General features: G+C 43.0%; 75 protein-coding genes and 3 pseudogenes (1 of these 78 cut by a window edge). 65 read left to right on the top strand and 13 right to left on the bottom strand.

Annotated features, from left to right (window positions below):
- Positions 1-165 precede the first annotated feature (165 nt).
- A complete protein-coding gene (locus tag ITG10_RS16675) occupies positions 166-567 on the top strand; it encodes an NUDIX domain-containing protein (RefSeq protein ID WP_017630825.1) in 402 nt (133 codons plus the stop codon).
- Positions 568-597: 30 nt separating this feature from the next.
- Here the strand turns inward: ITG10_RS16675 and ITG10_RS16670 are convergent, their stop codons facing one another.
- The gene (locus ITG10_RS16670; RefSeq protein ID WP_017630824.1) at positions 598-1,011 is read right to left on the bottom strand and encodes a YkgJ family cysteine cluster protein; all 414 of its coding nucleotides are present in this window, start codon (positions 1,009-1,011) and stop codon (positions 598-600) included.
- Between the two features lie 185 nt (positions 1,012-1,196).
- Here ITG10_RS16670 and ITG10_RS16665 point away from each other — a divergent pair, with 185 nt between their 5' ends.
- From ITG10_RS16665 to ITG10_RS16635, 7 genes are all read left to right on the top strand, one after another.
- On the top strand, positions 1,197-1,358 hold the full coding sequence (locus tag ITG10_RS16665; RefSeq protein ID WP_008224207.1) for a hypothetical protein: 162 nt from the start codon (positions 1,197-1,199) through the stop codon (positions 1,356-1,358).
- A complete protein-coding gene (locus ITG10_RS16660; protein WP_241430313.1) occupies positions 1,340-2,047 on the top strand; it encodes a pseudouridine synthase in 708 nt (235 codons plus the stop codon). The genes ITG10_RS16665 and ITG10_RS16660 overlap by 19 nt, the downstream gene beginning before the upstream one ends.
- A 67-nt stretch (positions 2,048-2,114) precedes the next feature.
- Entirely contained in the window at positions 2,115-2,489 is a 375-nt protein-coding gene (locus ITG10_RS16655) for a VOC family protein (RefSeq protein ID WP_017630822.1), read from the top strand.
- A gap of 95 nt (positions 2,490-2,584) precedes the next feature.
- A complete protein-coding gene (locus ITG10_RS16650; protein ID WP_128644362.1) occupies positions 2,585-3,193 on the top strand; it encodes a sugar O-acetyltransferase in 609 nt (202 codons plus the stop codon).
- A 284-nt stretch (positions 3,194-3,477) separates the two neighbouring features.
- Positions 3,478-4,335, top strand: a complete 858-nt coding sequence (locus tag ITG10_RS16645; protein WP_017630820.1) for a tyrosine-type recombinase/integrase — start codon at positions 3,478-3,480, stop codon at positions 4,333-4,335.
- Positions 4,332-5,423 carry a transposase gene (locus ITG10_RS16640; RefSeq protein ID WP_017630819.1) on the top strand — a complete coding sequence of 364 codons (1,092 nt, stop codon included), beginning with the start codon at positions 4,332-4,334 and terminating at the stop codon, positions 5,421-5,423. The genes ITG10_RS16645 and ITG10_RS16640 overlap by 4 nt, the downstream gene beginning before the upstream one ends.
- Positions 5,424-5,718: 295 nt before the next feature.
- Positions 5,719-6,852 (top strand): hypothetical protein, encoded by a 1,134-nt coding sequence (locus ITG10_RS16635; protein WP_017630818.1) that lies wholly within the window; start codon positions 5,719-5,721, stop codon positions 6,850-6,852.
- Between the two features lie 260 nt (positions 6,853-7,112).
- On the opposite strand, the gene ITG10_RS16630 is transcribed toward ITG10_RS16635, so the two are convergent.
- Entirely contained in the window at positions 7,113-8,165 is a 1,053-nt protein-coding gene (locus tag ITG10_RS16630) for a transposase (RefSeq protein ID WP_026084310.1), read from the bottom strand.
- Entirely contained in the window at positions 8,162-9,049 is an 888-nt protein-coding gene (locus tag ITG10_RS16625; protein WP_017631401.1) for a site-specific integrase, read from the bottom strand. The genes ITG10_RS16630 and ITG10_RS16625 overlap by 4 nt, the downstream gene beginning before the upstream one ends.
- Before the next feature lie 200 nt (positions 9,050-9,249).
- On the opposite strand from ITG10_RS16625, the gene ITG10_RS16620 reads away from it, so the two are divergent.
- The 28 genes and pseudogenes from ITG10_RS16620 to ITG10_RS16485 all read left to right on the top strand — a co-directional run bounded on the left by ITG10_RS16620 (position 9,250) and on the right by ITG10_RS16485 (position 24,197).
- Positions 9,250-9,900, top strand: a complete 651-nt coding sequence (locus tag ITG10_RS16620) for a hypothetical protein (protein WP_017629697.1) — start codon at positions 9,250-9,252, stop codon at positions 9,898-9,900.
- Between the two features lie 188 nt (positions 9,901-10,088).
- A pseudogene (locus tag ITG10_RS26510) lies at positions 10,089-10,427 on the top strand (aldehyde-activating protein).
- Positions 10,428-10,627: 200 nt separating this feature from the next.
- The gene (locus ITG10_RS16610) at positions 10,628-10,906 is read left to right on the top strand and encodes a GNAT family N-acetyltransferase (protein WP_248386512.1); all 279 of its coding nucleotides are present in this window, start codon (positions 10,628-10,630) and stop codon (positions 10,904-10,906) included.
- Positions 10,907-10,978: 72 nt separating this feature from the next.
- Positions 10,979-11,557: an HD domain-containing protein gene (locus ITG10_RS16605; RefSeq protein WP_017629699.1), complete on the top strand. Its 579-nt coding sequence runs from the start codon at positions 10,979-10,981 to the stop codon at positions 11,555-11,557.
- Between the two features lie 21 nt (positions 11,558-11,578).
- Complete coding sequence (locus tag ITG10_RS16600) at positions 11,579-12,067, top strand: ATP-binding protein (RefSeq protein ID WP_017629700.1); 489 nt, start codon at positions 11,579-11,581, stop codon at positions 12,065-12,067.
- Between the two features lie 76 nt (positions 12,068-12,143).
- Positions 12,144-12,548 carry a DUF1801 domain-containing protein gene (locus ITG10_RS16595; protein ID WP_017629701.1) on the top strand — a complete coding sequence of 135 codons (405 nt, stop codon included), beginning with the start codon at positions 12,144-12,146 and terminating at the stop codon, positions 12,546-12,548.
- Between the two features lie 166 nt (positions 12,549-12,714).
- Positions 12,715-13,068: a tRNA-binding protein gene (locus tag ITG10_RS16590; protein ID WP_017629702.1), complete on the top strand. Its 354-nt coding sequence runs from the start codon at positions 12,715-12,717 to the stop codon at positions 13,066-13,068.
- Positions 13,069-13,176: 108 nt separating this feature from the next.
- Positions 13,177-13,635, top strand: a complete 459-nt coding sequence (locus ITG10_RS16585) for a GNAT family N-acetyltransferase (protein ID WP_017629703.1) — start codon at positions 13,177-13,179, stop codon at positions 13,633-13,635.
- An 85-nt stretch (positions 13,636-13,720) separates the two neighbouring features.
- Positions 13,721-14,170 (top strand): DUF3291 domain-containing protein, encoded by a 450-nt coding sequence (locus ITG10_RS16580; protein ID WP_248386514.1) that lies wholly within the window; start codon positions 13,721-13,723, stop codon positions 14,168-14,170.
- A 74-nt stretch (positions 14,171-14,244) separates the two neighbouring features.
- Entirely contained in the window at positions 14,245-14,676 is a 432-nt protein-coding gene (locus tag ITG10_RS16575; protein WP_017629704.1) for a DUF2000 domain-containing protein, read from the top strand.
- A 45-nt stretch (positions 14,677-14,721) separates the two neighbouring features.
- Positions 14,722-15,138 (top strand): GNAT family N-acetyltransferase, encoded by a 417-nt coding sequence (locus ITG10_RS16570; RefSeq protein ID WP_017629705.1) that lies wholly within the window; start codon positions 14,722-14,724, stop codon positions 15,136-15,138.
- A gap of 93 nt (positions 15,139-15,231) precedes the next feature.
- Complete coding sequence (locus ITG10_RS16565; RefSeq protein ID WP_017629706.1) at positions 15,232-15,666, top strand: GNAT family N-acetyltransferase; 435 nt, start codon at positions 15,232-15,234, stop codon at positions 15,664-15,666.
- Positions 15,667-15,726: 60 nt separating this feature from the next.
- Positions 15,727-16,062, top strand: coding sequence for a 5-carboxymethyl-2-hydroxymuconate Delta-isomerase (locus ITG10_RS16560; protein WP_017629707.1), 336 nt, complete (start codon positions 15,727-15,729; stop codon positions 16,060-16,062).
- 67 nt (positions 16,063-16,129) lie between these two features.
- Positions 16,130-16,486 carry a hypothetical protein gene (locus tag ITG10_RS16555; RefSeq protein WP_017629708.1) on the top strand — a complete coding sequence of 119 codons (357 nt, stop codon included), beginning with the start codon at positions 16,130-16,132 and terminating at the stop codon, positions 16,484-16,486.
- A 181-nt stretch (positions 16,487-16,667) separates the two neighbouring features.
- Positions 16,668-17,021 carry a hypothetical protein gene (locus ITG10_RS16550; protein WP_128815148.1) on the top strand — a complete coding sequence of 118 codons (354 nt, stop codon included), beginning with the start codon at positions 16,668-16,670 and terminating at the stop codon, positions 17,019-17,021.
- 56 nt (positions 17,022-17,077) lie between these two features.
- Positions 17,078-17,443 carry a VOC family protein gene (locus tag ITG10_RS16545; protein ID WP_017629710.1) on the top strand — a complete coding sequence of 122 codons (366 nt, stop codon included), beginning with the start codon at positions 17,078-17,080 and terminating at the stop codon, positions 17,441-17,443.
- A gap of 35 nt (positions 17,444-17,478) precedes the next feature.
- Complete coding sequence (locus ITG10_RS16540) at positions 17,479-17,955, top strand: GNAT family N-acetyltransferase (protein ID WP_017629711.1); 477 nt, start codon at positions 17,479-17,481, stop codon at positions 17,953-17,955.
- Between the two features lie 38 nt (positions 17,956-17,993).
- Positions 17,994-18,338 carry a hypothetical protein gene (locus ITG10_RS16535; protein ID WP_017629712.1) on the top strand — a complete coding sequence of 115 codons (345 nt, stop codon included), beginning with the start codon at positions 17,994-17,996 and terminating at the stop codon, positions 18,336-18,338.
- A 58-nt stretch (positions 18,339-18,396) separates the two neighbouring features.
- Positions 18,397-18,825, top strand: a complete 429-nt coding sequence (locus ITG10_RS16530; RefSeq protein ID WP_017629713.1) for a GNAT family N-acetyltransferase — start codon at positions 18,397-18,399, stop codon at positions 18,823-18,825.
- 35 nt (positions 18,826-18,860) lie between these two features.
- Positions 18,861-19,268, top strand: coding sequence for a GNAT family N-acetyltransferase (locus ITG10_RS16525; RefSeq protein WP_017629714.1), 408 nt, complete (start codon positions 18,861-18,863; stop codon positions 19,266-19,268).
- 68 nt (positions 19,269-19,336) lie between these two features.
- The gene (locus ITG10_RS16520) at positions 19,337-19,918 is read left to right on the top strand and encodes an HD domain-containing protein (RefSeq protein WP_017629715.1); all 582 of its coding nucleotides are present in this window, start codon (positions 19,337-19,339) and stop codon (positions 19,916-19,918) included.
- Positions 19,919-20,076: 158 nt separating this feature from the next.
- Positions 20,077-20,490, top strand: coding sequence for a GNAT family N-acetyltransferase (locus ITG10_RS16515; protein WP_017629716.1), 414 nt, complete (start codon positions 20,077-20,079; stop codon positions 20,488-20,490).
- Positions 20,491-20,512: 22 nt separating this feature from the next.
- Positions 20,513-20,911, top strand: coding sequence for an OsmC family protein (locus ITG10_RS16510; protein WP_017629717.1), 399 nt, complete (start codon positions 20,513-20,515; stop codon positions 20,909-20,911).
- A 195-nt stretch (positions 20,912-21,106) separates the two neighbouring features.
- Positions 21,107-21,364, top strand: coding sequence for a hypothetical protein (locus ITG10_RS16505; protein ID WP_017629718.1), 258 nt, complete (start codon positions 21,107-21,109; stop codon positions 21,362-21,364).
- A 117-nt stretch (positions 21,365-21,481) separates the two neighbouring features.
- Positions 21,482-21,928 (top strand): GNAT family N-acetyltransferase, encoded by a 447-nt coding sequence (locus ITG10_RS16500; protein ID WP_017629719.1) that lies wholly within the window; start codon positions 21,482-21,484, stop codon positions 21,926-21,928.
- 89 nt (positions 21,929-22,017) lie between these two features.
- The gene (locus ITG10_RS16495; protein WP_017629720.1) at positions 22,018-23,022 is read left to right on the top strand and encodes a S66 peptidase family protein; all 1,005 of its coding nucleotides are present in this window, start codon (positions 22,018-22,020) and stop codon (positions 23,020-23,022) included.
- A 192-nt stretch (positions 23,023-23,214) separates the two neighbouring features.
- Positions 23,215-23,670, top strand: a complete 456-nt coding sequence (locus tag ITG10_RS16490) for a DUF302 domain-containing protein (protein WP_248386518.1) — start codon at positions 23,215-23,217, stop codon at positions 23,668-23,670.
- Positions 23,671-23,699: 29 nt separating this feature from the next.
- Complete coding sequence (locus tag ITG10_RS16485) at positions 23,700-24,197, top strand: DUF6653 family protein (protein ID WP_248386534.1); 498 nt, start codon at positions 23,700-23,702, stop codon at positions 24,195-24,197.
- Positions 24,198-24,310: 113 nt separating this feature from the next.
- Here the strand turns inward: ITG10_RS16485 and ITG10_RS16480 are convergent, their stop codons facing one another.
- Positions 24,311-25,270 carry an NAD(P)H-dependent oxidoreductase gene (locus tag ITG10_RS16480; protein ID WP_017631901.1) on the bottom strand — a complete coding sequence of 320 codons (960 nt, stop codon included), beginning with the start codon at positions 25,268-25,270 and terminating at the stop codon, positions 24,311-24,313.
- Between the two features lie 190 nt (positions 25,271-25,460).
- Between ITG10_RS16480 and ITG10_RS16475 the strand changes: the two genes are divergently transcribed.
- The 6 genes from ITG10_RS16475 (at position 25,461) to ITG10_RS16450 (ending at position 29,825) form a co-directional block, all read left to right on the top strand.
- Positions 25,461-26,369, top strand: coding sequence for a LysR family transcriptional regulator (locus ITG10_RS16475; protein WP_017631900.1), 909 nt, complete (start codon positions 25,461-25,463; stop codon positions 26,367-26,369).
- Between the two features lie 194 nt (positions 26,370-26,563).
- A complete protein-coding gene (locus ITG10_RS16470; RefSeq protein ID WP_017631899.1) occupies positions 26,564-26,953 on the top strand; it encodes a DUF4440 domain-containing protein in 390 nt (129 codons plus the stop codon).
- Between the two features lie 232 nt (positions 26,954-27,185).
- Positions 27,186-27,704, top strand: a complete 519-nt coding sequence (locus tag ITG10_RS16465; protein WP_017631898.1) for an adenylate kinase — start codon at positions 27,186-27,188, stop codon at positions 27,702-27,704.
- A 129-nt stretch (positions 27,705-27,833) separates the two neighbouring features.
- Entirely contained in the window at positions 27,834-28,058 is a 225-nt protein-coding gene (locus tag ITG10_RS16460; RefSeq protein ID WP_128644396.1) for a hypothetical protein, read from the top strand.
- A gap of 169 nt (positions 28,059-28,227) precedes the next feature.
- A complete protein-coding gene (locus ITG10_RS16455) occupies positions 28,228-29,256 on the top strand; it encodes a radical SAM protein (protein ID WP_017631897.1) in 1,029 nt (342 codons plus the stop codon).
- Between the two features lie 17 nt (positions 29,257-29,273).
- Positions 29,274-29,825, top strand: coding sequence for a DUF1349 domain-containing protein (locus ITG10_RS16450; RefSeq protein ID WP_017631896.1), 552 nt, complete (start codon positions 29,274-29,276; stop codon positions 29,823-29,825).
- Between the two features lie 93 nt (positions 29,826-29,918).
- On the opposite strand, the gene ITG10_RS16445 is transcribed toward ITG10_RS16450, so the two are convergent.
- Complete coding sequence (locus ITG10_RS16445) at positions 29,919-30,251, bottom strand: PBPRA1643 family SWIM/SEC-C metal-binding motif protein (RefSeq protein ID WP_017631895.1); 333 nt, start codon at positions 30,249-30,251, stop codon at positions 29,919-29,921.
- 266 nt (positions 30,252-30,517) lie between these two features.
- On the opposite strand from ITG10_RS16445, the gene ITG10_RS16440 reads away from it, so the two are divergent.
- The 4 genes from ITG10_RS16440 to catB all read left to right on the top strand — a co-directional run bounded on the left by ITG10_RS16440 (position 30,518) and on the right by catB (position 33,219).
- Complete coding sequence (locus ITG10_RS16440; protein WP_017631894.1) at positions 30,518-31,234, top strand: HAD family hydrolase; 717 nt, start codon at positions 30,518-30,520, stop codon at positions 31,232-31,234.
- A 36-nt stretch (positions 31,235-31,270) separates the two neighbouring features.
- Positions 31,271-31,663 (top strand): nuclear transport factor 2 family protein, encoded by a 393-nt coding sequence (locus ITG10_RS16435; RefSeq protein WP_017631893.1) that lies wholly within the window; start codon positions 31,271-31,273, stop codon positions 31,661-31,663.
- Positions 31,664-31,766: 103 nt separating this feature from the next.
- Positions 31,767-32,498, top strand: a complete 732-nt coding sequence (locus tag ITG10_RS16430; RefSeq protein WP_017631892.1) for an SDR family oxidoreductase — start codon at positions 31,767-31,769, stop codon at positions 32,496-32,498.
- 94 nt (positions 32,499-32,592) lie between these two features.
- Positions 32,593-33,219 (top strand): type B chloramphenicol O-acetyltransferase, encoded by a 627-nt coding sequence (gene catB, locus ITG10_RS16425; RefSeq protein ID WP_017631891.1) that lies wholly within the window; start codon positions 32,593-32,595, stop codon positions 33,217-33,219.
- A gap of 34 nt (positions 33,220-33,253) precedes the next feature.
- On the opposite strand, the pseudogene ITG10_RS16420 reads toward catB, so the two are convergent.
- A pseudogene (locus tag ITG10_RS16420) lies at positions 33,254-34,432 on the bottom strand (BamA/TamA family outer membrane protein).
- A gap of 118 nt (positions 34,433-34,550) precedes the next feature.
- Entirely contained in the window at positions 34,551-34,916 is a 366-nt protein-coding gene (locus tag ITG10_RS16415; protein ID WP_017631890.1) for a cytochrome c, read from the bottom strand.
- Positions 34,917-35,128: 212 nt separating this feature from the next.
- Between ITG10_RS16415 and ITG10_RS16410 the strand changes: the two genes are divergently transcribed.
- Genes ITG10_RS16410 through ITG10_RS16400 form a run of 3 tightly spaced genes read left to right on the top strand, consistent with a single transcriptional unit; the run spans position 35,129 to position 36,119 of the window.
- Positions 35,129-35,380: a Rho-binding antiterminator gene (locus tag ITG10_RS16410; protein ID WP_017631889.1), complete on the top strand. Its 252-nt coding sequence runs from the start codon at positions 35,129-35,131 to the stop codon at positions 35,378-35,380.
- A gap of 8 nt (positions 35,381-35,388) precedes the next feature.
- Positions 35,389-35,622: a hypothetical protein gene (locus ITG10_RS16405; protein ID WP_017631888.1), complete on the top strand. Its 234-nt coding sequence runs from the start codon at positions 35,389-35,391 to the stop codon at positions 35,620-35,622.
- 47 nt (positions 35,623-35,669) lie between these two features.
- Positions 35,670-36,119 (top strand): GyrI-like domain-containing protein, encoded by a 450-nt coding sequence (locus ITG10_RS16400; protein ID WP_017631887.1) that lies wholly within the window; start codon positions 35,670-35,672, stop codon positions 36,117-36,119.
- A gap of 158 nt (positions 36,120-36,277) precedes the next feature.
- Here ITG10_RS16400 and ITG10_RS16395 read toward each other — a convergent pair whose 3' ends face one another.
- On the bottom strand, positions 36,278-36,940 hold the full coding sequence (locus ITG10_RS16395; protein WP_128644395.1) for a glutathione S-transferase: 663 nt from the start codon (positions 36,938-36,940) through the stop codon (positions 36,278-36,280).
- 104 nt (positions 36,941-37,044) lie between these two features.
- Here ITG10_RS16395 and ITG10_RS16390 point away from each other — a divergent pair, with 104 nt between their 5' ends.
- Entirely contained in the window at positions 37,045-39,300 is a 2,256-nt protein-coding gene (locus ITG10_RS16390) for a peptidase U32 family protein (RefSeq protein ID WP_017631885.1), read from the top strand.
- A 147-nt stretch (positions 39,301-39,447) separates the two neighbouring features.
- On the opposite strand, the gene ITG10_RS16385 is transcribed toward ITG10_RS16390, so the two are convergent.
- The gene (locus tag ITG10_RS16385; protein WP_017061819.1) at positions 39,448-39,912 is read right to left on the bottom strand and encodes an acyl-CoA thioesterase; all 465 of its coding nucleotides are present in this window, start codon (positions 39,910-39,912) and stop codon (positions 39,448-39,450) included.
- Between the two features lie 162 nt (positions 39,913-40,074).
- The gene (locus ITG10_RS16380) at positions 40,075-41,898 is read right to left on the bottom strand and encodes an ABC transporter ATP-binding protein/permease (RefSeq protein ID WP_017631884.1); all 1,824 of its coding nucleotides are present in this window, start codon (positions 41,896-41,898) and stop codon (positions 40,075-40,077) included.
- A gap of 548 nt (positions 41,899-42,446) precedes the next feature.
- Here ITG10_RS16380 and artP point away from each other — a divergent pair.
- The 5 genes from artP to ITG10_RS16355 all read left to right on the top strand — a co-directional run bounded on the left by artP (position 42,447) and on the right by ITG10_RS16355 (position 46,465).
- Positions 42,447-43,175, top strand: a complete 729-nt coding sequence (artP, locus tag ITG10_RS16375) for an arginine ABC transporter ATP-binding protein ArtP (protein ID WP_128644398.1) — start codon at positions 42,447-42,449, stop codon at positions 43,173-43,175.
- A 119-nt stretch (positions 43,176-43,294) separates the two neighbouring features.
- Positions 43,295-44,026 (top strand): lysine/arginine/ornithine ABC transporter substrate-binding protein, encoded by a 732-nt coding sequence (locus ITG10_RS16370; protein ID WP_017631882.1) that lies wholly within the window; start codon positions 43,295-43,297, stop codon positions 44,024-44,026.
- Positions 44,027-44,029: 3 nt separating this feature from the next.
- Positions 44,030-44,716, top strand: coding sequence for an arginine ABC transporter permease ArtQ (artQ, locus tag ITG10_RS16365; protein WP_017631881.1), 687 nt, complete (start codon positions 44,030-44,032; stop codon positions 44,714-44,716).
- A complete protein-coding gene (artM, locus tag ITG10_RS16360) occupies positions 44,713-45,381 on the top strand; it encodes an arginine ABC transporter permease ArtM (RefSeq protein ID WP_017631880.1) in 669 nt (222 codons plus the stop codon). The genes artQ and artM overlap by 4 nt, the downstream gene beginning before the upstream one ends.
- Positions 45,382-45,703: 322 nt before the next feature.
- Positions 45,704-46,465, top strand: a complete 762-nt coding sequence (locus ITG10_RS16355; RefSeq protein WP_017631879.1) for a hypothetical protein — start codon at positions 45,704-45,706, stop codon at positions 46,463-46,465.
- A 380-nt stretch (positions 46,466-46,845) separates the two neighbouring features.
- On the opposite strand, the gene ITG10_RS16350 is transcribed toward ITG10_RS16355, so the two are convergent.
- Positions 46,846-47,871 carry an IS110 family transposase gene (locus tag ITG10_RS16350; RefSeq protein ID WP_017631878.1) on the bottom strand — a complete coding sequence of 342 codons (1,026 nt, stop codon included), beginning with the start codon at positions 47,869-47,871 and terminating at the stop codon, positions 46,846-46,848.
- Between the two features lie 92 nt (positions 47,872-47,963).
- On the opposite strand from ITG10_RS16350, the gene ITG10_RS16345 reads away from it, so the two are divergent.
- Positions 47,964-48,677 carry an abortive infection system antitoxin AbiGi family protein gene (locus ITG10_RS16345; RefSeq protein WP_017631877.1) on the top strand — a complete coding sequence of 238 codons (714 nt, stop codon included), beginning with the start codon at positions 47,964-47,966 and terminating at the stop codon, positions 48,675-48,677.
- 27 nt (positions 48,678-48,704) lie between these two features.
- Here the strand turns inward: ITG10_RS16345 and ITG10_RS16340 are convergent.
- Positions 48,705-48,915, bottom strand: a pseudogene (locus ITG10_RS16340) (IS110 family transposase); the annotation flags it as partial.
- A 66-nt stretch (positions 48,916-48,981) separates the two neighbouring features.
- On the opposite strand from ITG10_RS16340, the gene ITG10_RS16335 reads away from it, so the two are divergent.
- The 9 genes from ITG10_RS16335 to ITG10_RS16295 all read left to right on the top strand — a co-directional run bounded on the left by ITG10_RS16335 (position 48,982) and on the right by ITG10_RS16295 (position 52,773).
- A complete protein-coding gene (locus ITG10_RS16335; RefSeq protein WP_017631876.1) occupies positions 48,982-49,188 on the top strand; it encodes a hypothetical protein in 207 nt (68 codons plus the stop codon).
- On the top strand, positions 49,185-49,667 hold the full coding sequence (locus ITG10_RS16330; protein ID WP_017631875.1) for an ATP-binding protein: 483 nt from the start codon (positions 49,185-49,187) through the stop codon (positions 49,665-49,667). The genes ITG10_RS16335 and ITG10_RS16330 overlap by 4 nt, the downstream gene beginning before the upstream one ends.
- A gap of 208 nt (positions 49,668-49,875) precedes the next feature.
- The gene (locus ITG10_RS16325) at positions 49,876-50,298 is read left to right on the top strand and encodes a hypothetical protein (protein WP_017631874.1); all 423 of its coding nucleotides are present in this window, start codon (positions 49,876-49,878) and stop codon (positions 50,296-50,298) included.
- Between the two features lie 4 nt (positions 50,299-50,302).
- Positions 50,303-50,767: a hypothetical protein gene (locus ITG10_RS16320; protein ID WP_241430354.1), complete on the top strand. Its 465-nt coding sequence runs from the start codon at positions 50,303-50,305 to the stop codon at positions 50,765-50,767.
- A gap of 110 nt (positions 50,768-50,877) precedes the next feature.
- Positions 50,878-51,210, top strand: a complete 333-nt coding sequence (locus ITG10_RS16315) for a hypothetical protein (protein WP_017631872.1) — start codon at positions 50,878-50,880, stop codon at positions 51,208-51,210.
- A 59-nt stretch (positions 51,211-51,269) separates the two neighbouring features.
- The gene (locus tag ITG10_RS16310) at positions 51,270-51,551 is read left to right on the top strand and encodes a hypothetical protein (RefSeq protein WP_017631871.1); all 282 of its coding nucleotides are present in this window, start codon (positions 51,270-51,272) and stop codon (positions 51,549-51,551) included.
- A gap of 64 nt (positions 51,552-51,615) precedes the next feature.
- Positions 51,616-52,047: a DUF3291 domain-containing protein gene (locus ITG10_RS16305; RefSeq protein ID WP_017631870.1), complete on the top strand. Its 432-nt coding sequence runs from the start codon at positions 51,616-51,618 to the stop codon at positions 52,045-52,047.
- A gap of 143 nt (positions 52,048-52,190) precedes the next feature.
- The gene (locus ITG10_RS16300) at positions 52,191-52,523 is read left to right on the top strand and encodes a YnfA family protein (RefSeq protein WP_004733816.1); all 333 of its coding nucleotides are present in this window, start codon (positions 52,191-52,193) and stop codon (positions 52,521-52,523) included.
- Positions 52,524-52,557: 34 nt separating this feature from the next.
- The gene (locus tag ITG10_RS16295; protein WP_017631869.1) at positions 52,558-52,773 is read left to right on the top strand and encodes a DUF6434 domain-containing protein; all 216 of its coding nucleotides are present in this window, start codon (positions 52,558-52,560) and stop codon (positions 52,771-52,773) included.
- Positions 52,774-52,897: 124 nt separating this feature from the next.
- Here ITG10_RS16295 and ITG10_RS16290 read toward each other — a convergent pair whose 3' ends face one another.
- Positions 52,898-53,387: the final stretch of an efflux transporter outer membrane subunit gene (locus ITG10_RS16290; RefSeq protein WP_017631868.1), read on the bottom strand. Its footprint extends 1,004 nt past the window's final position; only the last 490 of its 1,494 coding nucleotides appear in the window; the start codon falls outside the window, past its right edge — the gene reads right to left on this strand; the stop codon is at positions 52,898-52,900.

Raw genomic sequence — 53,387 nt, 5'->3', positions numbered from 1 at the left:
TGGTGGTAAGCTGAAGGAACCGCCTTGAAGGCTGTCGTCTATCTGTTCTCAAGGCCATTCCCTAAGTAATTCAATAGAATATGTTTATCTCTGCATGTAACATGCGCTTACAGCGATACGATCGCGCTAACTAGAAGAATAAGCAATATAACAAGGTCTAAGAACATGAATAAGGTAATTGATAAGCTCGCTTGGGTATTTATTAAAGATGGCAAGCTATTGATGGTGAGATCAAAAGGCAAAGAACTGTTTTACTTACCGGGCGGCAAGCGTGAAGCCGGCGAAAGTGACGAGCAAGCACTGGTTCGTGAAATCAAAGAAGAGACTTCAGTCGATTTGGTACCTGATTCAATCAAATACGTTGAGACATTTACTGGACAAGCCGATGGCAAAGCGGAAGGCGTATCTGTGCAATTGACTTGTTACGCTGCAGATTACACAGGTGAACTGTCTCCAGATGCTGAAATCGAAGAGCTCAAATTTGTTGATGGCATCGACAGAGCAGTATGTTCATTAGCAGCATTGGTTGCGTTAGATTGGTTAGAAGAGAACCAGTACTTAGCTTAACGGCAGAGCACGATCCTCAAAAGATCCCTATTATGAAAAGCTTGAAGGACGGCTATCTTTCATTAGAAGGTCGAGTTTTCTTTGAGCTTTTTTCGTATCTTGCAGATCCACGACCTCAATCATTTCGCACTCATCCCTCACCATCTCATTGATTAGGCTAGGGTAGTGTCGGCAATCTTCCGGTCGGTCTAAGTAAATACTGCATGTGTATTTGGCTTGGGCTTGGGTTTGGACATTCGCGTCTTTATTCGGAACGAGCTCTAGAAATGGGCAACGAGTTAGGCGTTCGCCAGATTCAGGATCAAACCAAATTTCACTCCCACGAACATATTCAAAGATGTCTGGGTTGAACAGCTCCCACAAATCAATCTCTTCTTGAGTTGCGGCTAGGTCGCCATCGCCATATTTGATACAGCATTTTCCGCATTGATTACAATCTTTCATTCGTGGCTTCTTAGTTAACTTACTCTTGTAATGTTATCACTGATACGATGCGGCACGTTGATTTTGTTGCTCAGAGCTTAAAAAAGAGGGCGAGGAGCAAACAATCATTTGCAAAGTGAACCGCCGAAGCACAGTAAACAGTGATACAATTTCTCCTCGTAAGTTATTAATACAAAGGCTCCAAAATGAGAACGATCTACACCACTGAAGGCGACATCAACGCAAAGAAACAGAAAGACGCTTATCCAAAACTGGCGTTATGTGAAAACTGCGTGCGTGATTATGTGGTGATTGAACAAGGTGAGCGCACTTACAAGCCTTGTGCTAAATGTGGTGCCGACGATTAATGCGCCTTGATAAATACCTTTGTAAAAGCACAGACCTCACTAAGCCAGAAGCGATTGAAAGAATTCATAATGGTGAGTTAAGTGTAAACGGTGAAGTCGTGCTTGATGAATCCACTCAGGTTCATGAAAGTAACACCATCTTGCTTAGCGGTGACGTATTAACGCTACGCGCATTTCGATACATCTTAATGCACAAGCCAGCAGGTACTATCTGTTCCAATATCGATGAAGTGTACCCATCGCTTTTCAATTATCTGGAGGTGGATAATGCCTCTGAACTGCACATCGCAGGGCGATTAGACGCCGATACTACAGGCTTAGTATTGATAACCGATGATGGACGTTGGTCTTTCAATATCACACTGCCAACTAAGTCGTGTAAAAAGGTGTATCGTGTGACATTGTCACGTGATATCAAAGACGATGTCGCACATAAGTTCAAAGTGGGGGTTCAGCTGCAAGGTGAGAAGAATCCCACGCGCCCCGCAGAACTAGAAGTGATAAGCCCAAAAGAAGTGCTACTGACCATCACAGAAGGCAAGTTTCATCAGGTTAAGCGAATGTTTGCTGCCGTTGGAAACCGAGTGGTAGGGCTACACAGAGAGCAAATAGGCGATGTCAGTTTAGATGTCGAAGAAGGCCAGTGGCGCTACCTCACCGAAGATGAAGTTAGCTCTTTCAGCCAGTAACTTAAAACAAATTAAGCATAAAGCCTAGCGATACTTCTGGGCTTTAAAACAGAAGGAATTGTTGATCATGGAAAATCTAAAAGTCACGGAAATAAAGTCGTTTGTGCCTGCTAAAAACTTCGATTTATCAAAGCGTTTTTATCAAACTCTAGGCTTTCAAATCATGTCGGAGTTCCATGATATCGCTTATTTTCGTCACGGCGATTATGCATTCCTTTTACAAGATTTTTACGAACCTGCGCACTGTCACAATTACATGATGCACTTGCTGGTGGAAGACGTAAAAAGTTGGTATCAACACGTGCAAAACTCTAATGTAATGACGGAATTTGAAGTAACCGTTACTGAGGTTGTAGAGCTGCCTTGGGGAATGATTGAGTTTTGTATCACTGACCCAAGTGGCGTGCTATGGCGTGTTGCCGAGAACATCAGGCCACGTTAGCCGGTAAACTTGTTTTAAGGCCTGTGAAACGCTTCAAATTATCCATATGTCGCTGAATTTATACCGCTCTCGGTAATTATCAAATAGGTTAAAACATGGATATAAAGGCTAAAATGCACAACCAAGACGTTTATTACTGTGATGACGTTGATCTGGTCGCCGAGCAAACACAATGCTTAGAAGTGCTTTACGATTTCAACCACACTCGCCCGAGTGAAGGTGACAAACGCCAACAAATTATGAAGCAACTGTTCGCAGAAGTTGGCGAGGGTTGCTACATAGAGCCGCCATTGCACGCCAACTGGGGGCGTCACACTCACCTAGGCAATAACGTATACGTAAACTTCAACCTAACGCTTGTTGACGACACCGACGTATTCATCGGTGATAACGTGATGATTGCACCTAACGTAACCATCGCGACAGGCACACATCCCATCAGCCCAGAACTTAGGCTCAAAGCCGCGCAATTCAATGTTCCTGTCCGTATCGGTAACAATGTATGGCTTGGCGCACACACCGTTGTTTTACCGGGTGTCACCATAGGTGAAAACTCGGTTATTGGAGCGGGCAGCATAGTCACCAAAGACATCCCGGCTAACGTAGTTGCCGTAGGTAACCCTTGCAAAGTGGTAAGAGAAATCAATGAACGCGACCGTGAGTACTACCACAAAGATCGCCGGATTCCAGACGAGCTTAAGTAAACTATCCTGACCAGATCCTTAATGTGGGAGTTTGGTCATACTAGACAGAAAGATTCTGCATTTTCTCTAACCCCGATGCTAGCTGTGATATAAGTCATTGTTATATAATGGCTAGATTGCATATGAAGTATGTGCAGTCGAAACTAGACAGAATTAATCTGTATTTAAGTACAGAATTTTTCTGTCTAATAGAGCTGTTGAACTAAGCCGCTTCGCGGAGGACTTTCCTCTCACTTACCCGATAGACGAAACTTATGATGTATCCATAGATTAAGGAATACATCATGAGCCCATTAAGACAACAACTTATCGATGAAATGGCGGTTCGCCGTTTTTCTCCGAAAACCCATGCAAGCTATTTACGTTGGGTTAAAGATCTATCTACTACTTACGAACTGTCCCCTGATTTACTCACCGATGAACAGATTGGTGCGTATTTACGTACGCTCACCACAGAGCGGAGCTTAAGTAGTAGTACTTGTGCTCAAGCTTTGAATGCCATCTTGTTCTTTTATCGTGCCGTTTTGAATAGAGAATTTGAAGAGCGACTGGTTCCCCCGATTAAACGTGCCAGTAAAATACCGGAGCTGCTTAATCGCGAGGAAGTAAGAAGTATCATTAGTCATTGTCGAAGTCTTAAATATCAGACCGCACTTGAAATGTGTTACGGGTGTGGCCGACGTGTCAGTGAGGTCGTAGGCTTGTACGTGAAAGACATCGATGGTACGGCGAAACGACTGCACATTCATTGTGGTAAAGGTAAAAAAGATCGCTTTGTTCCACTGGGTGATAGCCAACTGAATCATCTTCGAAATTACTGGCGTCATTATCACCCAACCGTAGTGCTGTTTCCCAGCCTAGAGCCCAAAAAGCCATTGGGTATTAGTTCTTTGCAGAAGTGCTTCAAAGCAGCAAAAGTTGAGGCAAACGTCAGAAAATTAGGAGGAATACACGCCTTGAGGCACGCTTATGCGACACATCAGCTTGAATCGGGCATGCCTTTGAATGTTCTGCAGCGTTACCTCGGACATTCGAATATCAAAACGACATTGAGGTACACCCATTGGATAGGTCATCACAACGAAAGCTCGGACGGAAGTAAGTTCGACTTAGTTGCTCAACTATGGGAGGAGAGCGAATGAACGCATTATCTCCTTACCAAGCCGTATTAACACAAGGCTTAGAAGAGCTTGATAAAAGCAAAGTCACACCGAGACAGTGGCAGGTGCTTAACCATTTAAGAGACTGCCGGACCGAGCGTATGGGCAGCTACGACTGGCGTTGTCAGCAATGTGGTCATGAAACGCGTTGGTACAGCTCTTGTCGAGACCGTCATTGCCCCAATTGCCAAGAGCAGATGAGACAGCAATGGCTAACAAAGCGAAGCCAAGATATTTTACCTGTGGCCTACCATCATATGGTTTTTACCTTACCTCACGAGTTCAATGCTTTGGTTAAAGCGCATTCTAAGGTGGTTTATCAATGCTTGTTTCACTCAGTGTGGGCAACGTTATGCGCGTTTGCTAATGAGCGGCATCATCTTGTTGGTCAACTTGGTGCATTGATGGTTCTTCACACTTGGGGAAGAAATCTGAGTCAACATACTCATATTCATTGCCTGTTACCGAGTGGGGTGCTTACAAAAGATCGGCAATGGCAACCGACAAGAAAAGAGAGTTACCTGCTTCCGGTTAAAGCCTTATCCGTTCGCTTTAAGAAAGAGATGTTATGTCGAGTAAGCGAGTTGATAGCAACGCACAGTAATTTATTAGAGGAAGCCGCTAGTAAGAGATGGGTTGTGTACAGTAAACCTGTACTCCACGAGCCTACAGCGGTAGTGGGTTATCTATCTCGGTATTGCAATCGTATCGGATTAAATCCCAACCAATTAAGTTATAACGTGGATGGCCGTATCACGATGAGTTACAAAGACTACCGAACCAATGGGACGCAAAGAATGTGTTGTAATGCGGGCGAGTTACTTCGACGCTTACTTTTACATGTGTTGCCTAAAGGGCTAATGCGAATACGCTACTATGGCTTTTTAGCTAATGCTGTACGGGTAAAAGCGATAGCGGAAATTAGGCAAAGCTTACGAAAGCGACCCGCAGAGAAATCGGAAGTGCTGAAAGAGAAACCTTGTTGTCCGAACTGCCATAGCAACAGCATGGTACTCGTGTGCATCAATATTAGACCTAGGATAGTCGTTTCAGAGCACCGACTGACCTAGTTGTCTGATTATAATGAATAAAATTATCGTTGTGTTATTGCGAGAGAGGGGCATTGTTCGCTTTTAAAAAGATTATGCAACGGGTATAGTCGCTGTAGATAAATTGGCGGCTAGAAGTGGAAAATGGACGGCTGACGGGGTACCGGTCTTAATGATAAGAGTAGAACGCAAGTCAGTCCTAAAAAGCAAATTCCATAGATAGAAGCGGCCAAGTCCAACAGGTATTTATCCATTGTGCTACGACAACGGATAAATACTTAAGCGTTAGCTTTATTTATCAATATCGGAGTCAGAATTGAATAAAACAGGTGGTATTCAATCGTATTGGAATTTGAGTTTAAGCCGTGAAAGCGGTGTAAAACCATATTCCATTTTTGAGGTTCCTTTATTTACCGATAGTTATATTACAGGTGAATTCAGAGAAGAGTCTGTGCCATATGATGTTTTAAACTTAATTCCATGGTACAGAAATAGCGGCGAAATTGCAGAAGCAATGATGTTAAGGGTTGAGTGGTTTCTCACCACTGAGCGCAGCTATGACTTAGATACCGATAGCTCATCATATCATGGTGGCTGGGCTCCAGATGAAATCGCAGCTTTGATGTCATTGATATTAGGCATTCGAGTCAAAGCTGGAGGGGTAGTAAGAGAGTACGGTGGTTTTAATTCAGACCCGCTTGGTACACCACGCTCTGCTGATAGAGTGGCTCCTAATTTCCCGTCTAGAATTGTTAAGCCGATAATCCCATCAGCTATCAAATCTGTAAATATTACTGATGCCTTTCCTTTTGGCACTTTACATAAACTTAGTGAAGATCATTATGTTGCTTTAATCCGTTGTGCAAGAATGTATCAAGATGCATTGTGGATGGTAGAAAGTGAGCCTGAACTAGCATGGTTAATGCTGATCTCAGCATTAGAAACGGCTGCTAACTTTTGGGATAAGTCGAATTATCTTCCATCGGAAAAATTAAAGGCGAGTAAACCAGAGTTATACATGGCGCTGGAGTCTCAAGGTGGTGAAGAACTTTGTAACTTGGTTGCTCTGCATATCGAAAAGTCTTTAGGGGCGACTAATAAGTTTGTTAAGTTCTGTCTGAATTACATGCCGGCAGAACCTAGAAAAAGACCTAGAGATTGGGCTCGAATTAAATGGTCAAAAACCAACTTTAGAAGCATTTTAACTATGCTTTACGGTTATCGTTCAAACGCATTGCATGGTGGCGTGCCATTCCCAGCCCCATTGTGTAGGGCTCCCTCCCAAACTGAAAAGGATATGCCACCTGCAGAAAAGGGGCTCTTGGGGCTAGCAAGTCACTCTTTAGGAGCAACTTGGTCATCAAAGGACTTACCAATCTCCGCTAACACCTTCTTTGAGTTTTCTCATGGGGTTCTTTTAAATTGGTTGAATGAGGCTATAGAACAATAAAGCTAACAAATAAGGATTAAGGTGTTGCGCAGCCAACACTAAATCCCGAGTGTTGAACAAGCCCGAAGCCACTTTATTAAGTAAATTGTACGATGAGTATGAAGGGCAAATCGCTTTGAGGCTTTTCTCAAGGCGAGCGAGGCCAAGATAAGGTTGCGATAGCAATCATATCAACCAGTTAGCTATTTTTCGTTTCTTTCGTCGTTACATCTCCTTTGTTTTCGTTGATGCCATTATCCTTATTATCAAATGCCTTTCGGCTAGATGGGTCGACTTACTCCAACACACGCCATCTGATGCTGACAGCAAGGGCATACTCGTATTGCTTTGGTTCTTATCGGTGCGGTTAGCGGCGGCATTATATAGAGCAAGTTCAATAACAACAGTTGAATGCGGGCTCTTAAGGCGTGTGCTTGACCACGTAAAAAACCGTAATCTCGTACTCGCTGCAACCCTTTGGGCAGCGCGTGCTGCAAAATGAGCAGTAAGAACTTCAGAGTGGGCAAGGTGCGCGTTCGCCATGCATTGGTCTGGCTCTCTTTATAGCGGAAGGTGACAGTATCATCGGTGATACTGATGATGTCTTCATCAGGCAGCACGCCGCGATAGAGGTAGCGAGCCAAATAGTTGAGTGCAGCCTGACCGTATCCCACTTGTCTGCAATCGACCACCCATTGTTTGGGTATGCCACTCGGCAGCCACAGCGTTGGGTGTTGATTAATGGTCTCTAGCATTCTTGCTCGCCATACTTTGGCCAAAGCAAACGCGTTGAAGAGGTAATGCTTGTTGCCTTTGTGCCACGTTTGCCTTGATGCGTCGTATTGGCCTGCCGCCACGATAATGTGCAGATGTGGGTGTAAGTTTCGTTGTCGGCTGTGAGTATGCAACACGGCAGTGAATCCCATTTCACCTTGCTGCTGCCTGTTGGCAAAATCCTTTAATACCCCTGATGCCACCTTAAACATACCGCTATATATCGCTTTAGGTTGATGTCTTGCTAAGACCCTTAGTTGATACGGCAAAGTGAAGGTCACCATGAAATAGTGAACAGGTAACCGCTTTTGCTGCTGACGTTGAAGCCAATCAGTGGTGGTACGTTGTTGGCACTGAGGGCAATGACGATGACCACAAGAAAGCGGTAATCGGTCATTGTGATGACAGTGACTGCAGAACCATTGTGAGCGACCTTGTTGTTCTGTTTTACAACGGAGCATCGCCCCAATGGCTCGATGCATATCGCCATTCATCTGCGCATAATAGTGACGTTTAAGCGCAGAGTGATGTTGGCGAAGCAGTTCAATAAAGGTACTCATGTAATGCTCCACGTTAAGTCTAGAGCATCAGTTAAATGATTGATGGCCATCGCAGCATCGTGTTGTTTTAGCGTAGTCATTCGGGTGTAACGAGCAGTGGTATTAAGGCTTGCATGACCCAGTAGCGTTTGTAGTGAACGCAGGTCTACCCCTTGCTCAAGTAAGTGCGTAGCGAAGCAATGTCTAAGTGAGTGGGGGCTGGCGTGTTTTTGGATTCCGCACTCTTTGAGTACAAGTTTCATGGTTTTTTGAATACCGCCACGATCCATGGGGGTGTCGCGACATGTACCAAGGCCAGGAAATAAGTAATAAGGGTGCTTATGGGTAAGCCAATGCACGCGAAGAGCTTTAAGCGTTCGCAGCGGAAGCGGCACCATTCGGTCTTTTCCGCCTTTTCCTTCGCGTATGTGAACGCGCATTGTTTGGCTGTCGATATCGTGAACCGTGAGGTTCAATCCTTCACCAAGGCGCAACCCCATGCTGTACAGAGTAAGAAAAAACACTTGATAACGTGTCTGTCGAGTGTGGCTAATCAGCGAGCTGACTTGTTGCGGTGTCAGTATGTCGGGCAGTCGTTTTACTTGTGGCGGCTTGACGATATTGAGCCATTCCCACTGTTTATCGAGCGTGTAACGATAGAAAAACTGCAAGCCATTACGATCGAGTTTTATGGTGCTCCACGAGTGGGTTTGAATAAGAGACGCGAAGAAGTGTTTGAGGTCAGAGGTCGTTAATGTATCAGGGGCTCGGTCGAAATGAGCGGTGATCCGACGAACCGCACGGGAATAGGCATCAATGGTCGCGGGTCGTTTACCTTGCAGCTTTAGGTTGGTAAGGTGTTGTTCATAAAGGGTGTTGTAGCGTTTTAAGTCATCGGGTTTCATGGGGTTACTCCTGTGAACGACCATCAGGGTGATGGTGTTACAAGAGTATGGTTTGCACTCGTTTTACTCTGCCGCGTAGCGGCTTCGTTCAACAAAGCGTTTAAGACAGACTCATAAACGCGTGCCATTTTCGCTTCGCTTCAATTCTGGCACACGTCCATTCGCCACTTAAGCGGGCGTTAGTTTAATAGGGAAACTTTATGAGAAGGCGTCTAAACGCAGATTCAATTTTTCAGGCGCTTGAGCCTAAGCTAAGAGTATTAATTGATAACTATGAAAGTGAAAGTATTTACGCGTTAGTTATTTCTGAAGGCGTTGTTTACATCCATACAGAAGCTGGTTTCAACAAAACTCTCAATGAGTACATTGATTGGTGGGATCAAGCAAACAAACCCTTAGACAGTTGGGAAGAGCTTGAAGAATACGAAGAGGATAAGTTAGATACTTGGTCTGATTTGGACGGAATTATAGATACACAAATTCAAGAGAAAGTTAAGGCAGATGAATCTGATTTGACCGGTACGCATAAAGTTGAGTTGTTGAGGTTGATTAACGCTGAGCGCGAGATAAATAGGTTAGAGGACACATATAGGTCCGAAGAGACCCGTGAACGAGTGAGGAAAAATATCGGAGATTGGAGTAACCGTTATGCTATCGCACTTTATGGCATGTCTGGCTATGATGAAGCGGCATATGATGAGCATTATGAATTGAGTGACGATGATCAAAAGTTAAGCGAGTATGGAGTCGCAATGCATACTTTACTCGAGCTTATTACGTCTAGCGATCTTTTCAAACGAGTGAACTTATCTTCTGACTTTTATCACTGTACGCAAGAGCACAACTATTAAACTAACTGTTTAAGAGTGATTTGTAACGCTTGGCATTTTCACTATACGTTGGTTTTAGTATTTAAGGTGATTTGCGGCGGTTATTGCATTGCTCACCCTTTAACAGCTGCGTTAGCTGCGCAGGGAAGTTTCGTGGCAGCATTACTAACGCCTTTACTTGGCTTGATGTGAATACAGGGATTTTTTGGATGGAATTAAAGTGTCACTGTGGAAACGTAAGTTTGATATTAAGTTCGCTCCCTAAAGAAGTTGGCGAGTGTAACTGTTCTATTTGTCGTCGTTATGCCGCGGCTTGGGCTTACTTTTCTCCCGAGTAAGTTCAAATCAATATGATTGAACAAACTGATTTTTACTGTTGGGGAGACAAAGAAGTAGAGTTTCACCGCTGCAATTCATGTGGCTGCCTAACGCATTATGTAACAACGCAGAAATGCTCCGAAGATATTTTAGCAGTAAATATGAGAATGGCTGAAAACGAAGTTATCTCGCGTATTCCTGTTCGTAAGATCAATGGCGCATCGTATTAAGTCCCAAACAATAAAATGGAACAGATTTTCAATGTTCGGCAATTTGGGGCTGAATCGGCTTTTAGCGCAGTTGTTTATACCACTCTTATTTGGGTAAGCTGTCAGCAGAGTAAACACGTAAATTGAGTGTTCGGGGATTCATGATTTCGTACCAGCAAACAAAAGATCTATCAGCTTCGGCGAAGATTACTTTTTTAAATATGCGTTCTTACTATGAGCAATACTCGGTCGAATGGGATTGCGTTAAGATCGAAGAGCAAATTCGCGATTTGACCAACTTTGATATTTTGCTCAATGGCGAAATCGTTGGTGCGCTTGCCTTTGCTGAATGTGAACGTTTAGCGGTTGAATTAGGTGTAAATCGACTGAAGTTACGAGTCTTTAAAATTAGCCCAGCATTCCGACTTTATGAAAGAGTGGGCTTTGTAGTTGATAGCTCTGATGATAGGTTCTACAACATGTCCAAAAAGTTCTTCTAGCCAACTGTTGGTGTTAAATGAGGTTCTCACACTTGGCACCAAGTGCACTATGAATTCACCGGAAATAATGTGATGAAAAATATAGAAATTGAAGGCGTCTTGGAGTTTTTAAGAGGTGCAGAGCAGCTTAAGAACACATTGCGAACAGCTCGTACTTCAAATGGTCGACATGAAAGTACCGCTGAACACACTTGGCGTTTATGTTTAATGGTGATGATGTTCTCAGAGCAGTACCCACATCTTGATTCACTTAAATTAATCAAGATGTGCATCATTCACGACTTGGGTGAGGCCATTGGTGGTGATATTGCTGCCATTGAACAAGTAGAAGGTTCGAATAAAGGAGAGCAAGAAAGGCTGGACCTGATTACCTTGATTGCGCCTCTCCCTGATAAGTTGCAACAAGATATTCTTGTGCTTTGGGATGAATACGAAAACGCGTCATCAGAAGAAGCAAAGTTAGCTAAAGCTCTCGATAAAATCGAAACCTTGCTACAACATACACAAGGGAAAAACCCAGATAACTTTGATTATGGTTTCAATCTGTATTATGGCAGAAAGTACACTGACAGCGATGAACTTACAGCTTCGGTACGTGCCATCATAGACAAAGACACAGAATCTTTAGCATCAGCAAATAACACGCTTTAAAGACAAGGGTAACGAGAAACCATGACTAAAATCTATTTCGTGTGTGGCTTTATTGGGTCAGGAAAAACGACTTATTCCAAGCAGCTTGCAGATAAATATGGCGCTTTTCGTTTTTCAATTGATGAGTGGATGATTCATTTGTATGGCGAGCATATGGAGCGTGAGGTATTTGATCAACGTTTAGCTACGCTTCAAGATTTATTCAAAGAATCGGCGCAGCAACTATTTACTCTTGGCGTTCCTGTTATTTTTGACTTCGGTTTTTGGCGTAAAGTCGATCGAGAAAACTTTACAAATTGGGCTGAAAAGTTGGGTGTTGAAAGTGAGGTTCATTACCTTGATGTTCCGTTTGATACTTGTAAACAGAGAGCAGTTGCACGTAATTCCGAGTTGCATGGCAAGTCATACGAAATGACGCCGGAGATGCTCGAATTGTTTTGGTCGTGGTTCGAGATCCCAGCACCAAACGAAGACGTTGTTCGGGTTCAGCGTGACGGCCAATTGAAGTAATAACTAAGCATGTAAAGCTGATTTATAATGTGTGGTATTGAGCTCGGATTTAAGGTTACTGGACTAGGAGGTTTCAATGGACAAGGCAGTCAAAGATCGTTTCGAAGAGTATCCAGTAAATGCTCGAATTCGGCTTGCAGAGTTACGAGAACTTATCTTCAAACTATCATCCGATTTGCAGTTGGGCGAAGTCGAAGAGTCGTTGAAGTGGGGAGAACCCAGCTACAGCGTAAAGACAGGTAGCCCAGTTCGAATCGACTGGAAATTGAAATCACCGAATAACTATTATCTGTATTTTCACTGCCAAACCAAGTTGGTAGACACCTTTCGAGAGTTGCATGGTGATGTATTGCGGTTTCAAGGAGATAGGGCAATTGAATTGCGCTTATCCGATCCGCTGCCAGAGCCCGAAATTAAACATTGCCTAGAACTTGCCTTAACTTATCACCAACGAAAACACCTACCGCTTCTGGGCTCGTGATGTTTTATCACGAAGTATCTGCTTTATCTCACCAATCGAGAAAGTTGTTCGGCGTCTCGTTAAAGACTAATTGTTCAGCACTACGAGTGCCAAAAGATAATAAAGAATTTATGATGGACTCTTAACGCTTGGTATTTTCTGCTTAAGTCTTCATGAGGATAGAAACATGGAACACGCTCCAATCAAAGATGAAATCACATTTGATGATTTCGCGAAAATCGACATTCGTGTGGGTTTAATCACCGAGGTTTCTGAAGTCGCTAAATCCGATAAGTTAATGAAGCTGACAGTAGATTTTGGCGATCATCAACGTTCAATCTTGGCGGGTATAAAGCAAGAGCGAGAAAACCCGAAGGAAATTGAAGGCAAGCAAGCGTTGTTTGTCGTGAACTTGCCAGAAAGAAAGATGGCAGGTGAAGTGTCTCAAGGAATGTTGTTCGACATCGGCTACGAAGACAAACTGCAACCGTGCTTGGCTTGCCCTGAAAACGAAATGCCCAATGGTGCTAGAGCGGGTTAACGAACAGAGCATTGAAGCGGAATATTCCATACGTACTTCTGTTTAAGATTGGGTGTCTATTGCTTGAGAGATATTTTATGTATTGGTTAAATAGGGAAATTAACTATCATGTACTTAAGATTAGCTGAACCTTATGAGCTCGATATCGTTTATCTAATGGGCTTCGATGTATGGGGTGATGGCCTTTCTTTAGATGAATATTTATCTTGTTGTCGTAACAGTGGTAAATATTTCAGGGGAACATGGTATGTACTGGTCGAAAAGGAACAAGTTGTCTCTGCTCTCATTGTTTACAGCGGCACGTTCGGTCTTCAAGAAGGTAGTTTCGGTTTAGGTTCTGTGGCGACTCCTCCAACCCTAAGACGCAAAGGTTATGGTTCCAAGTTAGTTAACTTAGTAAAAGCTGAGTTATTCGCTCATCAAAATTGTGAGGTTTTATACCTGCATAGTGATATCGACCAACAGTTTTATAAACGACTTGGATTTGTCAGTGTTGAAGGTTCTGATTGTATGTATATTGCGAGTGATGACGCCGAGTTCAAAGGCTCAATGCCAGACTACTTCTAGATTCCATTATCAAACATGATATTTTAGTCACACACACCATAAAACGTTCTCTATTTTTATCATAATCATTCAAGGAAGAAGCATTGTGAAATTAGCTCAATTAAATATTGCTCTAGCGAAGTACGCTTTAGATGCACCAGAAATCAAAGACTTTGTCGACAATCTGGATAAGGTAAATGCTATAGCTGAAAGCAGTGAAGGCTTTGTTTGGCGTCTCAAAGACGAATCTGGTGATGCGACCAACATTAAAGCTTTTGATGATCCGAATATGATCGTCAATATGTCGGTTTGGGATTCTGTGGACTCTTTAAAGAACTTTATGTTTAGAACTCATCATCGTGACTTCATGCGAAGAAAAGGTGAGTGGTTTCATCGCTTAGCGGAAGACACCTATGTGCTTTGGTGGGTTGAAGATGCACACATTCCAAGTCTTGATGAAGCGATTGAGCGGTTAGAGCACCTAAGAGAAATGGGTGATTCGCCTTATGCGTTTACATTCAAAACCAATTTTACAGAGTCAGAAGCTCCTAGATGAAGCACTTGCAATGTCTACACCTCGGTAATACGTTATAAAGCTAATGTATTGCCGCCAACAATTAAGGGAACGCAGTGAGCACTTTGCCAGATGAAAACCAGAAACGATTTATTGCTGTTTTAAGTAAGAAGATGGATTTGGGAAGAACGCTGAATGTACTAGGGCATTTGAGTGTTGGCTTGTCGAATCAATTGAATGAGGGTGAAACCTGTTACGTTGACTATCAAGATATGGATGACGGCACTCACCCTAATTTGTCTCATTATCCTTTCATTGTTTTGAAAGCCGACAATTCGAACAAGCTTCGAAAAGTACGTGAAGAGGCCATTAGCCGCGGTATCAAATTCACTGATTTCACGAGCACGATGATCGAAGGTGGTTCTGTCGAGCAACAACAGAGAACGAAAGAAACCAAAGAGGCGGATCTAGAATATTTAGGTGTATGCCTATTTGGTGACACTGAAACCCTCCGCGAATTTACCAAGAAGTTTAGCCTTTATAAGTAAATTTTGGTTCACACCGTCAAACGTTTATCCCGGATTAGTAAAAACATGGAATACAAACTCGATATTGAGCCATCAGACAAGGACATCAACGAAGTCCGAAGTGGTTTAATTAAGCACAACACGCCATTTCTGGAAGGTATACCCAAATCTCAAGTGGGTTACTATGCCTTGGAAGGTGATAATAAAGTCGGTGGCATTATCGCTGATCTTTGGGGAAATTGGTTGTTGATTAAGTTTCTTTGGGTAGACGACTCGATGAGAGGGAAACAAGTGGGAGGAAAGCTTCTACAACTCATTGAAGAGTACGCGCAAACCCAAGGCTGTACATCGTCACTTGTCGACACTTTAAGCTTTCAAGCCAAGCCTTTCTATGAAAAACATGGCTATGAATGCCAAATGGTGTTGGAGAATTACCCAGTAGACTCATCACTGTCGTTTCTTACTAAGACGCTCAACGGGTAGCTTACTTACCAATTTGCTCAGTAACAGGTTAAAGAGTAAGTCGCGCGTTATTAATTACTGCTAATAAATATTGCTCGAAACAAGGAGAGTGGAGTGGTTAAGATTCGAGAGATGCACATCGAAGACTATGAGTCTGTCATCAACCTATGGTGTCAAACTGAAGGTATGAGCATTCGCGATGCTGATTCAAAAGAGAGCATTGCAAGCTATCTAGAACGTAACGCGGGGTTGAGTTTTGTCGCGGAATCTAATGAAACGATTGTTGGTGCTGTATTAGTGGGTACTGATGGTCGTAGAGGCTATCTACAACACCTCGCTGTGGATACCAATTTCAGAGGGCAGAAACTTGGCTGTCAGCTCGTATCGGAAGCGGTTAATGCGCTTACTGGGCTAGGTATCCCCAAAACACACTTGTTCGTATATAACGACAATATTAATGCGCAACAATTCTATGAAAAGTTGGGATGGTTTCCCAGAGATGAAGTTCGCATGTATTCCTACAATAGCTCGAGTAACAATAACGTTTAATTAATTGGTGTCGCTAAGTGCTGGTGGCACTTCACATTGTATGTATTTAAGGATTTAGTTTTGCCTCATTGTATTATCGAACATTCCTCTACGATCAAACCGGATCAGCTGAACAACAAAGTATTTTTAGGAGCATTGAACTCCGGCTTATTTGAGGCTGACGGACGAGACATTAAAGTTCGAAGTGTTGCTTATGAGCACTACCAAACAGGTACAACCAAAGAAGATTTTATTCACGTTACACTGCGTATATTGTCCGGTCGTAGCGATGCAAATAAAGCCACTTTATCAAACACAGTCATGACGCAGTTAGAGTCTTTGTCATTGGTGGATGCCTCCATTACGATAGAAGTGGTCGATATGGATCGAAGCAGCTACAGCAAGGTTATTGTATAGCTCTGATAATCGCTTGGACTCACTGGGCATTGTACTCACACTAAAATTTAGCCATAGGAGCATGGGAATGCTGTTTGACCGAAAATCTGAGCCTTCAGTTGATGGCGCTGAATTATGCTCTGAGCTGATCGATTTCTTAACCGAAATTGCGAGTGAATTTGAAAGTAAACTTGTTCCGGATTTGTCGTACATCGATGAAATGGCACATGTCGTTAACGGCATTAATATCAAAAACGTGGTCCATGTGAGCGAGAATCAATATCGACTTGAGTATTCATTTGATTGGGAGCTTTTTCTAGGTTGTTCAGATAGGAATGAAACCGATGTGGAAAATGGGCGTGTGCTGTTTACACTGGAAGACAATAACGTCCTCAAGTTTAATTTTCCTGACAATAGCTCTCGCGATACACGTGATGAGTTTTAATCTCGCCAGTTAGATGTTGGCTTATCAATCAATTCAAAATTTCGAATAGACCATTTACGCATGGCACTTTTCTATCGAAGCATGGTCATATGCTTCGAACTATCCATTCAGAATACTGCTCTCGTTGCTATGGCTAGCGCAGAATCAATTACCGCATTATAAAAACGAATAAATGAAAAATATGAAATCAATATTATTAACATCAGCTTTAATGGTGTTGGTCGGCTGTTCCGATCAAGTGACGAATGAATATTCAACTTATGCAGAAGCGAAAAGCGACAACCTGTTTGATAGAGCGTGGTTGCCAGATATTCTTCCAGAATCGACAACGAGTATCGAGGTTACCAATGACCTGGATAACAACAGTTCGAATGGCCAATTCGTTCTAGGGAGTGCCGCGATAGATGGTTTTCTTACTATGGTCGAACCAACGCAGAGTGAAGACCAGTATCGTTATGTCGAAGGAAGCAACGAATGGACTTTCACGCTAACCGATAAAGGACATGTGACGTACACTTTGAGCACTCAAGAGTAGGTTACTAATCGCATTTGTTGGAATTAATTTTTGGTAACGTAAGTTAGGAGAAGATCTTGAACCCGATAGCAATCCTGATCCATGTCCCTAGCGTTGAGCAAGGGTTATGTTGGTACAAAAAGGCTTTTCCAGATGCTGTTGCCATTTATCATCCAGACTCCGACTTTACGGTTCTAGACATAAATGGTTTCTCGATTGAAATTGTACAGGCAGATAAGAAAGTCGGGTTTGGCAAAAAGGGAACGGTGCTGTATTGGTCAGTAGATAACTTTGATAAAGCGCTTATGCGTTTTCAATCCATTGGAGCGAAATTATATCGAGGGCCAATGGAGATCGAAGACGGACTCATTATGTGCCAAGTAGAAGACCCTTTTGGTAACTTAATTGGATTACGGGGTATTAGCGCTAACACCGTTTCTTAATCATGGACAATCAGATAGATAAAAAAGGAATAATAATGATAACTATCGAAAGGCTTAACGACTCTCATGTAGCGTCAGTTCGCGATATTCAGTTGGCGGATGACCAAGTGAAATTTGCGGGAACAGCCGCCGAGTTTTTGCTAGATGGCAGCGACACGACACATTTACATGTCATCAAGTCTGATAATAACGTTGTTGGTTTCTTTAAACTCGATATCGCTTACTCTACTCACTATGAATTCTGTCCAGAGGGAAGCCTTGGGTTGAGAGCATTTGTCCTTGATAAAAACCAACAAGGTAAGGGGCTCGGCACTGGAACAGTAAGAGCTCTGTTTCCGTATCTTAAAGCAAATTACGCAAAGTATGACTGGGTTTACTTAACGGTCAATTGCAAGAATCCCGCAGCATTTGACTGCTATAAAAAAGGTGGCTTTGAAGATACGAATGCTCAGTATTTGGGTGGGGCTGCTGGTCCACAATCCATAATGCGTGGTGCAATTAAAGAGAGCTAACTAAAGCGGAATAACATAGAGAATTAGAAGGAAAATCGATGAAAGTTCAATACCTTGAGATTGTAACCCCTGATGTAGATACCGTTTGCGCTACATATTTTCAAATCTATAACGTCAAGTTCAGTGATGCCGATATGAACCTTGGAGGCGCTCGCACTGCCAAATTGTCTAACGGTGGAGTTATTGGTATCAGAGGGCCACTTCGTGAAACCGAAGAGCCTGTTGTACGTCATTACACGTTAGTTGAAGATATTCAATCAGCGGTGAATGCAGCAGAAAAGCTCGGAGCTGTTGTTGCAGTACCTCCAATGGAGTTACCACGTCACGGGATGTGTGCGATTGTCATTCAAAGTGGCGTTGAACTTGGTTCTTGGCAACTGTAAATGGAAGGGTGTGTAAGCTTTAACCTTAATCCTATTAATACGTATTTGTAGGAACTACATGGAAGTCAGAAAATATCAACCCAAGTATTTAGCTGCTTTACGGGTACTCTATCTAGAATCAAGACAGAACACCTTTCATTGGGTAGATGCTAACGATTTTAAATTGTCTGATTTTGACCAAGATACAGAGGGTGAGCAAATGTGGATGGCTGTTTCTGGCGAAAAGGTTTTAGGTTTTGTTTCCGTTTGGGAACCTGAGAGCTTCATCCATCACCTCTATGTTTGCCCTCAAGCGCTACGTTCTGGTGCGGGCTCTGCTTTACTCAATACCCGCAAGCAACGTTACTCAGTTCTGAAACTGAAGTGTTTAACTTCAAATGAAAACGCCATTGGCTTTTATCACTCGCAAGGTTTTGTAATCTCGTCCACTAAGGGAGAGGGTTTAGAGCGTTATCACTTAATGACGTACCAACCTCAGATATCGTAACCAAAGTAATCAAGTCGGAAGTTTAAAGAGCGAATATGGAAATTAGAAAGATTTCAGCGACAGAGGTGCTTCCGGTTAGGCACCAGGTTTTATGGCCTGATAAACCAATGTCGTTTTGTATGGTGCCAGGTGATGAACATGCCACGCATTATGGTGCGTTTGTCGGTGAGCAATTAGTTTGTGTTGCATCCGTTTATGTCCAAAGCAAGGAAGCAAGGCTGCGTAAGTTCGCTACATTGCCCGAATTTCAAGGGCAGGGTGTGGGATCTAAAGTGATCGCACATGCCATCAAAGACCTGCAAGCGTTCAATGTAAGTTACTTTTGGTGTGACGCTCGAGCCTCTGCTTTAGGTTTTTATCAAAGGTTCGGGATGGCAGTTGAGGGAAGTGAATTCGAAAAATCGGGTGTCTCTTATTACAAAATGGCTGTCCATTGGGGTTAATGACTCTCGCTGATTGCGCTAACCGTTTACCTATCTAAACTCATCAACTCAACTTAAGGAAGACCATCGTGGAAGACATTAAAGGCATTCTTCAATTCATGGCTGAAATCGAAAAGCTAAAGGATGTTCATCGACAAACAAAACCGGTTGGATTGGATCGATATGAGAATTCGGCTGAGCACAGTTGGCACGTCTGTTTAAGCGCGCTTATGTTGAAAGACTATGCCAACGAAGATATTGATATTACGCGAGTGATGAAGATGCTTCTGATTCATGACCTAGGAGAAATCGACGCAGGCGACACGATCATCTACGCTAGTGAGACCGAAGAAAACAAACTCAAAGAGAGGAACTGTGTCGAGCGCCTACTTAAGTCATTACCTAGCACTTTAAGAACCGAGTATTTAGAACTATGGCTTGAATTCGAAGCGGGAGAGTCACCGGAAGCGAGATTTGGTAAAGCGATTGATAGAGTGCCCCCTTTACTTCATAACATTCATGGTGGTGGTCATAGCTGGAAGAAGCACAACATATCCAAAGATAAGGTAATGACTTTTAACAGTGAGCGCATTTCTAAGGGCAGTAAGGCGCTATGGAGTGAACTCGAGGTGCAGCTCGAAATGGCAGCAGAACAAGGGTTACTGAAGTAGGTTCGAATGTACCTTGGGCTACAAGTGTCTCTTACTGACTTAATCAAATTATCGCCGCTCGCTTTCTAGAATGTGACATTCTGTTCAAAATATCGCGATACTGTTTATTTATACAGCTGTGGTGTGTATTCTCTATTTCCGACATAAGGAGTAGATAAATGACCATTAAATTCGAAGAAAAAGTCCCTAGCCCAAGCGAGTTTTGTGAGATGCGAGTTAAAGCCAAGCTTTCACCTAAATCACTTAAAGCCGCCAAGATTGCGTTGCCTAATAGCTTGTATGGCGTTTCCATTCGAGATGGTAATAAGCTCATCGCAATGGGACGTGTTGTCGGTGATGGTGCATGTAACTTCGAGATTGTCGATGTAGCAGTAGACCCTGTATATCAAGGGCAGGGCTTAGGCAGAAAAGTAATGGAATACATCGATCGTTACCTTTCTTCTGTTGCGCTAGAAGGTTCGTATGTTTCAATGATTGCAGACGAGCCAGCGTTTTACGAGAAGTTGGGTTATAAGCTTGTCTCACCGGCTTGCCAAGGAATGACAAAGAAGTTCCAAGCCAATATTGCGTAAATTAATAAGCGAGTAATAACGTATGAGTATCAAAGTTCAGTGGAATCGTGAGTGTCAGTTTAAAGTCACAACAGAAGGTGGGTTCAGCTTTGATATCGATGCCACTAGCAATACCGCTCCGTGTCCAACTGAAGTGTTACTGTCAGCGCTTGGCGGGTGCAGTGCGACAGATGTCGTTTTACTGTTGCAGGAAAAAGGATTCGAAGTCGAGGCTTTAGAAAACTCGGTGACACATACATTAACCGACGACGAACCTCGTTTATACAAAACGGCGAATTTGCATTTTACTGTGAAGGCGAAGGGTGTGTCAGAAAGCGATGTCCTTTCAGCCGCTCAAGAAGCCGTTGCCAAGCATTGTCATGTTTGTTTGATGCTTCAACCTACAATCGAGATCACTTGTTCTGTTGAAGTTGCAGCTTAACGCTGACTCACCTAGGCTCATCAATTCGATTAACCGTAACAGTAATAGATTCATGACACATGGTATTATTACCCTGTGTCTGCTCCTTCAATTTAACCTTCTGATAAAAATTCCTTTTCAAATAATAAGTTAGAGTCTCCTACGATTACTTGTTACCATGCGATCAACTTTATAGATGTTAGTTGGCACATATAAATGATTGATAATAAATACATTAAGCACCCATACCATTGTGAAACCTGTCATTCATTGACTCCGCACGTGCCTGCCAGTCGTTTAGATTCTGAAACAAAAGCGGAAGCTGAATCAGAAGCCAGGCAGTGGAAGATAGGAATCTTGATAGAATATTTGATGACGCTGTTTTTTAAAGATGACAAGCACGCTTCAAGTTTCTTTATTGATCAGGAAGCACAATACCAATGCGAGAAGTGCGGCACTAAGTCGTGGCATTGATAAGTATTAAGCTTGTCTTATCACAGAGCGTTTTTTTGAGATTTAAACCTGTTAGTAATCAGATTCTTAGATTACAGTAACCTGACTATGTGAGTGTTCAGGCGTTTAGAGGTTGAAATGGAATATGTAGAACTTGAGCCACGCGAAATCCCAATGGCATTGTTACTTGAAGCTGATCCATCAGAAGACAGTATTGAGTCATACCTAGATGAGTCATGGTGTTACGCTGCCAAGCAAGACAATCAAATTCTTGGTGTCTGCGTTGTTAAACTCATTGGTGAAAATGTCGCGGAAATTTTCAACGTGTCAGTCAGCCCTGCTCATCAACAACAAGGTATTGGCTCAAAGGTGTTGGCCTTCGCATTGAAGCAGCTCGCTCGACATGACGTTAAGCGCGTTGAATTAGGGACGGGTACCTTTGGTTATCAGCTTACTTACTATCAACGAGCAGGCTTTCGAGTCGATTCAGTCATCATGAATCATTTCATCGATCATTATCCAGAACCGATCTTCGAAAATGGCATTCAACATCAAGATATGTTGAGGCTCTATATCGAACTCTAAGAACGTCTACACATAAGTTCTAGCATTAAAAATGACGAGTCTGAAAAGATTAAAATAGCGGTTCCTTATTGTTATGGAGGACAAAGGAAGTGATATACCCAAAGGTTTTAAACATAGGTGACAAAATTGGATTTTTCTCACCGTCTTCTCCTGCGACTGTGTTCGCTCCTAATAGGTTCGATCGAGCTAAAGATTATCTTGAAGCGAAAGGCTTCACCTTGGTTGAAGGTTCATTAACTGGGAAGTCTGACTGTTATCGTTCTGGTTCAATTCAAGCAAGAGCCGAAGAGTTAAACCAACTGATTCGTGATCCTGAAGTTCGCTGCATCATGTCGACGATTGGTGGCAATAATAGTAATTCTTTACTTCCGTATATTGATTACGAGGCGCTAAGAAAGAATCCGAAGATCATCATCGGATACTCAGACGTCACCGCATTGTTATTGGCGATTTATGCCAAAACGGGGTTAGTGACTTTTTATGGCCCAGCACTGGTCGCATCATTTGGTGAATTCCCGCCGTTAGTCGACGAAACCTTCCAATCATTTAGTGGCTTTTTGTGCTCAGGCACGAGCCAACATCAATACACCATGCCCAAGGTATGGACGGACATCAAACACGATTGGGAGACACAAAACTCAGCCAAACCCGTCTATGAAAACGAATGGTATTTCATCGGTAATGGTAAGGTAAGTGGTCGCGTGATTGGTGGTAATCTGAGCACGATGGCTGGGATATGGGGTAGTCAATACATGCCGGAAATTCGCGATGGCGATATTCTCTTAATTGAAGACTCATTAAAAGGTATTGAGACGATTGAGCGTTCATTTGCTCACTTATTAGCATGTAGCATATTCGATAAGGTGGGCGCTATCGTTCTCGGAAAGCACGAGTTGTTTGATAACAAAGGGACAGGACGCACACCACTCGACGTACTTCTTGAAGTTCTAAATGGAAAAGACATTCCGATACTGTATGGATTTGACAGTTGTCACACTCATCCAATGCTCGTGACACCGATTGGTGTTCAAGGTGTGATTGATTTTGATGAGCATACCTTTGAGCTGCACGGACCTTGGGTCTCTGACTCTTAACATCTCAAAGTATTAGAACAGTTAGGTACAACTATTAGGTACAAGCAATTGCATGATAATAAGACGCATTAGAAAGGTGATCCTCTCGGCAAACTGAGGTTTGAAACAAGTCTATACTGAGGAAGGTTACGCCACGACGTTAAGATGGCGCGATAAACGTATGTTTAATTAGGTTAAATCTCAGAGGTAACAATGAAAAAACTACTACCCCTATGCGCCATTTTGCTTTCGGCATCCTTTTCAGTCGCCGCTTCTGACGGTTTGATAAAGTACCAAAGTAATTATTCAGTGAAAGAGACAGCCGACCGCTTTGAAGAGATAGCAAAAAGCAAAGGCCTGACATTGTTTGCGAGAATCGACCATCAGAAAAATGCGAGTAACGTTGATCTTGAACTCAGACCAACCGAGGTCATTATTTTCGGTAATCCAAAAGTCGGCACGCCATTAATGCAATGTGCTCAAGAGGTCGCTATTGATTTGCCGCAGAAGGTGTTGGTAAGTGAAGACGCGAACAAGAAAGTGTGGCTATCTTACAACGATCCTAATTACTTACTAAACCGCCACGCAATTAACGGTTGTGATGAAGTGATTAAGAAAATATCTAGCGTTCTAAGTAAACTGTCCGAAGCTACGATTGCAAAAAAGTAACCAAGTGAATGTAAAGCGCGAGTGCTGTGATGAAGTTTTTTGAAAAGATGATGGTGATGAGTGAAGATAGCTGGGCTCGTCATTCGAATCCACTCAGTGTATATACTCGCGTTCCTTGCTTATCTCTGCTCTCGCTAGCCATTTGGTCGAGAGAATACATTGGTTTCTACTCCATATTTTTCATCGGCTTGGCTTTGTTTTGGATTTGGTATAACCCAAGAGCGTTTGGTGTGCCCAAAAGCACAAGCAACTGGGCATCCAAAGCGGTATTTGGTGAACGGATATACTTAGACAAAGCACAGCTCGATATCCCACAACATCATTTAACGGCGGTTCGCGTCATCAGCACGTCGATGGCACCGGGCTTGCCAATCTTGTTCTATGGTTTGTACCTCAATGACCTGTGGCTTATCGCGTTTGGCAACTTCTGGGTCTTGGTACTTAAGTTGTGGTTCTTAGATCGAATGGTGTGGCTGTTTGATGATATGAAGGCGTCGAACGCTCAATTTAAGGCCTGGGAATATTAACGGGCTACGTGATTCAATGCGTGACTCAAAATAATGGTAACAGGGACAGCAGATATCACTCACTGCTGTCCGACTGTATTCATTGACCGCTAGATTATTCTTTGTTTCAAGATCTAAGCTAACGCGACCACTTCATATTCGTGAATCTTCACGCTGTTGTTTTCATCAACAGAGACCAACCAAGTTTCGTTCACCACAAGCTCCACGGCTTCACCTTTCATTGGCGAGTCTGGGTATGTGTCTGCTTTAAGTCTTACATGCAGGCTCACTTTATACTGCGAACCCAATGGCTTGATCTCTAATTGTTCAATTTCATGAGAACAGTTTGGTTTGAAGGTCGAACGCACGATTGAATACCAATCTTTAAATCCTGCGTGACCAACAAATTTGCCTTCTGGCATGTTGAACACGACATCAGATGCGAGTGACGGAATAAACTGCGCGTCTTGCTCTGGTAGTGTGTCTAACTGCTCAAACCAACCTGATACAAACTTGCGAACCAGTTGCTCGCCCGATTGAGTAACACTGCGGATTTGCTCCATTAGACGAGATGCATGGTCTTTCGCGCGTGCTTGAACCTCTTCGAGTTTGTTATACACGTTAGGGATGTACACCATACGATGCGTGTAAACCGGAGCGTGATAGTTCATGTTCGCAAGGTACGCGGTTTGTTGTAATGGGAACATGAACTGTTCAATCGTAAAGTGGTTATAGCTTAAAGGGTCATAAGACTCTTTGGGACCACCTACCGTGAAAGAGAGGAAGAAGTCTTTACCTTTTAGCTTGTTTCCTTCTGGGCCAAACGCAAAGTTAAAGGTCATCACATCGTCTAACCATTTCTTTAATAATGCAGGCACCGAGTACCAGTAGAACGGGAACTGCAGCACAACCACGTCAGCTTCAATTAACGCAGCTTGCTCGGCTTCAACGTCAATTTTGTAATCTGGGTAAAGCGTGTCTAAACGTCGAACAGACACATCGTTCATCTCTGTTTCTAACGTATCGATGATTAACGTATTAGTGTATGACTCAGCTAGGTTAGAGTGGCCTGAAATAACAAGTGTTTTGCTCATGGTGACTGTCTCATTGTTCGTAATTGATGAAGCAATCATAAGCGTGTTTGGTTGTAAGTTTTAGATGATGAATAGCTAAATAACTCTTAGGCTACACTTAATAATGGGTTGTGGTAAGTTAGCTATATTGAACGAAGTGACGTCTATTGAATAACGAGCGTCGACTAAATAAAACGGTAGGTAATAAACGATGAAGGGAGCGACATACAACCAACTGACGATGTTCCATGCCATTGTCAGTGAGGGTTCTATTTCTGGGGCCGCACGCCAACTTGAGGTGGCGCCTGCATCGGTGAGCCAATCTTTAAAAGCACTCGAACAACAGCTTGGTTTGCCTCTGTTTATTCGCACGACCAGAAGAGTGGAACTTACCGAAGCGGGTAGAACCTTATATACAAGAACCGTCGATGCAATAAGCGACTTGAATGTTGCCATGGAGAGCGTCGCAGATCTTAGTCGTAATGCTTCAGGGCATGTATCCATTACGCTTCCGCGCTTTGCTTATAAGCAGTGGATAGAGCCTATCTACGCTGAATTCTGTCTCCTTTATCCAGGCATTCAGTTGGAGATTTCAATTTCTGATGCGACTGTCGATATCCTAAAAAACGGGATTGATTTAGGTATTCGGTTTGGAGATAAAGTCGAAGAGGGAATGATAGCGAAACCTATCACACCAAGGTTAAAAGAAGCCTTGTTTGCATCGCCAAGTTACCTAGAAAAGCACGGAATGCCTGAAAGCATCGAGGGCTTATCACAGCATAAGTTGATTCAATATCGGTTTATCACGTCGAATAAGCTCGCGTTATTGCCACTCATGGATAATGAAAATACGGTGCACGTAAATGTTGAGACCGCGATGACGGTAAATGATACCGATATAATGATCGACGCAGCCAAGAAAGGGCTTGGTATTGGCCGTTTGCTCGAACCCATGGTGGAAAACGAGCTTAAGTCTGGTGAGTTGGTACCGATACTAGAACACTGTTGGAGTGACAATGTCGGTCTCTATTTATATTTTCATCGCAACACGCAAAAAGCGCGTCGAGTTCGGGTTCTTATCGATTTCTTATACGAAAAGCTATTAGGAAAGTCCGTTTAATTAATGTCGCTATCTATTTCTTCTTCGGTCGTTATCAACCGGTAGTACGACCATTGAAAGTAGAAAAGACGAGAGACTCACTTCAAGTCATTATTACTTTCTGACTCAACTCTGACTTTGTATCTCCAACAGGATGGAGTATGTTAATTAATGTTGTTTACATATTCATATGCCTTAATAAAGATGGAGAAGTTATGACTCACCCGATAATCGAACAAATCAGAAAAGCTGACAATGCCATCGTGGCAGAAGACTTTGACACACTACTTGGTATTTATACCGATGATGCGATTTTGGTTGTTGAGCCTGGCAAAAATGCCGAAGGTAAAGCGGCGATTCGTACTGCTTTCGAGGCGATTGCTGTTTATTTCAAGAACGGTCTGCAAGTAAAACAAGACGGTATGGAAATCCTTGAAACAGGAGATACTGCACTGGTATTGGCAAACACGGTACTGTCTGCGCCGAATCACCCTGAGTTTGTCCGTAAAGCGACTTATGTGTTTAATAAGGGTGAAGATGGTATTTGGTTATGCTCAATCGATAACTCGTACGGCCATGACATTATTGCCAAGTCTCAACAATAAAGGCGGTCAGTCAGAATTTTACCCGGTCGATTAATTTGTTTGTCAGTTTGACAACAACACGACGATATATAAAAGTAATCTTATGAAAATGAATTTAGCGCAACTTAACCAACGAATTATCATCATTCCTTAGGAATGGTGGGATTTTTGATGCGCTTTATTTATCGAACCCACCCATGAGGTGGGTTTTTCGTATCTGCCTTATGGGTTTTATCTCAAAGAAGGAAGTTACATGAAGAAAATAGCGGTATTTGGTAAGCCTGGTAGTGGCAAATCTACTGTCAGTAAAGCACTCGCAGCCGCAACTGGCGTAGAGCTTCACCAGTTAGACTCCATCGTTTACAAGGCGAATGGCGAGTTCGTTGATAGTGCTGAGTTTGAACAAGCACACGAAAGCATACTGAGTTCTGACAGTTGGATCATCGATGGCTTTGGCCCGCTAGACTCGTTTAACAAGCGCTTAGACGCGGCAGATACCTTGGTTTATATCGACCTTCCTTATCCGCTGAACTATTGGTTTGTGACCAAACGCATGTTGAAAGGTTTGTTTGTGAAACCAGAAGGCTGGCCTGAAGGCAGTTCAGTTGTGAAAGGGACAATACAAAGTTACAAGACACTAAAACTGTGCCCTAAATTTTGGAATGACGACTTCAGAGCACGCTTAGAATTACGAGCCAAAGATAAAGAGGTACACATCATCACAAGCGTGACTGAGTTGAATAACTTTGTGCGCCAACATGTTGGTTCATAAGTAGAAAACCAAGACCACACAAGGACATTTTGATTTGAAAATGACTTTATAAAGTGTATCGATTTAGTTCGACGTGTGGCATATTTGCCATGCGTTGAATTTTTGTGATTGGTAAAGGCGATAGATATTATGTATGGAAGCGAACAAACAAGAGCGTTCTGTTGTAACTGTAGGGAACTGACATTGCATAAGTACACTATGTTCAGTAACCAAGCCGAAAAAGCGCCACAGCATGAAAAGAAGCCAGGGTTGCTTGGAATGATTTTATCGTCTCTATCTTCAAGTGGCGGAAACGGTGACTATAAATGTATAAAGTGTGGAACCAATTTAAGTACACCAGATAACCTCGATTAGCCTTAATCTATTCAACACTTCAACACTTCAACACTTCAACACTTTAACACTTCAACATTCTTCTAATTCAATTATCCGCTTTTATTTGATAATAATTCAAATTGCACCGTGTTTTTCATTGAATCGCTTTCCAGTAGCCTATGCGAATAGTTAATTATTGGGCATTCAAATGACACAGTATCAGTTCCAACAAGGGCCAATTCGTCCACCTTCAGAAGCGGGTAGCTTATTGATTCGTACCACCCAAGGTTGTCCTTGGAACAAGTGTAAATTCTGTACGCTGTTTGAGGGGATGGAGTTTGCCATTCGTCCCGTTGAAGATATTAAGAAAGACATTTGGGCTGCAAAAGCGTTCTACAAGAACCGTAAGTTTGAAACGTGTTTCCTACAAGACGGTGATTCATTCACTATGGATACTGAAGACTTGCTGGATGTTTTGAATACACTCAAACAAGCTTTCCCAGAGTTAAAGCAAATCAGCTCTTATGGACGAGCACAAAGCATGACTAAGAAGTCGCCTGAAGAGATGAAAGCCATCTGTGATGCAGGACTCAACATGCTTTATTGCGGTATGGAATCGGGCTCTATTGATGTTCTGAAACTGATGAAAAAGGGCATTACGCCAAAGTCTATTTTGAAATCGACCGAGTACGCGAAACAAGCGGGTATGAAGATGATGACCTTCATTATCCTTGGCTTGGGTGGTAAAGAGTATTCAGCGCAGCATGTAGAAGAAACGGCGGCGTTACTCAACCAAATCAACCCAGATGAAATACGTATTTTGTCGCTTGCTGTGAAGCCTGGAACCGAATTGGATGAACTGGTGCAAAGTGCAGAGTTCACGCCACTTAGCGAACGTGAAATGCTTGAAGAACAATATCAACTGATCAGCAAACTCAACGGCGTGACGGGCAACTATGGTAACTATCACGGTATTAATTTGTTGATGGAGCTGAACGGACAGTTGCCACAGGATAAAGCGAAGTTCTTAGCGACAATCGACCGTTTCAATATGATGAGTGAGAATGACCAGAATAACTTTATCTTGGGACGTCGTATTCATTATTACGCGACATTGAAAGACATGGATAACCAACTTATGTACGATTCTGTGCAAAGAGAGCTTAATCGCATTCAAAAGCAAAACGCCGATGAGCTCGACAACGTGTTTTATCAACTCCGTCAACGCATGATCTAGCAGCAAGGACTAATAACATGAATAACCTCGTTAACTGGCAAATCAGAAATGAAAATCCTGAACATTGGTCTTTGGAAAATGACGCACTGACGATGCAAGTGCAAGAAGGGAATATCTTTGGTGCAGGTTCAGCTGATGTTGATAACATCTTCGTTCATCCAGTATCTAGCTCGGATTACAGCACAGAAGTAACAGTTCAATTAGATCCAAATCGTGCATTTGAACAAGCTGGCTTAGGTATTTACTGGGATAACGACAACTACATTAAAGTGAGCAAAGAGATGTTCATGGGCGAGCGCTCATTAGTGTTTGTTGTAGAGCAAAATGGCCAGCCACAAATTAAAGAACGTCTGTTGTTTAGCGAATCTAGTGTGTCGGTAAAGCTCGTTAAGAAAGAGGGGAAAGTCAGCGCCCATTTCCGCCCGTTAGAAAAAGAGCAATGGCAGGAAGTGATCACGTTTGATTCGTTAGTAGGCAGTGAGCAGGGTGTGATGCTTTATACGTTCAGTGGCAGTAAGGCGACGCCTAATTTTGCCAAGTTTAGTGACTTTAGTTTGTCTGACACTTAATAGATTGTCTTACGCTGAATAGCTTTCTTAGCGTATAAAAAAACGGACCGATATTGCTACCAGTCCGTTTTTAAATCTTTCAGTTCAAAGCGTTTATGCGCAGCACTTCTTGTATTTCTTACCGCTACCACAAGAACATGGGTCGTTACGGTTAGGCGTTTTTTCAAACGTCACTGTTTTTGGCTTGTTTAGTACAGTATCAAGCTCAATCGTGTTCTCTTCTTTCTCTGCATCTACCGTTACGTTAACGAAGATAGCGTGTTCAGCAGCCAGTGCTTCAACTTCTGCTTTACGAGCTTCAGTTTGAACCATTGCAGCGATTGGAGATTCTTCAGTACCCGCTTTTACATCGCGGTTTACATTGTAGCCAGCAAGAACGTGGTTGTGTCTTGTTTCGATACGGCCTTTGAAAAATAGTTTCGACATTGGGGTACTCATTAAAAATGTTGAATGGCGCTATTTTTAACGTAGATAGCGCAATGAAGCGGGGATTATACGCATATATTCCAATTGATAAAGCAGTGATGTGAGCAAAGCCTGTTTGGCTTTTGTGTCCAACTGGTGTGTTGTTCGATGACGTGTCTATTTTGGGTTGAGTTTGGATTAAATTTGAATTTGGAGACAATAAGGTTTCCCTCAACAGGGTTTTGAGTGATAAATTCAAATCGTCAATTTAAACAAAGAGATAGTGTATGAAGTTAGATGCCATCCTGTGGGATTACGATGGAACCTTAGTTAATTCCGTTCCAAAGAATATCGCAATAACCAAAGACATTATCTCAGTGGTTGCGCCACATTTGTCGGGAGATAATTTGCCGAAATATTTGTTGAGCGAGGCGCTTTATCACGAAGCCAATCACGGTGCTAAAAATTGGCAAGCCCTTTATGTCGATTACTACGGAATGTCACATGATGAAATGTTGGTCGCTGGTGGAATGTGGGCCGAGCATCAAGAGAAAAACCAGACACCTGTTGCACTGTTTGATGGCATGGAAGCAGTGATTAGCCAGTTCGCTCATCTTCCTCATGGTATTTGTTCTCAAAACTCTCAATTGAATATTCGTGGTGTACTCGACAGTTATGGCATTGGTGATTTGTTTAAATCGGTTGTCGGTTATGACGACGTATCAAATGGGAACCAAAAACCGCATCCATTCGGTGGTATCAAGTGTGTTGAAAGCATCTTTGGTGAAGCGCAAAACGATGAACTCTGTTTGATGTATATCGGCGATCATGAAGCGGACACACAGTTTGCACGCAATATCGAAGCTGCACTTGGCGATAAAGCAAAGGTTATTGCGGTAGCAGCGGGTTATAGCCGTTCTGAACCCGAAAACTGGCAAACCAAACCCGATTACATTGCTAATAATATCGATGATCTTTTAACGATCATTGGTAAATATGCTTAATCGCTTTTAATGAGCTCGATAATTTAAGGAAGAATGATGACATCAAAAGACGTGGTATTAGGTTTTTGGGATGCAATGCGCACCAACGACTTCGCCAAAGCGGCCGAATGGCTAGCGGAAGACTTTCAAGGTTATTGGCCCCAGTCGTCTGAATTGACGATAGGGCGTAATAACTTCACAGCTATCAATTCTGAATACCCAGCGAATGGTGTTTGGAAGTTTGAGCTGAACTCGATTGTTTGCGAAGGTGATACTGTAGTGACTGATGTATCAGTGACGGATAGTGTATTAAATGATCGCGTGATTACCTTTCACACGGTTGTTGATGGTTTAATCCAAAAGCAAACCGAGTTTTGGCCTGATGGCTTTGCTGCACAAGCGTGGCGTGCAAAGTGGGTTCAGATAGTGAGCCCTGAGTCACTCAAGTAACAAGGCCAAATGCAGAACACCAAATAAAATAACACGAAGCTCACAATAGAGTATATGCATAACAACAATGAGATAAGTAAAAGTCAGCGAGTTAGGAGATTTCATGAACAAGGTCGTAATCGTTACAGGCGGAAGCCGAGGCATTGGTGCCGCCACATCGAAGCTATTAGCAAAACGAGGCTATGCAGTGTGTGTCAACTTCATACACAACGAATCAAGAGCTGATGAACTGGTGAATGAGATACGTGAGCAGGGCGGAACGGCTATCTGTGTGCGTGCCGATGTGTCGGTAGAGTCGGATGTAAAATCCCTGTTCGAGATTGCTCGTCATAAGCTTGGGCCAATTACCCACTTGGTCAATAACGCTGGGATCTTGTTTACCCAATCTGCACTAGAAGACATCGAAATTGACCGCTTTGAAAAGGTCATGAAATCGAATGTCTCGAGCTGCTTCTTATGCAGTAAAGCCTTTATCAAACAAGCTGATGGTGCGGGCTCGATTGTGAATGTCTCTTCCGCAGCTTCACGAACGGGTGCGCCGTTTGAGTATGTAGATTACGCTGCGTCTAAGGGCGCGATGGATTCACTGACCAAAGGATTATCGCTAGAATTAGCTGCACGCAATATTCGCGTTAACGGTGTTAGACCAGGCTGTATCTACACGGAGATGCACGCCGATGGCGGAGAGCCAGATAGAGTTGATAGATTAGCGTCGCAATTGCCACTACAACGAGGGGGCACACCAGAAGAAGTGGCTAACTCGATTGCTTGGTTATTGTCAGACGAAGCTTCATATGTGACTGGTTCGTTTATTGATATTGCTGGCGGGCGATAGGACAAGTTAGTTTTCACACTAAAGACAAACCCGTTAAAATCATAAACACGCAACAAAAGTACCTAACTAAAAGAACGAAACTAAGAGTACAAACATGAAAAACTATTTTGAAAGCCCATTTGTGGGCAAATCACTCAAAGAACAAGTGACTAACCCAAACATCATTGTGGGCGAACACAGCTATTACTCAGGTTATTACCACAACCACAGCTTTGATGATTGTGCGCGTTACCTTTTGCCTGATAGAACGGACATCGATAAGTTAATCATCGGCAGTTATTGCTCGATTGGCTCTGGTGCCGTGTTCATGATGGCGGGTAACCAAGGACATCAAAACCAGTGGGTGAGTACCTTCCCGTTTTTCTATCAAGACGATGAGAAGTTTGAAGGTGCAATCGACGGCTTTGAGCGCTCTGGTGATACCGTTATTGGTAACGACGTGTGGATTGGCACAGAAGCGATGATCATGAGTGGTGTTAAGGTCGGTGACGGAGCCATTATCGCGAGTCGAGCGGTTGTGACCAAAGATGTGGCACCATATTCGATTGTCGGTTCGAACCCAGCACGCCACATCCGATACCGCTTTAGCGAAGCTGAAATTACACAGCTATTAGAAATGAAGTGGTGGGAATGGAGCGAAGAGCAAATCAAAGGTGCTATGACCTTGATGTGCTCTTCAGATATAGAAGGCTTGTACCAGTACTGGAAGACTTTCGCCTAATACTTTCTGCTCGGTACATTGAATCGTGATTTAGCTAGATACCGGCTCCGACTTGGAAGTAGAGTGCGGTATCTTCTTCGCTGAACGCGAGATCAATACCTGAAATCAGACCATAGCGCCTTGCGATGAGATAACGGAAACCAACGCCGTATGCAGAGTGTGAGTTTTGGTCGAACATGTCGTTATCACTGTCTCCCGCATAACCAATGCCAGTAAATACGCCCGTTGACCAACGTGGTGTCCATTGTTTTGTCACCTGTACTTCGGCAGCAAAGGTATGCTCACCTTGATAGCGATTTCGGGCGATACCTCTAAGGTCAATGTCTGGGTAATATTGCGGAGAAAGTACACGCTCGTTAGTCGACAAGGATTTGTATTGTCCGCGCAACGCGAGATTCCACTCTTTGTTTAATTCCCAATAGTTGAGCCCTTCAAGATTAAACGTTTGATAGGTGTAATCACTACCAATAGCGTCACCAAACCAAAGGTATTCAGCAACGTAGTTGTAGCCTTGAGTTGGATTAAGGAAGCTGTTTTTGCTGTCGTATTCAGCGATCAAACCCAAGCCGGAAGAGGTCGGTGACGAGTTACCAATATTACTTAGAATCTCTTGTGCTTTAGGATGATTGTTCACGGAAAGAGTTGGTGCAATGAACTGTTGAGAGAAACCCAATAACCAATGTGTATCTGGGACTCTGAACTGGATCTTTTGGATTCCACCCATACCTTTCAAACCTAATTCAATCCCTTCGTTCGGGTCGAGAGGCGCCAGAGCGTCGGAAGAACTCTGACGATAGAAGGTCATGTTAATATCGCCATAACCTAAGCCACCCAGGTAACGAATAGAGTCTTCTTTCCAACTACGTTTATGGCCAACAAACGCCATTCAAGTGCCGTTTTCTGTTGCAAAGCCACCCACAGCAGTAATCGCAGGCGTCACTAGTTGAGCACCACCATCAATTGATTTTTCGGCCAGCTCTTTACGTGTGTTTTTTTGCTCTTCAGATTCATGAAGAAAGATACCTGTGAAGCCGCCACCGTATCCCACTGCAGGCTCTGTTATCAGTATTGGAACGGGCAAAAATCCATAGGCATTTTCAGCGAGGTATTCGCCCATATCTAAGTGGCCATCGATTTGATCGATAAAGCTAACAGCGTGTGTGGTAGTAGAAACAAGCATAAGGGCGCTTGCCGCTAAAGGTTTGAGAGTCATAACATTCCATATTATTCACTATCCATTAAATTCAGTGTAATCAATGAAATAGATAGCGCAATAAAACGAACGCGATTAAGTAAGATCTCTGCTCAAAAGGTGAATGGGACAGCGTTTACTATTGAATGGACTCTATATAAGTCAAAATGTCGAGTGCATCTTGCCTTGTGATAACGCCTTGCCATGCAGGCATTCCTTCTTCTATATCGCCCTTTAAAATGTCATCAACCAACGAGTTTTTAGTCGTGAATAGCTGTCCAAGTTTATTCGGAATGTTGGCAGGCTTGTGTGGTAAAGAGGCCGCAGTCGGTCCGTCACCTAATCCCTTATCACCATGACATACTATACAAAGCGTCTGATACTTGGCTTTGCCATTCGCAAAGTGGCTTGCATCCTCAAGTGACGCTGAGTTTGCGCTGAATGTCATCATCGAAGCGATTAAACCCAAGGCAGCTAACAAGTGTAAATGGTTCATATTTTTCATTGTTCTATTCTCTTATTGTTATCCAACAGCTAAAGAATAAGTAGGTACTCGTAGAAGAAACGTGAATGGATAAAGTGCGTTTAAGCTGAAGATTAAAAGTGGGGTTATCTTAAGAAAATGTCATCAATGTGATTAGAGTAAATGATTGATTATAAACAGTTTGCATAGTACAGCATCTCGCATTAGCGTAATGGATGAATGGGAGGGTTATTATGATTAGTTGCAATGATTACGATTATATTGAGATTGTGTGTATGCACCGGTACCCAATCAAACTCACAATGAAATCTGGTGAGCAGTTGACGTGTGCCGCCTTAGATACAAAACGCAACGATGCAAAAGAAGAGTGCATTAAGGTCAGTGTGGAAGGTCGAGAAGAACTTGTCGTGTTAACTGAAATTTCAGAACTCGAAGTTTGTGTTGATAATCCTCACTTTCAACATATCTCCTTTAAAAAGTCATAGGTGCCTATATGAACCACACAACCGAGCAATGCTACTGCACTGAATGCCGTGAAGAGACACAACACGTCGTTATATTGGTACGCAAGGAAAGTGCGTTTGCAGATGAACCGAACCAAAAACGACGTGAGTTCTGGGCGGGTGTCGTAAAAGGCTGGTTTCTTGGTCCATTTATCGCGTCAATGGATGAGTTTTCACGCCACCTTGTGTGTGAAAAGTGTGGTCATAAAGAGATACAAGATTAGAATTGCTTCAAGGCGATGACAGCGGTATTGGTTAAGGAATTAAACAAATGAAAGTAGAAACGATTGAAGCCGTAAAGGCGTACGGTTTTTCTGTAAGAACCACTAACACTGATGAAGTGGACTCGGCAAAGGCAAAGATAGGCCAATTATGGCAAGGGTTTTTCGATCAAGCTTTTCCCAAGCTGACACCTGATTCAAAGGTATATGGCGTCTACGCCAACTACGAGTCAGACTTTACGGGTGAGTTTGATGTTATCGCGTGTACCAATGCGCTTACCGATAACAATTTAGATAACCTAGTCGAAGCCAATATCGAAGCAGGTAAGTACCTAACATTCTCAGCTGAAGGTGAACTACCACAAGCGGTTATCGATTTATGGGGAGAAGTGTGGGCTTATTTCAACGCTCCAGATTGTCCACATACGCGAACTTACACAACTGATTTCGAGTTTTACAAAGGTGAAACGGCAGTCGAGATTTCGATAGCGATTGAGTGATTGGTTTAAAATGAAGAAAAGGCTTAACTTAGGCTATGCTGTCTAACTAATAGATGGGTTAAGGGGTTAAGCCTTTGAATACCAGTTAATTATAAAGAAGAGACAGTGTCACGTAACTACCTTGATTACCACATGCTTCCTCTAGCCTTGAATTACCCTTATCCACCAAAAATACAATCTTGCTTAATTTCATTCCACAAGGGGTATTGCTTCATTACTTGGGTGTAGAGCTTGCTATCTAGGTGGGCTCTTAACCAACGTCCCACGTTTTGATATTCAGATTGCACAAACCATTTCTTTTCGACTCTTACAAACTGGCTGACAAACGGCATTACCGCGAAGTCGGCGAGGCTAGGTGTATCGCCAAACAGGTACTCGTGGTGAGCGAGTTTACTTTCCAGTTCTGAGATAAATCCTTCGCATGCTTTTCTGCGTTGTTCAGTGTCAACGTTTCGGTAACGAACAGACGCACGATACTTTTCTAAATGACCAATAAATTCATTGTCGTTACGAGCAATCAATTCAAGAATCTCTTGGTTTAGTTCAGGCTCACTTGAACGCATCAGATCTTGAGGATCGTTTTGTTCCAATGCCCAAATCATCACTTCTATGCTTTGTTCTATAATCGTACCTTGTGGCAAAACCAGTATCGGTACAGTGCCTTTTGGCGAGCTGGCCAAGAGTTCGCTAGGCTTGTCTTTGGTAACGATTTCTCGAAGTAGCACTTTTTGCTGTGATAGTGCGATGCCCATTCTTCCGCGCATTGCATAAGGGCAGCGGCGCAAAGAGTAGAGGATAGGTAGGTCGGTTTCGTTCGGCATTATTGAGGTCATTTAGTTTGAAAAGTGTTGTACGGTGGTAAAGAGATCGTGATGTGGGTAGAATACGCGGCTTAAAAATTATAAGTAAGTGAGCGACTTCAAAAATGAGCAGAAAAATTGAGTTATTAGCCCCAGGTGGCGATGTAGAAGCGATAAAAGCAGCCATCGTAGCTGGTGCCAATGCGGTCTATTGTGGTTTAGACACCTTCAATGCTCGTAACAGAGCTTCTAACCTATCGTTAGATGAATTGAACGGTGTAATTCGCCTTGCTCATGAATACGGCTGTGAAGTGTTCCTGACTCTTAACGTTGTACTGCTTGAGCACGAAACGAAGAGCATCACTAAGCTACTAAACCAACTAGTGAACACCAAAGTCGATGGCATCATCGTCCAAGACTTGGGTTTGTTCAACCTGGTGAAGAAGCACTTCCCATCACTGGACGTTCACGCATCAACTCAGTTAACAACCCACAACGAAGGCCAGATTAAGTTCTTGTCTAAGATTGGCGCAACTCGCGTTAACTTGTCACGTGAGCTAAACCTTCCAGAAATTAAGATGCTAACAGAAGTGGCGCACGACCACGATGTACTGACAGAAGTCTTCGTACATGGCGCGTTGTGTATCGCATTCTCTGGTCAATGTTACTCAAGCTCTGTAAGTGTTGGTAACTCGGGTAACCGTGGCCGTTGTAGCCAAGCGTGTCGTGATGAATACGAAATCACCAACGCGGGCAACAAGTTCCCACTCAACTTAAAAGATAACTCAGCTTACTACGACCTACCTGAACTGGTTGACGCGAAAGTTGACTCATTGAAGGTAGAAGGGCGTATTAAAGGCGCACACTATGTTTACACTGTGGTAGACACGTGGCGTAAACAGATTGATAGCTTTGTAGAGAGTGGTTTGTTGATCGAAGACGATTCGAACCTGCACAAGGTATTCAACCGTGATTTCACCAACTCTTTCCTAAAGGGCAACCTGACGAAAGACATGTTCATTGATAACCCACGCGACAACAGTATGAACTACGCTGTTGAGAAAGCGACGGAGCAGAACAACGAAATCTCGGTAGTACAGATTCAAGAAGTGACGAACGAACTTCACCAAGCGAAAGACGTTCTTGGCAACGAGATGCGTGAAAAGATTGAGTTCCTTGATATTCGTAAAACGCCAGTTGCTCTGTCTTTCAGCGCGAAAGAAGGTCAGCCATTTACGGTAACTGTGAACACATCAAAAGAGAACTTCACCCTTCAATCTAAATCACTACTTGTGGCGGTTGAAGAGAAGGCGATCACTCAAGAGTTGCTTGAGAAGCGTTTCAAGAACGTCAAGAGTGCGGTTCACACACTAGAAAGCCACGACTTCAGCGAAGTTGACGCTGGCCTTGTGATTCCATTGAAAGAAGTGTCTGACCTTAAAGACGAGATCGACTTCATTCTGAACGGCTCTGTGGAAGTGATTAAGCATGTTGAAGTGCCAGCACTGCCACAACACCCTAAAGTAAATGAAAAGCCAACCATGTCGATGCTGATTGCTGATGTGGAAGACTTGCACCTGTGTGACGTCACTGATGCTGATGTTTACTTCAAACTGCCTGAAAGCTTCAAGAAGAGTTGTAACAAGTACATCGACATCTTGGCCGCAAACCCACGTTTGATTCCTTGGTTCCCAGCAGTATTGATTGGTAAAGATTACGACGAAGCGGTTCGTATCCTTGAGGAGATCAAACCTGCGCGCATCGTGACTAACAACACGGGTATTGCGTACAAGGCTTACGAAATGGGTATCGAGTGGGTTGCTGGTCCATTCATGAACACGACCAACTCTCACGCATTAGTGACACTTAAAGAAGAGCTTAACTGTGCAGGTGCATTCATTTCGAACGAGATCAACAAAGGTCAGATTCGTCATATTCGCCGCCCAGAGAACTTCAAACTGTTCTACAGCATCTACCACCCAATTTTGATGATGACTAGCCGTCAGTGTTTCTTCCAAAGAACGGTAGGTTGTAACAAGCCAAGCATTGAAGCGGGTTGTATGTTGAAGTGTGAGAAAGCGACCACGATTACTAACGTGAAAGGCATCTCTTTCGCGGTTGACAAACAGAAGGGTGGCTACCCAAGCATTTACAACCACGAGCAGTTCCTGAACCATGATGCTGTAACGGATTTCTCAGGCTTGTTCGACGAGTTCTTCATTGACCTAACCAACATTGGTGCGGGTTCGAAAGAAGTACAAGACAAAGTAGAGCTTATCAAGCACTTCGAAGCGCTACTGAACGGCGTTGAAGGTTCACAACAGAACCTAGAGCAGATGGTCGAGATTCGCACTAACGCGCAGTACGTTCAAGGTTTATAGGGTTCAAGGCCTATAGCTTTTAAGACAAAGAGCGTTCATGGTCTATAAGCCTTAACCGCTTATAAGCACTCTAAACCAATAAGCCACTCAATCGAGTGGCTTTTTAGTGTCTGAAACTTTGTGAGTCGTTTCTAGTCTGTGAATACGTTATTCAGTCACAGCTTCTTGTTTAAAGCATGGGCTTTTCAACGTGTTCATCTTTTCGATTTCGTTTGTTAAGCGCAGTGAGAGCAGTGCTTTTTGGTTTGAAGCAAAATCAAACATCACGATGGTTGCTGTGCCAACCGTTGTCAGCTTCTGTTGAGCTTTACTGACGATCGCGTATTCCATAGTAAAACGATCGTCTTGAATGTCGGTGACTCGTGAACCCACCATCAAAGTATCAGGGTAGGTAACAGGTCGGAAATATTTACAATAAGTGTCACCAAGAACAGGGCCAACTTTGGTGATAGCCATCTCTTCCATCAATTCGACATGCTTAAAAAAGTCTAAGCGAGCCGTTTCGAAATAACGAAAATACACCGCGTTGTTAACGTGATTAAGTGCGTCCATTTCTCCCCAAGCGACAGGGATTTCTGTTACTACCGGGTAGTCAGATAATAGTGCTTCCATGCGAACTCTCTTATTGTTATTTACTTATCCTTCATCGGAATAAGTTGTTATTGGAATAAAAACCCTACCGCCAAATTAACAAAACTGCAACACGTGTGATTCAAGTTTTTGAAGCTCGAAATCACACAATGTCAGTCACTTAGTTACACATGTACGCAATGGTTAGGTATTAAGGTGTTTGAATTGCAGCTCAACTAAGCGTTGGTACAATTCACAGCTATTGATGAGCGACTGGTGGTCGCCGATGTCTACCAGCTGTCCTTTATCGAGTACCGCAATTTGGTCGGCGTGTTTAATTGTTGATAAACGGTGGGCGATAATGATCGTCGTTCTGCCGTGCATTAATTCTTCCAATGCCTGCTGAACATGATGCTCACTTTCACTGTCTAGCGCACTGGTTGCTTCATCCAATAACAGAATATTTGGGTCTTTCAAGATGGCACGAGCAATCGCAATACGCTGACGTTGGCCGCCAGATAACCTCACACCACGTTCACCAAGAAAGCTATGATAACCGTCTGGTAGATTTTGAATGAACTCGTGTGCGTGCGCTTTCTTAGCCGCTTCGATAACTTGTTCGTCGGTCGCATCTGGATTGCCATAGCGAATGTTATGGAACACATCGTTACTGAACAGAGCGGGTTGCTGAGGAACTAACGCCATCTGCTTTCTTAGTTCATTCGGATCAAACTGATTCAGTTCAACACCGCCTAGTGTCACTTTACCCACTTGTGGGTCATAGAAACGTTGCAGAAGTTCGAATAGGGTGGTTTTACCTGCGCCAGACGGGCCAACCAATGCCAATACTTTACCTGCATGGGCCGTTAGCGTGAGTTTGCTTGTTGCGGGCTGGTCCGGTCTTGATGGGTAACAGAAGGCCACATCATTAAACGCAACTTCTGGTGTTACGTTATCCAGTGATGTTGGGTTTTCTACAGGCGCAACAATGTGGCTTTCAACTTGTAGAATCTCGATCAAACGTTCTGTCGCACCTGCCGCGCGTTGCAGTTCGCCCATTACTTCTGAAATCGTACCTAATGACGAAGCGACCATGATCGCATAGAAAACAAATGCAGCCAGATCACCCGCCGACATAGTGCCGTTGATAACGTCACTGCCGCCAACCCAAAGCATGCCTGCAATCGCACTAAACACGATAACAATCACACCAGAGATAAGAATCGCACGCTGTTTAACGCGTTGGCGACCAATCTCGTAAGCCTTTTCTACTTCTACGGCGAATGACGCTTTCTCTTGCGCTTCTCGGCTGTAGCTTTGCACGGTTTTAATGTGCTCAATCGCTTCACCTGCATAAGAGCCGACATCAGACATCGAATCTTGGCTTTGGCGAGAGAGGGCTCTTACACGACGCCCGTAGACAAGAATAGGAATCAAGATAAACGGCACCGAGGCCAAAACAATCAGCGTCAGCTTAATATTGGTCGCAAACAGCATGATGATTGCACCAATACACATCAATGCGCTGCGCATTGCCATAGAGAACGATGAACCAATGATGCTTTGAAGCAGAGTAGTATCCGTGGTGATGCGCGACATGATGTCACCACTGCCATTGGTCTCGAAGTAACTTGGATGCAGCGTCACGACATGATTGAAAACCGACAGTCGAATATCCGCACTTACGCGCTCCCCGACAGAAGAGACTAAATAGAAGCGAAAGAAGGTGCCAATCGAGATCAACACGACCACCACCATAATGAATTGAATCGCGCTGCCTAAGTCTGATAACGATTGTTGGCTGAAGCCTTGGTCGATAAGAAGACGAATTCCGTGTCCGACCGAAAGGGTTAAGCTCGCAGTGAAGATCAACGCGATCAACGCAGCAATAACACGACCTTTATAAGGCTGAATGAATTTACTCAGCTCAAACAAAATACTGAGGCTTTTTTTCTCAGGTTTGGGTTCTGGCGTTTGTTGGGTCGTTCGCTGAGTTGAGTCGAGCGTAGAAGAGACATCGTTTTGCATATGACTGCCTTAATGTGTTGTCGCTTTGAAAATAGATGACTTGTTACTTATTGGTTATGGCTTATTGCCTGTACTGCGCGTTGTTCGCTGGGAAGTAGTTGTTGTTGAGAATAGGACCCATTAAAGCATTTATTGCGCTGTGACGCTCCCTAGGAAACTCAATTTCCAATATTTCATCACTCCTAAGTGAATAATTCGAAACGACCTTAAAGGAAAGTTAAGCATTCTGAACCAATCAGTTCGATAGCAAACTAAGCTAATTAACCCTGATTTTTATGCAAGTAAATTGGCGTTAATAGGAGAGTGCACTCATAAGTTTGCAATCGAGCGATGATTTGTAAATTGATAGCAAAACGTTTGCTTTTTGTCTCGATATTAACCTTATCAATGACTTGAAAGATTTGGTTGTAAGACCAGTTATAGCGACTGTTTTTTGTGCAATATTTGTTACAAAAATTCAACAAAGTAGTTTTTTATACATTTTTCTTGCATAAAACCTCGGATTGAATAGAATAACCAACACATGACAATTAATGCAGTATTGTGGCATGAGTATTCAAGTAAAGAGCATCAACAAATCATACGGTGATACCCAAGTTCTTCACGATATCAGTTTCGACTGTGAGAGTGGTGAAACTTTGGTATTGCTTGGCCCAAGCGGCGCGGGCAAGAGTTCATTACTGCGTGTATTGAACCTGCTAGAAATCGCGGACAACGGCGAATTAGACATTGCGAACGAGCAATTCGATTTTTCAAGCCAAATCCAAGAAAAGCAGGGGCTTAAACTTCGTCGTAAAGTCGGCATGGTGTTCCAGCAATACAACTTATGGCCACACATGACGGTAATGGAAAACTTGATTGAAGCACCAACCAAAGTTGCAGGCTTGGATAAGCAAGAAGCGATCAAGCAAGCTCAAGAAGTACTAAAGACACTTCAACTTGCCGACAAAGCAGACGCTTGGCCACTTCAATTGTCTGGCGGTCAACAACAGCGTGTTGCGATTGCACGTGCGTTGATGATGAAACCGGATGTGTTGTTGTTTGATGAACCAACAGCGGCGCTTGATCCTGAGATCACCAACCAAGTCGTGAGCATCATTAAAGAATTGAGCGGAACGGGCATTACCCAAGTGGTCGTGACGCACGAAGTCGATTTCGCGAAGAAGATTGCTAGCCACGTTCTGTACCTAGAGAAAGGGTACATCGTTGAACACGGCACCAGCGATTCATTTATTAATCCGCAGACTCCAGAGTTTGCTGAATATTTGACTCATTAAGTAAGTCATTTATTAAAAGAAAGTTGACTCACTAGATTTAGTTAAACACAACATCAATTAAAACAATCAAATTATAAGAATGGCCGCAGGCCACTATTACAAGTATTCGGAGTAACAAAATGAAAAAGATTCTACTAGCTTCACTTATCGGTCTTGCTTCTTTTAACGCAGCAGCTCAAGAAGAAATCAAATTCGCAATGGAAGCAACTTACGCACCATTTGAATACATGGATGAGAACAACCAAATCCAAGGTTTTGACGTAGACCTAGCAAACGCACTTTGTGAAGAGATGAAAGCGACATGTACTTTCCACAACCAAGCGTTCGATAGCCTGATCCCAGCTCTTAAATTCAAACGTTACGATGCAGCTATCTCAGCAATGGATATCACTGAAGCGCGTCTTCAACAAGTTAACTTCTCTGATGCTTACTACGACAACTCTGCAGCATTCATCTCTTTTGAAGGCAAAGTAGCAGACCAAGCAGCACTAGAAGGTAAGCGTGTTGGTGTTCAAAACGGTTCTACTCACCAGAGCTTCTTACTTGAGCAAATGACTGGCGTAACAGCGGTACCTTACTCAAGCTACCAAGATGCATTCATCGACATGAAAAACGGTCGTATCGATTCTGTATTCGGTGACACAGCCGTTGTAGCTGAATGGTTCAAGAAAGAAGACAACCTAACGTACGTCGGTGACCAAGTAACAAACCAAGAGTACTTCGGTAACGGCTTTGGCATCGCAGTAAACAAGAGCAACCAAGAACTTGTAGACCAGCTTAACGTTGCACTTGCAGCAGTGAAAGCGAACGGCGAATACGACAAGATCTTCAACAAGTACTTCGGTAAGTAATTTATGGAATTAACGGGTTACTCTTTAGGGCTCGTCGAAGCAAGCTGGATGACTGTTCAGCTTGCGTTCGTAAGCCTATTGGTTGGATTGGTTCTAGCAGTTTTGTTTGCAAGTGGTGAGATGTCTCGTCGTATTGCAATCAAATGGCCAACGACTGCATTTGTGACGATTGTTCGTGGTTTACCAGAAATTCTGGTCGTACTGTTTATCTACTTTGGTTCGACACAAGTTCTGTTCATGATCACTGGCGACTTCATAGAAGTGAGCCCGTTCTTATCTGGTGTTGTTGCACTGTCACTTATCTTTGCTTCTTACGCTTCGCAAACCTTGCGTGGTGCATTAAAAGCAGTAAGCAAAGGGCAGAGAGAAGCAGCAGGCGCGCTTGGTATTTCTCAGTCGCGTGCATTCTTTCGTATCGTGTTACCTCAAGCGGTAAGACACGCACTACCAGGGTTAACCAACCAATGGTTAGTGTTACTAAAAGACACCGCGCTAGTTTCGCTGATTGGCGTAACGGATTTGCTGAAACAAGCACAACTAACATCAGCAGCAACGCACGAAGCATTTACTTGGTACGCGACAGCAGCTGCAATTTACTTGGTCATCACTTTAATCACACAAAGATTGGTAAAAGTGATTGATGGTAAGTTCTCTATTCAAGGTTTGGGTAACAAAGGGGCAATGGCATGAATCAACAATACCTCTCTCAAATGCTTGAAGGCTTAGTGACCAGTCTTCAACTCACAGGCGCTTCATTGCTTGTCGGTTGTATCTTGTCACTGTTGATGACCGTAACGCTGATCCTAAGATTACCAGTAATACATTGGTTCACTCGTGGACTTATTACGCTGTTCACGGGCACGCCGTTATTGGTACAGATCTTCTTGGTGTATTACGGTCCGGGTCAATTCGATTGGATTCGTGAAAGCTTCCTTTGGACTTGGTTAAGCCAACCTTGGTTCTGTGCAATGTTAGCACTCGCACTGAACACCGCAGCATACAGCACGCTACTGTTCAGAGGCGCATTCAACGCCATTCCAGCAGGGCAGTGGGAAGCGTGTCGTGCACTCGGCATGGACAAAATCGGAACGTTGAAAGTGTTGTTGCCATACGCACTGCGCCGCGCCGTTCCTGCTTACTCGAACGAAGTGATTCTCGTCTTTAAAGGCACGTCACTGGCAAGCACCATCACCATCATGGATTTGATGGGCTACGCTCAGCGAATCAACGGCCAAACCTACGACACGCTCACCGTGTTCGGTATTGCTGGCGCATTCTACTTAGCAGTGAACGGTGTATTAACGCTGATCTTCCGCCAAGTAGAGAAGAAAGCCCTCGCATTCGAAGCGGTATAAGCTAGCTACTCACAAGCTTAACTAACGTGTAAAGCCTGCCATTTATGTTTGCATAGATGGCAGGCTTTTTTGTGTTTGGGGTATGCGCATAGGTACTGTTTTTATATCCAGTTGGACGGGGTTTTTACGGAATTCATACTATATGGAAATATTCTGCATTTTGTCATTCAATGAGCCTATCTATGTTTTAAGTCACTGAAATACTGTGATTAATTGTGGTAGAGTTCCGATTATATGAAACTAGATAGAATAATTCTGTATTTAAATGCAGAATTTTTCTGTCTAAGAACTGTTAGCTAAATAATTAAAATTTGGAGAAAAAGTGGAACCAGAAGTTAAACCTTCATTTAGTATGAAGTATGTCATTTTAACGTTGATTACGACAGTGCTTGTTAGTGTTGTTGGTATCGTAATCAACAAAGCATTTGAAAGTAAGGTTAGTAAAGAGTTAATAATTACATCAAAGTCAGAGCTGAATATTATAGAAGCTGTTAAAAGCCCTGGTTTGCAAATAAGCTCACGATATACGCTAAAAGACGAGAATCAAACAGAGATTCGCTCCCTACTAAGTAAAACTTTTGTTGTTGAAAATGTTAGTAATGAGGGAGTGGATAACTTAGAAATATCAATAGCTATAGATACCGAAAAAGCTAAGCTTATTGAACAACCTGAAATTACAACAGACCCCAATTATATTATCGATGGTGTGCGTGTCGTTAAAGAGGAGTCAAGTAACGAAACAAATCATCATTGGAGAGTATCATTGCTGAATCCTGGGGAATCTATACAGTTTAGTTACTCAGCATACTCAGAATTGGAAGATGTCGATGTGAGTTGGAACTTTGTTCCTCGTAAAAAAGATTGGTCAGTAAAAACGAGAGTCAGAGAGCGTGATCCTATCACACAAGCATTTGGAAGTGCTTCGTTTGCACTATTTACGATGATGTTCTTTTTAACAATGACGCTTGTGGTCTCTATACCAGCTTACTATTTGCAATGGTCTAGACGCGAAGACTTCAGATTGCAATATGGTAGTTTTATGCGTTTTTGGCGCGAACATAGACCGTGGAAGTTATTTAGCTAACAAAGCATTTAAGAGTGATTCCCAACGCTTGGCATTTTTCATTCCATCGTTGGGTGTCGTGTTTACGGTGGTATAGTTAAGTTTCGTGGTAGCGTTGCTCACACCTTAATGCGGCTACATGGATTCCCCCGGTTGTCAAACATCCGCTAAACTTATGTTGATGGGTTTTGGACTGCCGCTCTACATTCGGCCTACTTATCGACGATTCGCATACGTCGTGGCCCTGATGACTTGCGCGACTGCGGTGCCTTATTCGTTAGATGACATCTAGTGTGTCCGCCGCATTAACAGGCTCTCCGCAAGTGGTCTTAACCTATCTCCATCATTAGCGTCTGCAATGACCCAGTGGGTTTAACTCTTTATGCTGCTTAAGTGTCTACTTAAGCAGCATAGTTTTCATATTCTGTTTGATTGTGTAAAAGCGACCATATAATTCGTGCGTTCTTCGCGGCAAGTGCCACTATCGCTCGATTCATTCCTCTGCGCTCTAGAACGCCTCGACACCACTGACTTAACTTATCTTGCTTGTCGCCAAGGTTGGCAATCAAGGTCCTTGCTCCGTGAACTAATAGTGTTCGTAAGTATTTGTCGCCGTGTTTGGTTATCCGACCTAAGCGAGGTTTCCCTCCTGTGGAATATTGCTTTGGTACTAGTCCTAGCCAAGCAGAGAAATCACGGCTTTTATCAAATTGAGAACCATTGCCTATCGAAGCAAGTATCGCAGTAGCAGTTTGCGGCCCGATACCTCGAACCTTCATCACCCGTTGAACATTAGCGCTGACCTTAGCAAAAGAATCGAAGACTTGTTCAGTATCGGCGATACGTTGATTGAGTTCGTCAAGGTGATGATAAGCATCGGCTATCACCGTTCTTGCGAGGTGTGGCAGTTCATTTTCTGCATCTTCGAGCATTAAGGGAACCTGTTTCATCAATGAAGAGCGACCAACAGGAATGATTAATCCGAATTCAGAAAGCAGGGCACGCATGCGATTCATAAGCGCGGTGCGTTCACGAACCCAATGTTCTCTCATTCTATGTACCGATAGGATGGCTTGTTGCTCGGGGGATTTTACGGGCACAAAGCGAGTTGATGGGCGCTGAACAGCTTCGCATATGGCAACAGCATCATTAAGGTCGTTCTTTCCCTTAGTTCGATAAGGAACTACGTATTTAACGGCCATAATACGTGCGTCGTGACCCAGTTTATTGAGTGTTCTTGCCCAATAATGTGCACCACCACACGCTTCAACGCCTATACGCATGACTGGCATATTTGCTATTGTAGTCAGCAGTTTAGAGCGAGTTACTGACTTATGAAGTATGACCTTACCGTTTTGGTCTACGGCATGAAGACTAAAGTGGTTTTTGGCTAGGTCGATACCGCAGAAATAAGAATAATTAGACATGGTGCCTCCGGTGCAATTAAGTACCACATAAGTGTGGTAGATCCTCGGTAGGGGGAATCCATGTCATTCGTTATGTTAATAATGAGGAAAGTATGAAACCAAAATCTGATAGTTTGTTCCACTTTACAAGATCTTTAGACGTTCTAAAGTCCATTCTAAAGAATGGCATATTCCCTCGTTATTGTATGGAAGATATAGAGTGGATGGGTGGTAATAACGACTATGTAGCTTACCCAATGTCGTGTTTTTGTGACATTCCACTGTCGAGGATTTCTGAGCACACAAGCTTTTACGGTCGATTTGGTTTAGGTTTGAGTAAAGAGTGGGGAAGAAAGAATAACCTAAACCCTGTAATCTATAGCTCTGAAGATGGTTTGACTCAAAAATCACTTAAGTTTTTTATGCAGCATGATTTTGATGATGAATGCAGTGATGAGGCTCATAATCACCTCTATAAGCTTTTAGCTCTGCATAAACCAGTGGAAGGTAAAATGGTTTTGGGTAATGAAGTTGTCACTAAAGAGTTTCATATAGAGAACGAGTGGCGATATATTCCAGACTGGGAGATAAAGTTTCTTTTTACTCAAAATTCAACGGAAGAATTGCAAGAAGAAAATAAAAAGTTAGAAAAACGAAAGTTGGAAATAGCGCCATCCGATATAAAATATATTTTTGTACCTGAAGATGGTGATATCCCTAAGCTAGTGGACTTTATAAACAATGAACTGGGTAGCTTTTCATTAAATGACTTAAAAATACTTCAAACCCGAATAGTATCATTGGCAACGCTAAACGGGGATATTTAACATAACAAACGACTATGGCGTCAATGATTAGTTTTTGGCTGTATTTTCATCCCACATGGCGTCACCTCTCAACATAGAATTAAGGGTCACAACCATCTTTCGTACACACGCGATTATTGCGACTTTCTTAGGCTTCCTGGCAGCTAAAAGTAGAACATAAGTTGCCTTGAATACGGGGTTGCATAGCCGACATCATTGCCATATATAACACTGTGCGTACTTACGCTCGACCGCCTTGGTTTAAGGTCTGGTCGTAACGTCACTTACACCTATACATAGTTTTGCTTTCTAAGAGGGATTGAACATGAATCAAGGGATTTTCAAGAATCTGAAGCTGGCATTAGGTGTTGGTTTGGGTGTCGCCATTCATCAGTACTTTTTTATCACGGATAGTGCGTTTGATTTCTATCGACCAATTGTGGCGTTTGCTTTTACGTTTGTCGTTAGCAGTATTGGTACACTTCTGAAAGATAGAATCATGCGTAACAAGGAGACTAAAGGGGCATCATGACTAAAATCTATTTGGTGTGTGGCTTTATCGGCTCGGGTAAGACGACTTACTCTAAATCGCTTGCAGAAAAGCATGGGGCTTTTCGTTTCTCGATCGATGAGTGGATGATTCCTTTGTATGGCGAACATATGGAGCGTGAAGTTTTTGATCGCCGGTTGGCTACGCTACAAGGGTTATTCAAGGAGTCTGCAATGCAGCTTTTTTCCTTGGGTGTTCCTGTGATTTTTGACTTTGGTTTTTGGCGTAAGTCTGACCGAGATTCTTTTACAAGCTGGGCATCAAAACTAGGTGTGGACAGCGAAGTTCACTACCTTGATGTTCCGTTTGAGACTTGCAAGCAGAGGGCATTTAGCCGGAACTCGGAATTGAATGGTAAGTCTTATGAAATGACACCGGAAATGTTAGATCTGTTTTGGTCTTGGTTTGAGGTTCCAACTTCAAATGAAGATGTTGTTTGGGTTCAGCTGGAAGCTCAATAAAATATGCGACTAGGCGTGAAGGTGAGTGGCCTTTTTGTTATCTAGCTTGTGTTCTAAGCCTTAGGTTACATCGGGTTTATGAAAGTCTGAGTTGTCCATCGAGTAGTAGAGCGATAATTGCACTCCAGTTACGCCATTTTTGGTAATTAACATTCCCTGTCGATTATCGAATCTTTCATCAAACCAACTATTAAGACAGGGAACTGAAATGAACAGAATGACATGGGTCGCGCTGGCTCCGTTATTACTATCAACGGCAATGATATTTCGTACTTTTATCTATGGAAGCCAAAGCCACATCGAAGTTATAACGGTGTCGTTGGTATTGTCTGCACCTTTGATTTTTACGTTTGTACTTGTTTTCTTATTTTGCCGAGATAACGTTTCTGATAGATATGCGCTACTTGGAACAATCGCAATTTGCGGGCACTTATTTACAGTGATGCTCCATGTATTGTGGAACGGCTTTATGTTGGCGGATGTGATTAACAAAGATGATTTAGGGCCAGCACAAGGCTATACCGGTTTGATACTTTGGGTTGGTAGCGTCAAAACGATGCTACTCGGCTTGGCTGTAGGGTTATGCCTTCATTACTTACCACGTTTATTTAGAAAGGCCGCAGCAAGATAGCTGTTTGGCTAGTTCGTTGCCTATAGGAATTGTCACCGTGTTTTATAGTAAGGAATTCAACAAGGGATTGCTGCTAATCCTTATTTCAATAAGTGCTTTCATTGTCATTACCTCTGATAACAACCCTGAGACATTAATCGCTCACGCCATCAACGGCTTAATTGCTTTGCTCTTTTTCTCCATGACAATTGAAGTCAAAGACAATGTACTAAGCTGGTATTTCGGCTTTGGCTTTTGGCGTAAGAATGTCGAGGTGTCAGACATTGCAGAGACATCGTTCTATCAAAGCAAGTGGTATCAAGGTATAGGCATCCGAATGCTGAGCGATGGCTGGTTGTATAATGCATCGATAGGTTCAGCGCTGAAGTTAAGCTTAAGCACTGGAAAGCATGTTTACATTGGTTGTAAAGATACGGATGGTTTAAAGCTGGCCTTGAAAACCGCTAACGAAAAAATAACTCAAAAGTGATTTACGAGGCTTGGCATTTTTCGTTTAAGGTTTGGCTAATGTTCAGGTGATATGGTTTTGGGTCAGTGGTGTTGCTCAAACCGTAAAGTATTATGTTGACAGGGGAAGTTATGAATCAACAAGAAGCCTTTATAGGGTTTGCGGTTTATGGGGTTATCAGTAGTTTTATCTGCTTGTTTACGTTTTTTATTATCAAAGATGCAAAGTGCAAACAAACATTGTGGACTTTGCAAGCTGTTGTTTTTGGTATCTTCTTCGTTGGCTTTATCTATTGGTCTGGTGGTGATGGGCCAAAATTGTTGGTCTGGATTCCGCTTGTTATTTTAATTTCTATCTACAATATCCACTCTCTGAAATTTTGTGGTTCTTGTGGAAAAACTAACGTAAGAAAAAGCGGATTGTCATCCATTAAATCATGTAGTGAATGTGGTAATGCTTTATAGTAAAGCTAAGAAATATCGGACGTTTGTTCATTTTAGTTTCAGCCTTAAAAGGAAGTTGTATGAATTTAGATAAAGCTAAAAAACGCATCGCAAAGCAGGTTAAAAAAGGCGACAACGGATACCCAAAAATCACGTTAGCGTATTACGGATCGACCAAAGATCTCGCAACGGAAGTCGCAGTTCAATTTATGCTGGGTGAGGGCGATGGTGTTCAAGAAGAGCGTTTTTCTTGTGAAACCGAAATCCGAGATAATGAGCTAATCCAAACGACGTTACTCAAGATAATCGAGCGCGCTAATGTTAACTCAGTGATTGAAGTTGAAGGCGTGACGGTTCTTTAGTTGTCTTAGTATCAGTCGGTGCGTTTGAAATTTTCTACTCATAATTTATCAAGGAAGGAACATTATGAAATTAGCTCAGTTAAATATCGCTCTGGCTAAATACCCGTTAGATGCGCCGGAAATCAAAGAGTTTGTCGATAACTTAGAGCTGGTTAACGGAATCGCAGAAAGCAGTGAAGGGTTCGTTTGGCGTCTGAAAGATGAATCTGGTGACGCCACCAACATCCAAGCTTTTGATGATCCTAATATGATTGTGAACATGTCGGTGTGGGATTCTGTGGATTCGTTAAAGAACTTCATGTTCTGCACACATCACCGTGATTTCATGCGCCGAAAGGGGGACTGGTTTCAGCGTTTACCTGAAGATACTTATGTTCTTTGGTGGATCGAAGAGGACCATATTCCTACACTCGAAGAAGCGATAGAGCGACTTGAACACCTCAGAGAAATCGGTGATACACCGTATGCCTTCACTTTTAAAACCAATTTTACATAGTCAGAAGCGCCAAAATAGCGTTCGTCCAATCAGCGTTATGTTCCATTGAAATTAAAATAGGGTCATCTGTGGTGTGTGGGAGTTGTTGATGTTGGATGGATCATCGATAGTGTTTTCTGCATTTAAATTGATAAAGGTAAGTTGTGATTGAATTTAAAACGGTCGGTCTTTTTGTACTTACGGCGGTCGCCGAGATTGTAGGGTGTTATCTGCCTTATCTTTGGTTGAGAGAAGACAAGAGTATTTGGTTATTGATTCCTGCTGCGATAAGCCTTGCGTTGTTTGCTTGGTTATTGACGCTTCATCCTACCGCGACAGGGCGTGTTTATGCAGCCTATGGCGGTGTGTATATTTCTGTTGCCCTAATATGGTTGTGGCTTGTTGATGGCGAAAAGCCGACAACGTGGGATTTGGTCGGTGGCTCAGTAGCACTACTCGGTATGGCGATTATTATGTTTGGCCCTCGCAACGCGTAGTGCATGCATTGAGATGACAGGAAGAGAATAAACCATGGAAAAGGTTGATTGGCACAAGAATCAGATTGATGACAGTACCGTCATAACGGACAGCTACAAAACGACTCAAAACGTGCGTCGATATTTTAAGTCCAAGCTTGGCGAAGAGTTTAAATTTGACCGTGATTTTATGCAGTGGATGAACAATGCGACAGGATTGACTATGGGTGATGCCTTACAAGAGTGGGCGAAGCGTAACGATATAAATTAATGGATTATCTTGTTGGTAAACTTATTTACCAGCTAACCAGTTCACAAAAATACCGCCGTAATCAACGGCGGTATTTTTTATTACGCTTATCGCATTATTCAGTAGATAACGAAGAGCAGTTAGCCTAGTTTACGCGGGCTAATTCAACAGTCTGCGTTTCACTCGCTACTTTCCAATCGCCACCTAAAGCTTTGTATACTGCAATCGTGGTGTTGGCTGTTTGAAGCTTGGCGGCCACTTGTCGATCTTGCATCGCTTTTTGTTGTCTTTGTGCGTCTAACACCGACAAGTAATCGACTAGGCCTGCTTTATAGAGCGACTTTGCTTTGCTTACAGCGTTATCGACGGCGAGGGTGGCTTCATCGATGCGCTTTTGGTTTTCTTGGCTACGGCCATAGGCAAACAAGCTTGAATCGACTTCTGCAAAGGCGCTGTCTACTGAATGTTGGTAGTTAAGCGCTGCAGAACGGAACCTTGCTTCGTTCATTTCCACCATGGCTTCGCCGCGGCCACCATCGAACACATTCCAACTGATACCGGCAGATGCCGCCCAGCCAAATGAGTCGCTACTGAATAGGTCATCAAAACTTCCAGCCGTCACACCTGGCGTACCC

Origin of the sequence: Vibrio sp. ED004 (assembly GCF_023206395.1) — a bacterium.
Taxonomy (GTDB): Bacteria; Pseudomonadota; Gammaproteobacteria; order Enterobacterales; family Vibrionaceae; genus Vibrio.
The sequence above is the reverse complement of the archived record's forward strand: the minus strand, read 5'-3'. Positions and strand labels throughout refer to the sequence as shown.

Excerpts from the sequence above, each read along its gene's own strand:
- ITG10_RS16675 (WP_017630825.1), top strand. The coding sequence starts at position 166 with ATGAATAAGGTAATTGATAAGCTCGCTTGGGTATTTATTAAAGATGGC.
- ITG10_RS16670 (WP_017630824.1), bottom strand. The coding sequence starts at position 1,011 with ATGAAAGATTGTAATCAATGCGGAAAATGCTGTATCAAATATGGCGAT.
- ITG10_RS16665 (WP_008224207.1), top strand. The coding sequence starts at position 1,197 with ATGAGAACGATCTACACCACTGAAGGCGACATCAACGCAAAGAAACAG.
- ITG10_RS16660 (WP_241430313.1), top strand. The coding sequence starts at position 1,340 with ATGTGGTGCCGACGATTAATGCGCCTTGATAAATACCTTTGTAAAAGC.
- ITG10_RS16655 (WP_017630822.1), top strand. The coding sequence starts at position 2,115 with ATGGAAAATCTAAAAGTCACGGAAATAAAGTCGTTTGTGCCTGCTAAA.
- ITG10_RS16650 (WP_128644362.1), top strand. The coding sequence starts at position 2,585 with ATGGATATAAAGGCTAAAATGCACAACCAAGACGTTTATTACTGTGAT.
- ITG10_RS16645 (WP_017630820.1), top strand. The coding sequence starts at position 3,478 with ATGAGCCCATTAAGACAACAACTTATCGATGAAATGGCGGTTCGCCGT.
- ITG10_RS16640 (WP_017630819.1), top strand. The coding sequence starts at position 4,332 with ATGAACGCATTATCTCCTTACCAAGCCGTATTAACACAAGGCTTAGAA.
- ITG10_RS16630 (WP_026084310.1), bottom strand. The coding sequence starts at position 8,165 with ATGAGTACCTTTATTGAACTGCTTCGCCAACATCACTCTGCGCTTAAA.
- ITG10_RS16625 (WP_017631401.1), bottom strand. The coding sequence starts at position 9,049 with ATGAAACCCGATGACTTAAAACGCTACAACACCCTTTATGAACAACAC.
- ITG10_RS16620 (WP_017629697.1), top strand. The coding sequence starts at position 9,250 with ATGAGAAGGCGTCTAAACGCAGATTCAATTTTTCAGGCGCTTGAGCCT.
- ITG10_RS16610 (WP_248386512.1), top strand. The coding sequence starts at position 10,628 with ATGCGTTCTTACTATGAGCAATACTCGGTCGAATGGGATTGCGTTAAG.
- ITG10_RS16605 (WP_017629699.1), top strand. The coding sequence starts at position 10,979 with ATGAAAAATATAGAAATTGAAGGCGTCTTGGAGTTTTTAAGAGGTGCA.
- ITG10_RS16600 (WP_017629700.1), top strand. The coding sequence starts at position 11,579 with ATGACTAAAATCTATTTCGTGTGTGGCTTTATTGGGTCAGGAAAAACG.
- ITG10_RS16595 (WP_017629701.1), top strand. The coding sequence starts at position 12,144 with ATGGACAAGGCAGTCAAAGATCGTTTCGAAGAGTATCCAGTAAATGCT.
- ITG10_RS16590 (WP_017629702.1), top strand. The coding sequence starts at position 12,715 with ATGGAACACGCTCCAATCAAAGATGAAATCACATTTGATGATTTCGCG.
- ITG10_RS16585 (WP_017629703.1), top strand. The coding sequence starts at position 13,177 with ATGTACTTAAGATTAGCTGAACCTTATGAGCTCGATATCGTTTATCTA.
- ITG10_RS16570 (WP_017629705.1), top strand. The coding sequence starts at position 14,722 with ATGGAATACAAACTCGATATTGAGCCATCAGACAAGGACATCAACGAA.
- ITG10_RS16555 (WP_017629708.1), top strand. The coding sequence starts at position 16,130 with ATGCTGTTTGACCGAAAATCTGAGCCTTCAGTTGATGGCGCTGAATTA.
- ITG10_RS16550 (WP_128815148.1), top strand. The coding sequence starts at position 16,668 with ATGAAATCAATATTATTAACATCAGCTTTAATGGTGTTGGTCGGCTGT.
- ITG10_RS16540 (WP_017629711.1), top strand. The coding sequence starts at position 17,479 with ATGATAACTATCGAAAGGCTTAACGACTCTCATGTAGCGTCAGTTCGC.
- ITG10_RS16535 (WP_017629712.1), top strand. The coding sequence starts at position 17,994 with ATGAAAGTTCAATACCTTGAGATTGTAACCCCTGATGTAGATACCGTT.
- ITG10_RS16530 (WP_017629713.1), top strand. The coding sequence starts at position 18,397 with ATGGAAGTCAGAAAATATCAACCCAAGTATTTAGCTGCTTTACGGGTA.
- ITG10_RS16525 (WP_017629714.1), top strand. The coding sequence starts at position 18,861 with ATGGAAATTAGAAAGATTTCAGCGACAGAGGTGCTTCCGGTTAGGCAC.
- ITG10_RS16515 (WP_017629716.1), top strand. The coding sequence starts at position 20,077 with ATGACCATTAAATTCGAAGAAAAAGTCCCTAGCCCAAGCGAGTTTTGT.
- ITG10_RS16510 (WP_017629717.1), top strand. The coding sequence starts at position 20,513 with ATGAGTATCAAAGTTCAGTGGAATCGTGAGTGTCAGTTTAAAGTCACA.
- ITG10_RS16505 (WP_017629718.1), top strand. The coding sequence starts at position 21,107 with ATGATTGATAATAAATACATTAAGCACCCATACCATTGTGAAACCTGT.
- ITG10_RS16500 (WP_017629719.1), top strand. The coding sequence starts at position 21,482 with ATGGAATATGTAGAACTTGAGCCACGCGAAATCCCAATGGCATTGTTA.
- ITG10_RS16490 (WP_248386518.1), top strand. The coding sequence starts at position 23,215 with ATGAAAAAACTACTACCCCTATGCGCCATTTTGCTTTCGGCATCCTTT.
- ITG10_RS16485 (WP_248386534.1), top strand. The coding sequence starts at position 23,700 with ATGAAGTTTTTTGAAAAGATGATGGTGATGAGTGAAGATAGCTGGGCT.
- ITG10_RS16480 (WP_017631901.1), bottom strand. The coding sequence starts at position 25,270 with ATGAGCAAAACACTTGTTATTTCAGGCCACTCTAACCTAGCTGAGTCA.
- ITG10_RS16475 (WP_017631900.1), top strand. The coding sequence starts at position 25,461 with ATGAAGGGAGCGACATACAACCAACTGACGATGTTCCATGCCATTGTC.
- ITG10_RS16470 (WP_017631899.1), top strand. The coding sequence starts at position 26,564 with ATGACTCACCCGATAATCGAACAAATCAGAAAAGCTGACAATGCCATC.
- ITG10_RS16465 (WP_017631898.1), top strand. The coding sequence starts at position 27,186 with ATGAAGAAAATAGCGGTATTTGGTAAGCCTGGTAGTGGCAAATCTACT.
- ITG10_RS16460 (WP_128644396.1), top strand. The coding sequence starts at position 27,834 with ATGTATGGAAGCGAACAAACAAGAGCGTTCTGTTGTAACTGTAGGGAA.
- ITG10_RS16455 (WP_017631897.1), top strand. The coding sequence starts at position 28,228 with ATGACACAGTATCAGTTCCAACAAGGGCCAATTCGTCCACCTTCAGAA.
- ITG10_RS16450 (WP_017631896.1), top strand. The coding sequence starts at position 29,274 with ATGAATAACCTCGTTAACTGGCAAATCAGAAATGAAAATCCTGAACAT.
- ITG10_RS16445 (WP_017631895.1), bottom strand. The coding sequence starts at position 30,251 with ATGTCGAAACTATTTTTCAAAGGCCGTATCGAAACAAGACACAACCAC.
- ITG10_RS16440 (WP_017631894.1), top strand. The coding sequence starts at position 30,518 with ATGAAGTTAGATGCCATCCTGTGGGATTACGATGGAACCTTAGTTAAT.
- ITG10_RS16435 (WP_017631893.1), top strand. The coding sequence starts at position 31,271 with ATGACATCAAAAGACGTGGTATTAGGTTTTTGGGATGCAATGCGCACC.
- ITG10_RS16430 (WP_017631892.1), top strand. The coding sequence starts at position 31,767 with ATGAACAAGGTCGTAATCGTTACAGGCGGAAGCCGAGGCATTGGTGCC.
- catB (WP_017631891.1), top strand. The coding sequence starts at position 32,593 with ATGAAAAACTATTTTGAAAGCCCATTTGTGGGCAAATCACTCAAAGAA.
- ITG10_RS16415 (WP_017631890.1), bottom strand. The coding sequence starts at position 34,916 with ATGAAAAATATGAACCATTTACACTTGTTAGCTGCCTTGGGTTTAATC.
- ITG10_RS16410 (WP_017631889.1), top strand. The coding sequence starts at position 35,129 with ATGATTAGTTGCAATGATTACGATTATATTGAGATTGTGTGTATGCAC.
- ITG10_RS16405 (WP_017631888.1), top strand. The coding sequence starts at position 35,389 with ATGAACCACACAACCGAGCAATGCTACTGCACTGAATGCCGTGAAGAG.
- ITG10_RS16400 (WP_017631887.1), top strand. The coding sequence starts at position 35,670 with ATGAAAGTAGAAACGATTGAAGCCGTAAAGGCGTACGGTTTTTCTGTA.
- ITG10_RS16395 (WP_128644395.1), bottom strand. The coding sequence starts at position 36,940 with ATGCCGAACGAAACCGACCTACCTATCCTCTACTCTTTGCGCCGCTGC.
- ITG10_RS16390 (WP_017631885.1), top strand. The coding sequence starts at position 37,045 with ATGAGCAGAAAAATTGAGTTATTAGCCCCAGGTGGCGATGTAGAAGCG.
- ITG10_RS16385 (WP_017061819.1), bottom strand. The coding sequence starts at position 39,912 with ATGGAAGCACTATTATCTGACTACCCGGTAGTAACAGAAATCCCTGTC.
- ITG10_RS16380 (WP_017631884.1), bottom strand. The coding sequence starts at position 41,898 with ATGCAAAACGATGTCTCTTCTACGCTCGACTCAACTCAGCGAACGACC.
- artP (WP_128644398.1), top strand. The coding sequence starts at position 42,447 with ATGAGTATTCAAGTAAAGAGCATCAACAAATCATACGGTGATACCCAA.
- ITG10_RS16370 (WP_017631882.1), top strand. The coding sequence starts at position 43,295 with ATGAAAAAGATTCTACTAGCTTCACTTATCGGTCTTGCTTCTTTTAAC.
- artQ (WP_017631881.1), top strand. The coding sequence starts at position 44,030 with ATGGAATTAACGGGTTACTCTTTAGGGCTCGTCGAAGCAAGCTGGATG.
- artM (WP_017631880.1), top strand. The coding sequence starts at position 44,713 with ATGAATCAACAATACCTCTCTCAAATGCTTGAAGGCTTAGTGACCAGT.
- ITG10_RS16350 (WP_017631878.1), bottom strand. The coding sequence starts at position 47,871 with ATGTCTAATTATTCTTATTTCTGCGGTATCGACCTAGCCAAAAACCAC.
- ITG10_RS16345 (WP_017631877.1), top strand. The coding sequence starts at position 47,964 with ATGAAACCAAAATCTGATAGTTTGTTCCACTTTACAAGATCTTTAGAC.
- ITG10_RS16335 (WP_017631876.1), top strand. The coding sequence starts at position 48,982 with ATGAATCAAGGGATTTTCAAGAATCTGAAGCTGGCATTAGGTGTTGGT.
- ITG10_RS16330 (WP_017631875.1), top strand. The coding sequence starts at position 49,185 with ATGACTAAAATCTATTTGGTGTGTGGCTTTATCGGCTCGGGTAAGACG.
- ITG10_RS16325 (WP_017631874.1), top strand. The coding sequence starts at position 49,876 with ATGAACAGAATGACATGGGTCGCGCTGGCTCCGTTATTACTATCAACG.
- ITG10_RS16315 (WP_017631872.1), top strand. The coding sequence starts at position 50,878 with ATGAATCAACAAGAAGCCTTTATAGGGTTTGCGGTTTATGGGGTTATC.
- ITG10_RS16310 (WP_017631871.1), top strand. The coding sequence starts at position 51,270 with ATGAATTTAGATAAAGCTAAAAAACGCATCGCAAAGCAGGTTAAAAAA.
- ITG10_RS16305 (WP_017631870.1), top strand. The coding sequence starts at position 51,616 with ATGAAATTAGCTCAGTTAAATATCGCTCTGGCTAAATACCCGTTAGAT.
- ITG10_RS16295 (WP_017631869.1), top strand. The coding sequence starts at position 52,558 with ATGGAAAAGGTTGATTGGCACAAGAATCAGATTGATGACAGTACCGTC.